General features: G+C 52.1%; 52 protein-coding genes, 1 pseudogene and 1 riboswitch (1 of these 54 running past the window's edge). Of the genes and pseudogenes, 36 read left to right on the top strand and 17 right to left on the bottom strand.

The genetic code is table 11. From position 1 onward, the window contains the following. A protein-coding gene (locus ACJHWT_RS16990; RefSeq protein ID WP_001207635.1) for a DUF3811 domain-containing protein crosses the window boundary here: on the bottom strand, positions 1-58 show its 5' portion. It extends 215 nt beyond the left edge of the window; only the first 58 of its 273 coding nucleotides appear in the window; it begins with the start codon at positions 56-58; the stop codon falls past the left edge of the window. Between the two features lie 253 nt (positions 59-311). Then, positions 312-1,661 (bottom strand): lysine-sensitive aspartokinase 3, encoded by a 1,350-nt coding sequence (lysC, locus tag ACJHWT_RS16985; protein WP_001290320.1) that lies wholly within the window; start codon positions 1,659-1,661, stop codon positions 312-314. A gap of 91 nt (positions 1,662-1,752) precedes the next feature. Next, a riboswitch (Lysine riboswitch) is annotated at positions 1,753-1,949 on the bottom strand. A 236-nt stretch (positions 1,950-2,185) separates the two neighbouring features. Here lysC and pgi point away from each other — a divergent pair. From pgi to ACJHWT_RS16960, 5 genes are all read left to right on the top strand, one after another. Then, on the top strand, positions 2,186-3,835 hold the full coding sequence (gene pgi / locus ACJHWT_RS16980) for a glucose-6-phosphate isomerase (RefSeq protein WP_000789986.1): 1,650 nt from the start codon (positions 2,186-2,188) through the stop codon (positions 3,833-3,835). A gap of 497 nt (positions 3,836-4,332) precedes the next feature. Further along, positions 4,333-4,575, top strand: a complete 243-nt coding sequence (yjbE, locus tag ACJHWT_RS16975; RefSeq protein ID WP_000757337.1) for an exopolysaccharide production protein YjbE — start codon at positions 4,333-4,335, stop codon at positions 4,573-4,575. Between the two features lie 186 nt (positions 4,576-4,761). After that, positions 4,762-5,400, top strand: a complete 639-nt coding sequence (locus ACJHWT_RS16970) for a YjbF family lipoprotein (protein WP_001318175.1) — start codon at positions 4,762-4,764, stop codon at positions 5,398-5,400. Next, positions 5,397-6,134, top strand: a complete 738-nt coding sequence (locus ACJHWT_RS16965) for a capsule biosynthesis GfcC family protein (RefSeq protein WP_000595522.1) — start codon at positions 5,397-5,399, stop codon at positions 6,132-6,134. Before ACJHWT_RS16970 ends, ACJHWT_RS16965 begins: the two co-directional genes overlap by 4 nt. Continuing rightward, entirely contained in the window at positions 6,134-8,230 is a 2,097-nt protein-coding gene (locus ACJHWT_RS16960) for a YjbH domain-containing protein (protein ID WP_000745783.1), read from the top strand. Before ACJHWT_RS16965 ends, ACJHWT_RS16960 begins: the two co-directional genes overlap by 1 nt. A 46-nt stretch (positions 8,231-8,276) precedes the next feature. On the opposite strand, the gene ACJHWT_RS16955 is transcribed toward ACJHWT_RS16960, so the two are convergent. Continuing rightward, positions 8,277-8,555, bottom strand: a complete 279-nt coding sequence (locus ACJHWT_RS16955) for a periplasmic protein (protein WP_001295279.1) — start codon at positions 8,553-8,555, stop codon at positions 8,277-8,279. Between the two features lie 214 nt (positions 8,556-8,769). Between ACJHWT_RS16955 and psiE the strand changes: the two genes are divergently transcribed. Beyond that, complete coding sequence (psiE, locus tag ACJHWT_RS16950) at positions 8,770-9,180, top strand: phosphate-starvation-inducible protein PsiE (protein WP_000202902.1); 411 nt, start codon at positions 8,770-8,772, stop codon at positions 9,178-9,180. Positions 9,181-9,273: 93 nt separating this feature from the next. On the opposite strand, the gene malG is transcribed toward psiE, so the two are convergent. The 3 genes from malG to malE form a co-directional block, all read right to left on the bottom strand. Continuing rightward, positions 9,274-10,164: a maltose ABC transporter permease MalG gene (gene malG / locus ACJHWT_RS16945; protein WP_001252090.1), complete on the bottom strand. Its 891-nt coding sequence runs from the start codon at positions 10,162-10,164 to the stop codon at positions 9,274-9,276. Between the two features lie 14 nt (positions 10,165-10,178). Then, a complete protein-coding gene (gene malF, locus ACJHWT_RS16940) occupies positions 10,179-11,723 on the bottom strand; it encodes a maltose ABC transporter permease MalF (RefSeq protein ID WP_001318176.1) in 1,545 nt (514 codons plus the stop codon). A gap of 153 nt (positions 11,724-11,876) precedes the next feature. Continuing rightward, positions 11,877-13,067, bottom strand: coding sequence for a maltose/maltodextrin ABC transporter substrate-binding protein MalE (gene malE / locus ACJHWT_RS16935; protein ID WP_000695389.1), 1,191 nt, complete (start codon positions 13,065-13,067; stop codon positions 11,877-11,879). Between the two features lie 364 nt (positions 13,068-13,431). Between malE and malK the strand changes: the two genes are divergently transcribed. The 5 genes from malK to ubiA all read left to right on the top strand — a co-directional run bounded on the left by malK (position 13,432) and on the right by ubiA (position 18,581). Then, positions 13,432-14,547: a maltose/maltodextrin ABC transporter ATP-binding protein MalK gene (gene malK / locus ACJHWT_RS16930; protein WP_000179165.1), complete on the top strand. Its 1,116-nt coding sequence runs from the start codon at positions 13,432-13,434 to the stop codon at positions 14,545-14,547. 71 nt (positions 14,548-14,618) lie between these two features. Continuing rightward, the gene (gene lamB, locus ACJHWT_RS16925; RefSeq protein ID WP_000973666.1) at positions 14,619-15,959 is read left to right on the top strand and encodes a maltoporin LamB; all 1,341 of its coding nucleotides are present in this window, start codon (positions 14,619-14,621) and stop codon (positions 15,957-15,959) included. 140 nt (positions 15,960-16,099) lie between these two features. Next, positions 16,100-17,020 (top strand): maltose operon protein MalM, encoded by a 921-nt coding sequence (gene malM / locus ACJHWT_RS16920; RefSeq protein ID WP_001298285.1) that lies wholly within the window; start codon positions 16,100-16,102, stop codon positions 17,018-17,020. 178 nt (positions 17,021-17,198) lie between these two features. Then, positions 17,199-17,696, top strand: coding sequence for a chorismate lyase (ubiC, locus tag ACJHWT_RS16915; RefSeq protein WP_000019227.1), 498 nt, complete (start codon positions 17,199-17,201; stop codon positions 17,694-17,696). A gap of 12 nt (positions 17,697-17,708) precedes the next feature. Beyond that, positions 17,709-18,581 carry a 4-hydroxybenzoate octaprenyltransferase gene (ubiA, locus tag ACJHWT_RS16910; protein ID WP_000455227.1) on the top strand — a complete coding sequence of 291 codons (873 nt, stop codon included), beginning with the start codon at positions 17,709-17,711 and terminating at the stop codon, positions 18,579-18,581. Between the two features lie 154 nt (positions 18,582-18,735). Here ubiA and plsB read toward each other — a convergent pair whose 3' ends face one another. Beyond that, positions 18,736-21,159, bottom strand: a complete 2,424-nt coding sequence (gene plsB, locus ACJHWT_RS16905; RefSeq protein ID WP_000017354.1) for a glycerol-3-phosphate 1-O-acyltransferase PlsB — start codon at positions 21,157-21,159, stop codon at positions 18,736-18,738. A gap of 170 nt (positions 21,160-21,329) precedes the next feature. Between plsB and dgkA the strand changes: the two genes are divergently transcribed. The 4 genes from dgkA to ACJHWT_RS16885 all read left to right on the top strand — a co-directional run bounded on the left by dgkA (position 21,330) and on the right by ACJHWT_RS16885 (position 24,139). After that, entirely contained in the window at positions 21,330-21,698 is a 369-nt protein-coding gene (gene dgkA / locus ACJHWT_RS16900; RefSeq protein ID WP_000002907.1) for a diacylglycerol kinase, read from the top strand. Between the two features lie 109 nt (positions 21,699-21,807). Then, a complete protein-coding gene (gene lexA, locus ACJHWT_RS16895) occupies positions 21,808-22,416 on the top strand; it encodes a transcriptional repressor LexA (protein WP_000646078.1) in 609 nt (202 codons plus the stop codon). Positions 22,417-22,488: 72 nt separating this feature from the next. Continuing rightward, the gene (gene dinF, locus ACJHWT_RS16890; protein ID WP_001318177.1) at positions 22,489-23,814 is read left to right on the top strand and encodes an MATE family efflux transporter DinF; all 1,326 of its coding nucleotides are present in this window, start codon (positions 22,489-22,491) and stop codon (positions 23,812-23,814) included. 115 nt (positions 23,815-23,929) lie between these two features. Beyond that, positions 23,930-24,139, top strand: a complete 210-nt coding sequence (locus tag ACJHWT_RS16885; RefSeq protein ID WP_001296638.1) for a CsbD family protein — start codon at positions 23,930-23,932, stop codon at positions 24,137-24,139. 41 nt (positions 24,140-24,180) lie between these two features. Here ACJHWT_RS16885 and zur read toward each other — a convergent pair whose 3' ends face one another. Next, positions 24,181-24,696 (bottom strand): zinc uptake transcriptional repressor Zur, encoded by a 516-nt coding sequence (gene zur, locus ACJHWT_RS16880; RefSeq protein ID WP_000416264.1) that lies wholly within the window; start codon positions 24,694-24,696, stop codon positions 24,181-24,183. A gap of 155 nt (positions 24,697-24,851) precedes the next feature. On the opposite strand from zur, the gene dusA reads away from it, so the two are divergent. Beyond that, positions 24,852-25,847 carry a tRNA dihydrouridine(20/20a) synthase DusA gene (dusA, locus tag ACJHWT_RS16875; RefSeq protein ID WP_001110629.1) on the top strand — a complete coding sequence of 332 codons (996 nt, stop codon included), beginning with the start codon at positions 24,852-24,854 and terminating at the stop codon, positions 25,845-25,847. 133 nt (positions 25,848-25,980) lie between these two features. Further along, positions 25,981-26,223 (top strand): envelope stress response protein PspG, encoded by a 243-nt coding sequence (gene pspG, locus ACJHWT_RS16870; RefSeq protein WP_000891406.1) that lies wholly within the window; start codon positions 25,981-25,983, stop codon positions 26,221-26,223. A 165-nt stretch (positions 26,224-26,388) separates the two neighbouring features. On the opposite strand, the gene ACJHWT_RS16865 is transcribed toward pspG, so the two are convergent. Further along, positions 26,389-27,372 (bottom strand): quinone oxidoreductase, encoded by a 984-nt coding sequence (locus tag ACJHWT_RS16865; RefSeq protein ID WP_000235522.1) that lies wholly within the window; start codon positions 27,370-27,372, stop codon positions 26,389-26,391. 82 nt (positions 27,373-27,454) lie between these two features. Between ACJHWT_RS16865 and dnaB the strand changes: the two genes are divergently transcribed. The 3 genes from dnaB (at position 27,455) to tyrB (ending at position 31,448) form a co-directional block, all read left to right on the top strand. Further along, positions 27,455-28,870: a replicative DNA helicase gene (gene dnaB / locus ACJHWT_RS16860; RefSeq protein ID WP_000918363.1), complete on the top strand. Its 1,416-nt coding sequence runs from the start codon at positions 27,455-27,457 to the stop codon at positions 28,868-28,870. Between the two features lie 52 nt (positions 28,871-28,922). Then, positions 28,923-30,002: an alanine racemase gene (gene alr / locus ACJHWT_RS16855; RefSeq protein ID WP_039060530.1), complete on the top strand. Its 1,080-nt coding sequence runs from the start codon at positions 28,923-28,925 to the stop codon at positions 30,000-30,002. A 252-nt stretch (positions 30,003-30,254) separates the two neighbouring features. After that, a complete protein-coding gene (gene tyrB, locus ACJHWT_RS16850) occupies positions 30,255-31,448 on the top strand; it encodes an aromatic amino acid transaminase (RefSeq protein WP_001696415.1) in 1,194 nt (397 codons plus the stop codon). Positions 31,449-31,669: 221 nt separating this feature from the next. On the opposite strand, the gene ACJHWT_RS16845 is transcribed toward tyrB, so the two are convergent. Both ACJHWT_RS16845 and ACJHWT_RS16840 read right to left on the bottom strand, forming a co-directional pair. Continuing rightward, complete coding sequence (locus tag ACJHWT_RS16845; RefSeq protein ID WP_224471525.1) at positions 31,670-31,921, bottom strand: hypothetical protein; 252 nt, start codon at positions 31,919-31,921, stop codon at positions 31,670-31,672. Positions 31,922-31,950: 29 nt separating this feature from the next. Further along, a pseudogene (locus ACJHWT_RS16840) lies at positions 31,951-32,173 on the bottom strand (hypothetical protein). 401 nt (positions 32,174-32,574) lie between these two features. Between ACJHWT_RS16840 and aphA the strand changes: the two are divergent. The 3 genes from aphA (at position 32,575) to ACJHWT_RS16825 (ending at position 34,175) form a co-directional block, all read left to right on the top strand. Continuing rightward, the gene (gene aphA, locus ACJHWT_RS16835) at positions 32,575-33,288 is read left to right on the top strand and encodes an acid phosphatase AphA (protein ID WP_001317548.1); all 714 of its coding nucleotides are present in this window, start codon (positions 32,575-32,577) and stop codon (positions 33,286-33,288) included. A 110-nt stretch (positions 33,289-33,398) separates the two neighbouring features. Further along, on the top strand, positions 33,399-33,815 hold the full coding sequence (locus tag ACJHWT_RS16830; protein WP_000270375.1) for a secondary thiamine-phosphate synthase enzyme YjbQ: 417 nt from the start codon (positions 33,399-33,401) through the stop codon (positions 33,813-33,815). 3 nt (positions 33,816-33,818) lie between these two features. Then, entirely contained in the window at positions 33,819-34,175 is a 357-nt protein-coding gene (locus ACJHWT_RS16825) for an MmcQ/YjbR family DNA-binding protein (protein WP_000155648.1), read from the top strand. A 34-nt stretch (positions 34,176-34,209) separates the two neighbouring features. Here ACJHWT_RS16825 and uvrA read toward each other — a convergent pair whose 3' ends face one another. Next, complete coding sequence (gene uvrA, locus ACJHWT_RS16820; RefSeq protein ID WP_000357740.1) at positions 34,210-37,032, bottom strand: excinuclease ABC subunit UvrA; 2,823 nt, start codon at positions 37,030-37,032, stop codon at positions 34,210-34,212. A gap of 254 nt (positions 37,033-37,286) precedes the next feature. Between uvrA and ssb1 the strand changes: the two genes are divergently transcribed. Next, the gene (gene ssb1 / locus ACJHWT_RS16815) at positions 37,287-37,823 is read left to right on the top strand and encodes a single-stranded DNA-binding protein SSB1 (protein WP_000168305.1); all 537 of its coding nucleotides are present in this window, start codon (positions 37,287-37,289) and stop codon (positions 37,821-37,823) included. A gap of 98 nt (positions 37,824-37,921) precedes the next feature. Here ssb1 and ACJHWT_RS16810 read toward each other — a convergent pair whose 3' ends face one another. Then, entirely contained in the window at positions 37,922-38,203 is a 282-nt protein-coding gene (locus ACJHWT_RS16810; protein ID WP_001295689.1) for a YjcB family protein, read from the bottom strand. Positions 38,204-38,631: 428 nt separating this feature from the next. On the opposite strand from ACJHWT_RS16810, the gene pdeC reads away from it, so the two are divergent. Beyond that, the gene (gene pdeC / locus ACJHWT_RS16805) at positions 38,632-40,218 is read left to right on the top strand and encodes a c-di-GMP phosphodiesterase PdeC (RefSeq protein WP_000017978.1); all 1,587 of its coding nucleotides are present in this window, start codon (positions 38,632-38,634) and stop codon (positions 40,216-40,218) included. A gap of 2 nt (positions 40,219-40,220) precedes the next feature. Here pdeC and soxS read toward each other — a convergent pair whose 3' ends face one another. Continuing rightward, positions 40,221-40,544: a superoxide response transcriptional regulator SoxS gene (gene soxS, locus ACJHWT_RS16800; RefSeq protein WP_000019358.1), complete on the bottom strand. Its 324-nt coding sequence runs from the start codon at positions 40,542-40,544 to the stop codon at positions 40,221-40,223. A gap of 85 nt (positions 40,545-40,629) precedes the next feature. Here soxS and soxR point away from each other — a divergent pair, with 85 nt between their 5' ends. The 3 genes from soxR (at position 40,630) to ACJHWT_RS16785 (ending at position 44,789) form a co-directional block, all read left to right on the top strand. Further along, positions 40,630-41,094 (top strand): redox-sensitive transcriptional activator SoxR, encoded by a 465-nt coding sequence (gene soxR, locus ACJHWT_RS16795; protein WP_000412424.1) that lies wholly within the window; start codon positions 40,630-40,632, stop codon positions 41,092-41,094. A gap of 545 nt (positions 41,095-41,639) precedes the next feature. Then, the gene (gene ghxP, locus ACJHWT_RS16790) at positions 41,640-42,989 is read left to right on the top strand and encodes a guanine/hypoxanthine transporter GhxP (protein ID WP_000106892.1); all 1,350 of its coding nucleotides are present in this window, start codon (positions 41,640-41,642) and stop codon (positions 42,987-42,989) included. 150 nt (positions 42,990-43,139) lie between these two features. Next, a complete protein-coding gene (locus tag ACJHWT_RS16785) occupies positions 43,140-44,789 on the top strand; it encodes a Na+/H+ antiporter (RefSeq protein WP_000402207.1) in 1,650 nt (549 codons plus the stop codon). A gap of 82 nt (positions 44,790-44,871) precedes the next feature. Here the strand turns inward: ACJHWT_RS16785 and actP are convergent, their stop codons facing one another. The 3 genes from actP to acs all read right to left on the bottom strand — a co-directional run bounded on the left by actP (position 44,872) and on the right by acs (position 49,081). Then, positions 44,872-46,521 carry a cation/acetate symporter ActP gene (gene actP, locus ACJHWT_RS16780; protein WP_000832548.1) on the bottom strand — a complete coding sequence of 550 codons (1,650 nt, stop codon included), beginning with the start codon at positions 46,519-46,521 and terminating at the stop codon, positions 44,872-44,874. Next, on the bottom strand, positions 46,518-46,832 hold the full coding sequence (locus ACJHWT_RS16775) for a DUF485 domain-containing protein (protein WP_001014565.1): 315 nt from the start codon (positions 46,830-46,832) through the stop codon (positions 46,518-46,520). Before ACJHWT_RS16775 ends, actP begins: the two co-directional genes overlap by 4 nt. Before the next feature lie 290 nt (positions 46,833-47,122). Beyond that, the gene (gene acs, locus ACJHWT_RS16770) at positions 47,123-49,081 is read right to left on the bottom strand and encodes an acetate--CoA ligase (protein WP_000078235.1); all 1,959 of its coding nucleotides are present in this window, start codon (positions 49,079-49,081) and stop codon (positions 47,123-47,125) included. A 391-nt stretch (positions 49,082-49,472) separates the two neighbouring features. Between acs and nrfA the strand changes: the two genes are divergently transcribed. From nrfA to gltP, 8 genes are all read left to right on the top strand, one after another. Beyond that, the gene (nrfA, locus tag ACJHWT_RS16765; RefSeq protein ID WP_000196879.1) at positions 49,473-50,909 is read left to right on the top strand and encodes an ammonia-forming nitrite reductase cytochrome c552 subunit; all 1,437 of its coding nucleotides are present in this window, start codon (positions 49,473-49,475) and stop codon (positions 50,907-50,909) included. A 44-nt stretch (positions 50,910-50,953) separates the two neighbouring features. Further along, positions 50,954-51,520: a cytochrome c nitrite reductase pentaheme subunit gene (gene nrfB / locus ACJHWT_RS16760; RefSeq protein ID WP_001295391.1), complete on the top strand. Its 567-nt coding sequence runs from the start codon at positions 50,954-50,956 to the stop codon at positions 51,518-51,520. Further along, positions 51,517-52,188 carry a cytochrome c nitrite reductase Fe-S protein gene (gene nrfC / locus ACJHWT_RS16755; protein WP_000220283.1) on the top strand — a complete coding sequence of 224 codons (672 nt, stop codon included), beginning with the start codon at positions 51,517-51,519 and terminating at the stop codon, positions 52,186-52,188. Before nrfB ends, nrfC begins: the two co-directional genes overlap by 4 nt. Further along, complete coding sequence (nrfD, locus tag ACJHWT_RS16750; protein WP_000195169.1) at positions 52,185-53,141, top strand: cytochrome c nitrite reductase subunit NrfD; 957 nt, start codon at positions 52,185-52,187, stop codon at positions 53,139-53,141. Before nrfC ends, nrfD begins: the two co-directional genes overlap by 4 nt. A 19-nt stretch (positions 53,142-53,160) precedes the next feature. Further along, complete coding sequence (locus tag ACJHWT_RS16745) at positions 53,161-54,879, top strand: heme lyase CcmF/NrfE family subunit (protein ID WP_410232342.1); 1,719 nt, start codon at positions 53,161-53,163, stop codon at positions 54,877-54,879. Next, complete coding sequence (nrfF, locus tag ACJHWT_RS16740; protein ID WP_001032536.1) at positions 54,872-55,255, top strand: heme lyase NrfEFG subunit NrfF; 384 nt, start codon at positions 54,872-54,874, stop codon at positions 55,253-55,255. Before ACJHWT_RS16745 ends, nrfF begins: the two co-directional genes overlap by 8 nt. Next, entirely contained in the window at positions 55,252-55,848 is a 597-nt protein-coding gene (nrfG, locus tag ACJHWT_RS16735; RefSeq protein ID WP_000812996.1) for a heme lyase NrfEFG subunit NrfG, read from the top strand. The genes nrfF and nrfG overlap by 4 nt, the downstream gene beginning before the upstream one ends. A 341-nt stretch (positions 55,849-56,189) precedes the next feature. Then, positions 56,190-57,503, top strand: coding sequence for a glutamate/aspartate:proton symporter GltP (gene gltP, locus ACJHWT_RS16730; RefSeq protein ID WP_000789589.1), 1,314 nt, complete (start codon positions 56,190-56,192; stop codon positions 57,501-57,503). The last annotated feature ends 168 nt before the right edge of the window (positions 57,504-57,671 follow it).

Genomic DNA, 57,671 nt, shown 5'->3' with positions numbered 1-57,671 from the left:
TTAGTTCACGCTGCTCGCGTTCAGTCATCTCTTTTTGGGTAATACGGGGGAGTGCCATGATTGTGCCCTCAGTGAGCCAGAGAGTTCAGTGTACGGGAATTCGTTTGCGAGCAGAACTGATAATATTCATTTTGCCTTCTCTTAACTATTTATCTCTTTCTCTAATTAGTTAGAGATGCAGATAAAAAAATTAAAGGCAATTATTCTCCGATAAAGACGTTGGTTAACAGAGTACAGGCTCGTTTATTGATGAGCATAATGACAAGAAAAACAATACGGCCCGAAATAATGTCTTCCGGGCCATACTGTGTTTACTCAAACAAATTAAAATGCAGTTTTTGCACCACCTGCTCGGCATCTTCGCCGGGCACCAGGAAGCACAGGTTATGGCTGGATGCGCCGTAACAAATCATGCGAATGTTGAACGGTTCCAGTACGCCGAATACCTCTTTGCCAACGCCGCAGGCTTTTGACAGGTCATTGCCAATCAACGCGACCAGCGCCAGACCTTCCTCCACTTCTACCCGGCATAGTGCAGACAGCTCCATCAGCAGAGATTGCGTCAGCAAGGTATCGTCAGTGGAGGTTGAACCGGTGGTATCAAGGGTTAATGCCACGCTCACTTCTGACGTGGTGATTAAGTCTACCGAAATATTATGCCGCGCGAGTATGCCGAAAACTTCCGCGAGGAAACCGCGAGAATGCAGCATATTCAGGCTGTGCAAAGTGAGCAGAGTCTGATTGCGACGAAGCGCCAGCGCGCGGAATAGCGGCGGATTTTCAGTTTTATTGCACACCAGCGTACCACCTGCGCGTGGGTCTTTGCTGGAGCCGACAAAGACCGGGATATCGCTACGTACTGCGGGTAGCAACGTTGCCGGATGCAGTACTTTTGCACCAAAAGTTGCCATCTCTGCCGCTTCGGCAAACGCGATTTCATCAATGCGTTTTGCTGCGGAAACCACGCGTGGATCGGTGGTGTAGATGCCCGGGACGTCGGTCCAGATATCAACACGAGATGCGTGTAAAGCCTCCGCCAGCAAGGCTGCCGTATAATCGCTGCCTCCACGGCCAAGCGTCGTTGTACGACCTTTATTTTCGCTACCGATAAATCCCTGGGTGATCACTAAGCCTTCATTGAGGCGTGGGAGCAACTGCAGCGCGGCCAGTTCCGCCAGCGCGGCTACATCTGGCTCTGCACGACCAAATCGGTCGTTGGTACGCATCACTTTACGTACATCAAACCACTGTGCCTGAACATCGCGTTCGCGCAGGATCTCGACAAACAGCAGGGTCGACATCAGCTCGCCGTGGCTGACCAGTTCATCTGTCAGCGCGGGAGACGTTGCCAGCGCCGCCGCTTCTGCCAGAACAGTAATGTTCTCCAGCAGACGTTCAATCTCTTCACGGATAACGTTCGGGTAACGCAGACGTTCCAGAATGGCAAACTGGATGTTGCGAATAGCGTCGAGTTTTTCGAATCGCTCGCCAGGTTCCAGTCCTTCAGCTAAAGCGACCAGCAGATTAGTGATACCAGCAGAAGCCGAGAGGACAACTAAACGCACGTTGGCATCAGAAAGCACAATATCAGCGCTGCGGTTCATGGCGTCAAAATCAGCTACGCTGGTACCGCCAAATTTGGAGACAACAATTTCAGACATAACTACCTCGTGTCAGGGGATCCATTTTCAGCCTTGGCACAAGGGAAGAGCGGAAGACGGGTGGGCGCAGAGCGATACTTCGCTACTATTTTCACCCAGAAGTGCTCCACCACTTGCGAAACGCCCGACTGCGAACGCTTCTGGTGACAACCCAGGGGATTCAGCCCCTGTAGCCGATGATGAACGTGGCCAGCCGTTCAATCACCTCGGCGATGCACCCCCTCAGGTGTTATCACAGGACTGGCTCCTCCAACACCGTTACTTGGGCAACGCGCCTCTTCTGGCCTGCGCTAGCGCAGGTAGTACATTTATAAATAAAGGGTGAGCGGGGCCGTTGTCAACGATGGGGTCATGCGGATTTTTCATCCACTCCTGGCGGTCAGTAGTTCAGCTAATAAATGCTTCGCTGCGCTAAGGGTTTACACTCAACATTACGCTAACGGCACTAAAACCATCACATTTTTCTGTGACTGGCGCTACAATCTTCCAAAGTCACAATTCTCAAAATCAGAAGAGTATTGCTAATGAAAAACATCAATCCAACGCAGACCGCTGCCTGGCAGGCACTACAGAAACACTTCGATGAAATGAAAGACGTTACGATCGCCGATCTTTTTGCTAAAGACGGCGATCGTTTTTCTAAGTTCTCCGCAACCTTCGACGATCAGATGCTGGTGGATTACTCCAAAAACCGCATCACTGAAGAGACGCTGGCGAAATTACAAGATCTGGCGAAAGAGTGCGATCTGGCGGGCGCGATTAAGTCGATGTTCTCTGGTGAGAAGATCAACCGCACCGAAAACCGCGCTGTACTGCACGTAGCGCTGCGTAACCGTAGCAATACCCCGATTCTGGTTGATGGCAAAGATGTTATGCCGGAAGTCAACGCGGTGCTGGAGAAGATGAAAACCTTCTCGGAAGCGATTATCTCCGGTGAGTGGAAAGGCTATACCGGCAAAGCAATCACTGACGTAGTGAACATCGGGATCGGCGGTTCTGACCTCGGCCCGTACATGGTGACTGAAGCACTGCGTCCATACAAAAACCACCTGAACATGCACTTTGTTTCTAACGTCGATGGGACTCACATCGCGGAAGTGCTGAAAAAAGTAAACCCGGAAACCACGCTGTTCCTGGTAGCATCTAAAACCTTCACCACTCAGGAAACCATGACCAACGCCCATAGTGCGCGTGACTGGTTCCTGAAAGCGGCTGGTGATGAAAAACACGTTGCGAAACACTTTGCGGCGCTTTCCACCAATGCCAAAGCCGTTGGCGAGTTTGGTATTGATACTGCCAACATGTTCGAGTTCTGGGACTGGGTTGGCGGCCGTTACTCTTTGTGGTCAGCAATTGGCCTGTCGATTGTTCTCTCCATCGGCTTTGATAATTTTGTTGAACTGCTTTCTGGCGCACACGCGATGGACAAGCATTTCTCCACCACGCCTGCCGAGAAAAACCTGCCTGTCTTGCTGGCGCTGATCGGCATCTGGTACAACAATTTCTTTGGTGCGGAAACTGAAGCGATTCTGCCGTATGACCAGTATATGCACCGTTTCGCGGCGTACTTCCAGCAGGGCAATATGGAGTCCAACGGAAAGTATGTTGACCGTAACGGTAACGTTGTGGATTACCAGACTGGCCCGATTATCTGGGGTGAACCAGGTACTAACGGTCAGCACGCGTTCTACCAGCTGATCCACCAGGGAACCAAAATGGTACCGTGCGATTTCATCGCTCCGGCTATCACCCATAACCCGCTCTCTGATCATCACCAGAAACTGCTGTCTAACTTCTTTGCTCAGACCGAAGCGCTGGCGTTTGGTAAATCCCGCGAAGTGGTTGAGCAGGAATATCGTGATCAGGGTAAAGATCCGGCAACGCTTGACTACGTGGTGCCGTTCAAAGTGTTCGAAGGTAACCGCCCGACCAACTCCATCCTGCTGCGTGAAATCACTCCGTTCAGCCTGGGTGCGTTGATTGCGCTGTATGAGCACAAAATCTTTACTCAGGGCGTGATCCTGAACATCTTCACCTTCGACCAGTGGGGCGTGGAGCTGGGTAAACAACTGGCGAACCGTATTCTGCCAGAGCTGAAAGATGACAAAGAAATCAGCAGCCACGATAGCTCGACCAATGGTCTGATTAACCGCTATAAAGCGTGGCGCGGTTAATCATTGTCGATATGTAGGCCGGATAAGGCGTTCACGCCGCATCCGGCAACCGATGCCTGATGCGACGCGGTCGCGTCTTATCAGGCCTACAGGTCGATGCCGATATGTACATCGTATTCGGCAATTAATACATAGTACGATTGATTAAATAGCCTTAAAAACAATGCCGACGTTATGTCGGCATTTTTTATCAGATAAATCCCCTTGTCTGTGATTTAACGGAAATCATACCGTGAGGTTAATCCTAAAATAGATTTTTAATCGTGATTGATTTCGGAAAATACGCAGATTAATTACTTTTATTTTTATTTTAAGCTTATGATTTTTAGTGCTATTTATATATAAGCTGAAGCTTATATTTGATATTCATTCCAATTATCCTAAAACCCCATCACTAATTCCCCGCGCCGTAATTCGCATGCTTTAGTTGTGTATACTCGATCCCGCCCGAAATGTTTTTGGGTAAATCTCCATTCATTCAATGAAGGGAAATTGTTATGAAAAAAGTTCTGTATGGCATTTTTGCCATATCTGCGCTTGCGGCGACTTCTGTGTGGGCTGCACCTGTACAGGTGGGCGAAGCGGCAGGGTCGGCAGCAACGTCGGTTTCGGCGGGGAGTTCCTCCGCGACCAGCGTCAGCACCGTAAGCTCGGCGGTGGGTGTCGCGCTCGCGGCAAGCGGTGGCGGTGATGGTTCTAATACCGGGACCACAACAACCACGACCACCAGTACCCAGTAATAAAGTATGTATCCCCAAAATAATTCGAGTTGCAGGAAGGCGACAAGCGAGTGAGTCCCCGGGAGCATAGATAACTATGTGACCGGGGTGAACGAGTGCGGTCACCGCATCTGCAGCTTGAAGTATGAAGGGGATTAACCATAACCACACTCCGGTGTGGTTATTCTGCCCCTCTGGAGAAGAGTCGTGAAGCGACCTGCACTCATTCTTATCTGCCTGCTATTACAGGCCTGTTCAGCCACGACTAAAGAGCTGGGCAATTCACTGTGGGACAGTCTGTTCGGCACGCCAGGCGTACAGCTGACGGACGATGATATTCAAAATATGCCCTACGCCAGCCAGTACATGCAGCTTAATGGCGGGCCGCAGTTATTTGTGGTGCTGGCCTTCGCTGAAGACGGACAACAAAAATGGGTCACTCAGGATCAGGCCACTCTCGTCACACAACATGGTCGTCTGGTGAAGACTTTGCTTGGCGGCGACAACCTGATTGAAGTGAATAACCTTGCCGCCGACCCGCTGATTAAACCCGCACAAATTGTTGATGGTGCAACATGGACGCGCACGATGGGCTGGACCGAGTACCAGCAGGTACGCTACGCCACCGCACGCTCAGTCTTCAAATGGGATGGCACCGATACCGTCAAGGTCGGCAGCGATGAAACCCCGGTTCGCGTGCTGGACGAAGAAGTCTCCACCGACCAGGCGCGCTGGCATAACCGCTACTGGATCGACAGCGAAGGGCAAATTCGCCAGTCGCAACAGTATCTCGGCGCGGATTATTTCCCGGTGAAAACCACTCTCATCAAGGCGGCAAAACAATGATTAAACAAACTATTGTCGCATTGATTTTGAGTGTGGGGGCGTCATCAGTCTTCGCGGCGGGAACCGTCAAGGTATTCAGCAATGGCAGCAGTGAGGCCAAAACGCTGACGGGTGCAGAGCATTTAATCGATCTGGTAGGCCAACCACGGCTGGCAAACAGTTGGTGGCCCGGTGCGGTGATTAGCGAAGAGCTGGCAACGGCGGCAGCATTGCGTCAGCAGCAGGCGTTGCTGACACGGCTGGCAGAACTGGCTGCAGATTCCAGCGCCGACGATGCCGCCGCGATTAACGCCTTACGCCAGCAAATTCAGGCGTTGAAAGTGACGGGCAGGCAAAAAATCAATCTTGATCCTGATATCGTCCGCGTTGCCGAACGCGGTAACCCGCCGTTGCAGGGCAACTACACGCTGTGGGTCGGACCACCGCCGTCCACGGTCACGTTATTCGGGCTTATCAGCCGTCCTGGCAAGCAGCCATTCATTCCAGGTCGCGACGTGGCGAGCTATCTCTCCGGGCAGAACCTGCTTAGCGGTGCGGATCGCAGCTACGCGTGGGTGGTTTACCCGGACGGACGCACGCAAAAAGCGCCGGTGGCTTACTGGAACAAGCGTCACGTAGAGCCGATGCCCGGCAGCATTATTTATGTTGGCCTCGCGGACTCCGTCTGGAGTGAGACGCCTGATGCCCTTAACGCCGACATTCTTCAGACTCTGACGCAGCGGATACCTCAATAATGAAAAAAAGACATCTGCTTAGCTTACTGGCGCTGGGCATTAGCACAGCTTGCTACGGCGAAACATATCCTGCGCCCATTGGTCCGTCGCAGTCGGATTTCGGTGGCGTAGGATTATTACAAACGCCCACCGCGCGTATGGCACGGGAAGGGGAGTTGAGTCTGAACTATCGCGATAACGATCAGTACCGTTATTACTCAGCTTCAGTGCAACTCTTCCCGTGGCTGGAAACAACGCTGCGCTACACCGACGTGCGCACCCGGCAGTACAGCAGCGTCGAAGCGTTCTCTGGCGATCAAACGTATAAAGATAAAGCCTTCGATCTCAAACTGCGTTTGTGGGAAGAGAGTTACTGGCTGCCGCAAGTGGCGGTTGGTGCGCGGGATATCGGCGGTACGGGGCTGTTCGATGCGGAATATCTTGTCGCCAGCAAAGCCTGGGGGCCATTCGATTTTACGCTCGGCCTGGGCTGGGGATATCTGGGCACCAGCGGTAATGTGAAAAATCCGCTCTGTTCGGCCAGTGACAAATATTGCTATCGCGATAACAGCTACAAACAAGCGGGATCTATCGACGGCAGCCAGATGTTCCACGGTCCGGCCTCACTGTTTGGCGGCGTGGAATACCAGACGCCCTGGCAACCGCTGCGCCTGAAACTGGAGTATGAAGGCAATAATTATCAGCAGGATTTTGCCGGTAAGCTGGAGCAAAAAAGTAAGTTTAACGTCGGGGCGATTTATCGCGTTACCGATTGGGCCGACGTTAACCTTAGCTATGAACGTGGCAACACTTTTATGTTTGGCGTCACGCTGCGCACCAACTTTAACGATCTGCGCCCGTCCTACAACGATAACGCCCGCCCGCAATATCAACCGCAACCACAGGATGCCATTTTGCAGCATTCGGTGGTGGCGAATCAGTTAACGCTGTTGAAATACAACGCCGGACTGGCCGATCCGCAGATCCAGACGAAAGGCGATACGCTGTATGTCACCGGCGAGCAGGTGAAATATCGTGATTCGCGTGAAGGGATCATCCGTGCTAATCGGATCGTGATGAACGATCTGCCGGATGGGATCAAAACGATCCGCATTACGGAAAATCGCCTTAACATGCCGCAGGTGACGACGGAAACCGATGTCGCCAGCCTGAAAAATCATCTCGCCGGAGAGCCGTTGGGCCACGAAACGAAGCTGGCGCAAAAACGCGTCGAGCCAGTGGTTCCGCAGTCCACCGAGCAGGGCTGGTATATCGACAAATCACGCTTTGATTTCCATATCGATCCGGTGCTGAACCAGTCGGTCGGTGGCCCGGAAAACTTTTACATGTATCAGCTGGGCGTGATGGGAACGGCGGATTTGTGGCTGACGGACCATCTGCTGACCACCGGCAGCCTGTTTGCTAACCTTGCCAACAACTACGACAAGTTTAACTACACCAATCCGCCGCAGGACTCGCACTTACCGCGCGTTCGTACCCATGTGCGCGAGTATGTGCAGAACGATGTCTATGTGAATAACCTGCAAGCCAACTACTTCCAGCATCTGGGCAACGGCTTCTACGGTCAGGTCTACGGAGGTTATCTCGAAACCATGTTTGGCGGTGCGGGGGCAGAAGTGTTGTATCGCCCGCTGGACAGCAACTGGGCGTTTGGTGTGGATGCCAACTACGTTAAACAGCGCGACTGGCGTAGTGCAAAAGATATGATGAAATTCACCGACTACAGCGTGAAAACCGGACATCTGACCGCCTACTGGACGCCATCTTTCGCTCAGGATGTGTTAGTGAAAGCGAGCGTCGGGCAGTATCTGGCAGGGGATAAAGGCGGCACGCTGGAGATCGCCAAACGCTTTGATAGCGGCGTGGTGGTGGGTGGCTATGCCACGATCACTAATGTTTCAAAAGAGGAGTACGGCGAAGGGGACTTCACCAAAGGCGTGTATGTCTCTGTACCGCTGGATCTCTTCTCGTCTGGCCCGACACGCAGCCGTGCGGCAATTGGCTGGACGCCGCTGACGCGTGACGGTGGTCAGCAACTTGGGCGTAAGTTCCAGTTGTATGACATGACCAGCGACCGTAGCGTCAATTTCCGCTAAGTCATGAAAAAGGTGCCAGTTTTCGCACTCACTGGCACCCTCATTCTTAATGGCCTGTCGAGCCATCAGGAACGCAGTTCACCCCCGGTTTGCGATCTGGTGTGTAAAGGCGAAAACATTCTGTCTTCCTGTCCGTCGATATCGGTTGCAGGTCTGGTTGCCTGAGCGACTGGGCCATCATTGGGCTGGAGACATTGCTTTGCGGTAGGTCGGCTTTATCAGCAGTACCGAGCGGACCAGCATAAGCAGGAAGAACAGAGACTGATAACATCAAAGCAGCAAAATAAGGCTTCATTTTTACCACCTTTATCAGGTTACGTTTCATTTGTTCCAGAGGAACATTGTCGATTTTTCGCGCATTGCTGGTGGCTGGGAATCACCTGAATGGGTGATTTTTTGGACAGTGTGTTTTGCCAGATACGATGTTGATGGGAGATGCCCACTTAATCCAGGTTGAACAAAACATACACAAAAAATATAGATCCCCGTCACATTTTTGCGTTATACAGGAAGCTCGCCACTGTGAAGGAGGTACTGCTATGACGTCACTCTCTCGTCCGCGCGTGGAGTTTATCTCCACCATTTTGCAGACCGTACTCAATCTTGGCCTGCTGTGCCTCGGCCTGATTTTGGTTGTCTTCCTCGGCAAAGAAACGGTGCATCTGGCTGATGTGCTGTTCGCGCCAGAACAAACCAGCAAATATGAGCTGGTAGAAGGGCTGGTGGTTTACTTTCTCTATTTCGAATTTATCGCGTTGATTGTGAAGTACTTTCAGTCCGGTTTTCACTTCCCGCTACGTTACTTTGTCTATATTGGGATCACCGCCATTGTGCGCTTGATCATCGTCGATCATAAATCGCCACTGGATGTGTTGATCTACTCGGCTGCGATCCTGTTACTGGTGATCACCCTGTGGTTATGTAATTCGAAACGGCTGAAGCGGGAGTAAAAAAAGGCGCTCCGTGGAGCGCCGAATAACAGTCACAAGTTGGGATAACGTAAGTTGAGGGTGCAGCGGCATAACATTGGCAGAACAACATCTTTAACCTTTCACACCACCTGCCGTCAGGCCGTTGACCAGCCAGCGTTGAGCCAGCAAGAAGACGATGGTGATCGGTAATGCAGACATCACGGCAGCAGCGGCAAAGTCACCCCACAGGTAGTTTTGCGGGTTGAGGTATTGCTGCATCCCCACGGCCAGGGTGTAGCTGTTTACGTCACGCAGTAACAGCGATGCGACCGGAACTTCAGTAATGGCAGCGATAAACGACAGGATGAACACCACCGCCAGAATCGGTACTGACAGCGGCAACAGGACAAGGCGGAAGGCCTGCCACGGTGTCGCACCATCCAGCGCAGCCGCTTCTTCCAGCGAACTATCGATGGTTTCGAAATAGCCTTTGATGGTCCAGACATGCAGCGCAATCCCACCCAGATACGCGAAAATTACGCCGCCGTGAGTATTCAGGCCAATGAATGGAATGTACTCACCCAGACGATCAAACAACGCATACAACGCGACCAGTGAAAGTACTGCCGGGAACATCTGGAAAATCAGCATTCCTTTCAGCAGCGTCGCTTTGCCTGGAAAGCGCATACGGGCGAAAGCGTAGGCGCAGGTGGTGGAGAGCGCCACAATGCCAATCGCGGAAATCCCGGCGACCTTTACCGAGTTCCACAGCCATAGCAGTACCGGAAACGGCGGCGGTGTAACGCGACCATCAGCCTGTTCCACGCTAAAACCTAATGCCAGTTTCCAGTGATCCCAGGAGATTTGCTCCGGGATCAGGCTGCCGGTCGCAAAGTTCCCCTGGCGCAGTGAGATAGCGACGACCATCAGTAGCGGGAACATAATCGCCGCGATAAAAAGTAGCAGTAGCAGGTGAGTAATAAACAAACGTGTTTTTTGCGATTTCGGTTGGACCATTGCCATTTTTGTTATCTCCCTTAATCAAACTTCATTCGCGTGGCTTTCAGGTTCACTATCGCCAGCGCACCCACCAGCAGGAAGATCAGCGTGGCAATTGCTGCCGCCAGACCGAAGTCCTGACCCCCGCCGCCTTCAAAAGCGATACGGTAGGTGTAGTTAACAAGCAGGTCGGTATAACCGGCTGGCGTGGTCGTGCCAAGACGATCCGGGCCGCCGTTGGTTAACAGTTGAATCAGCACGAAGTTGTTAAAGTTAAAGGCGAAGCTGGCGATCATCAGCGGCGTCAGCGGTTTAATCAGCAGCGGCAGCGTAATCTTAAAGAAGTTCTGGAATGGACCTGCGCCATCCATTGCTGAGGCTTCATACAAATCGTCCGGAATCGCCTTCAGCAAGCCCATGCAGAGGATCATCATGTACGGATAACCCAGCCAGGTGTTGACGATAATCAGCATCGTGCGGGCGGTGGTCGGATCGCTGAACCAGGCGGGCTTCACGCCAAACAGCGCGCTCAACATCATGTTGATTTCACCAAAACTCTGGTTAAACAACCCTTTGAAAATCAAGATTGAAATGAATGATGGCACCGCGTAGGGCAGAATAAGCAGGACGCGATAGACCGCTTTGCCGCGCAACGCTTCCCACTGCACCAGACACGCCAGAACCATGCCGACCGCCACCGTTAAAAAGACAGTGATCAGCGAGAACACCACGGTCCAGACGAAAATGGCGAGGAACGGTTTCTGAATGCCTTCGTCGGTAAAGACGCGGGTAAAGTTTTTCCAGCCGGTGGTCACGGTGTAACCGGGGCTTAGCTTTTCATCCCCCCAGTTGCCATCGGCGGTAATGGACTGGTAAAAGCCAATTTGGTTATTCGGACGATATTTCACGCCGCTCTGATTATTCGTCAACGTGCCGTCACCGTCGAGTGTGTAGAGCGGTTGCGTGCCAGAAAACTGGCGCAGGGAGCTCATCATCACTTTGTTGCCATCCGGCAGAATGGCGGTAATGTCACTCAGTGCCTGACGATTCTGGGTAATTACGCGCAGATTCGCGCGTTCGCCTTCGGGCTGGGCGGTCGTTTCTTTCAGTTGCAGTTTTTGCTCGCCGCCAAATTTAAAAGCGTCGGAGAGGTAATTTTTGCCGGTTTCGCCGTCGCTGAGCGCCAGTTGCCACTCATCGCCCGCCGGATAAAGACCAAAATTATAGATTTTGCCTGCTTGCCAGGAGCGATCTAGCAACACTTCCTGCGCACGTTCAAAAGTCAGCTGGTTAGTGCTGCTGTAGTTGGTGAAGGCAATGGCGATGGTGCAGACCAGAGGGAAGAGGACGAATAATCCCATTCCAGCCATTCCCGGGTAAACATAGCGCCAGGCGTAGGCTTTACGATTGGCGAAAATATACAGCCCCGCTGAGCTCAATATCAGCGTGGTAATGGCGAACAGGTATTCCCCTTGTGCGTACATTAAAACAACAAGGTAACCCACCAGCAGGCCGAGCAGACCTAACACTGACCATTTCAGCGCGTCGCTTTGCCACCAATGTTTCTTTTTAATGACATCCATGGGGTTCTTCCTCATTCCAGGACGGATAAGGCTTTCATACCTTATCCGACAACAACTGCCTGATGCGACGCTGACGCGTCTTATCAGGCCTACATACGTTTCAATTTCGTAGGCCGGATAAGGCGTTTACGCCGCATCCGGCATTTCACAGCATTACTTGGTGATACGAGTCTGTGCATCTTTCAGCGCAGCATCCACAGTCTGACGACCGCTGGCGGCGTTGATCACCGCAGTACGCACGGCATACCAGAAAGCGGACATCTGCGGGATGTTCGGCATAATTTCACCTTTCTGAGCGTTATCCATGGTGGCGGCAATACGTGGATCTTTCGCAAGTTCATCCTGATAGGACTTCAGCGCTACTGCACCCAGCGGTTTGTCTTTATTGACCGCTTCCAGACCTTCGTCAGTCAGCAGATAGTTTTCGAGGAACTCTTTCGCCAGCTCTTTGTTCGGACTGGCGGCGTTAATACCTGCGCTCAGCACGCCAACGAACGGTTTAGATGGTTGACCTTTGAAGGTCGGCAGTACCGTTACACCATAATTCACTTTACTGGTGTCGATGTTGGACCATGCCCACGGGCCGTTGATAGTCATCGCTGTTTCGCCTTTATTAAAGGCAGCTTCTGCGATGGAGTAATCGGTGTCTGCATTCATGTGTTTGTTTTTAATCAGATCAACCAGGAAGGTCAGACCCGCTTTCGCGCCAGCGTTATCCACGCCTACGTCTTTAATGTCGTACTTGCCGTTTTCATACTTGAACGCATAACCCCCGTCAGCCGCAATTAGCGGCCAGGTGAAGTATGGTTCTTGCAGGTTGAACATCAGCGCGCTCTTACCTTTCGCTTTCAGTTCTTTATCCAGCGCCGGGATCTCTTCCCAGGTTTTTGGCGGGTTCGGTAGCAGATCTTTGTTATAAATCAGTGATAACGCTTCGACAGCGATCGGGTAAGCAATCAGCTTGCCGTTGTAACGTACGGCATCCCAGGTAAACGGATACAGCTTGTCCTGGAACGCTTTGTCCGGGGTGATTTCAGCCAACAGGCCAGATTGAGCGTAGCCGCCAAAGCGGTCGTGCGCCCAGAAGATAATGTCAGGGCCATCGCCAGTTGCCGCAACCTGAGGGAATTTCTCTTCCAGTTTATCCGGATGCTCAACGGTGACTTTAATTCCGGTATCTTTCTCGAATTTCTTACCGACTTCAGCGAGACCGTTATAGCCTTTATCGCCGTTAATCCAGATTACCAGTTTACCTTCTTCGATTTTGGCGAGAGCCGAGGCGGAAAACATCATCGTCGTTAATGCGGATAATGCGAGGATGCGTGCACCTGTTTTTATTTTCATAATCTATGGTCCTTGTTGGTGAAGTGCTCGTGAAAACACCTAAACGGACTCTAGTTTCTTTATACGGCAACCTCTTTCCATCCTCCTTGCCCCTACGCCCCATCGTTGCTTTGTGTGATCTCTGTTACAGAATTGGCGGTAATGTGGAGATGCGCACATAAAATCGCCATGATTTTTGCAAGCAACATCACGAAATTCCTTACATGACCTCGGTTTAGTTCACAGAAGCTGCGTTCTCATCCTCCCGCCTCCTCCCCCATAAAAAAGCCAGGGGGTGGAGGATTTAAGCCATCTCCTGATGACGCATAGTCAGCCCATCATGAATGTTGCTGTCGATGACAGGTTGTTACAAAGGGAGAAGGGCATGGCGAGCGTACAGCTGCAAAATGTAACGAAAGCCTGGGGCGAGGTCGTGGTATCGAAAGATATCAATCTCGATATCCATGAAGGTGAATTCGTGGTGTTTGTCGGACCGTCTGGCTGCGGTAAATCGACTTTACTGCGCATGATTGCCGGGCTTGAGACGATCACCAGCGGCGACCTGTTCATCGGTGAGAAACGGATGAATGACACTCCGCCTGCAGAACGCGGCGTTGGTATGGTGTTTCAGTCTTACGCGCTCTATCCCCACCTGTCAGTAGCAGAAAACATGTCATTTGGCCTGAAACTGGCTGGCGCGAAAAAAGAAGTGATTAACCAGCGAGTTAACCAGGTTGCGGAAGTGCTGCAACTGGCGCATTTGCTGGATCGCAAACCGAAAGCGCTCTCCGGTGGTCAGCGTCAGCGTGTGGCGATTGGCCGTACGCTGGTGGCCGAGCCAAGCGTATTTTTGCTCGATGAACCGCTCTCCAACCTCGATGCTGCACTGCGTGTGCAAATGCGTATCGAAATCTCCCGTCTGCATAAACGCCTGGGCCGCACAATGATTTACGTCACCCACGATCAGGTCGAAGCGATGACGCTGGCCGACAAAATCGTGGTGCTGGACGCTGGTCGCGTGGCGCAGGTTGGGAAACCGCTGGAGCTGTATCACTATCCGGCAGACCGTTTTGTCGCCGGATTTATCGGTTCTCCAAAGATGAACTTCCTGCCAGTAAAAGTGACCGCCACCGCAATCGATCAAGTGCAGGTGGAGCTGCCGATGCCGAATCGTCAGCAAGTCTGGCTACCGGTCGAAAGCCGTGATGTCCAGGTTGGAGCCAATATGTCACTGGGTATTCGCCCGGAACATCTACTGCCGAGTGATATCGCTGACGTCATCCTTGAGGGTGAAGTTCAGGTCGTCGAGCAACTCGGCAACGAAACGCAAATCCATATCCAGATCCCTTCCATTCGTCAAAACCTGGTGTACCGCCAGAACGACGTGGTGTTGGTAGAAGAAGGTGCCACATTCGCTATCGGCCTGCCGCCAGAGCGTTGCCATCTGTTCCGTGAGGATGGCACTGCATGTCGTCGACTGCATAAGGAGCCGGGCGTTTAAGCACCCCACAAAACACACAAAGCCTGTCACAGGTGATGTGAAAAAAGAAAAGCAATGACTCAGGAGATAGAATGATGATTACTCTGCGCAAACTTCCTCTGGCGGTTGCCGTCGCAGCGGGCGTAATGTCTGCTCAGGCAATGGCTGTTGATTTCCACGGCTATGCACGTTCCGGTATTGGCTGGACAGGTAGCGGCGGCGAACAACAGTGTTTCCAGACTACCGGTGCTCAAAGTAAATACCGTCTTGGCAACGAATGTGAAACTTATGCTGAATTAAAATTGGGTCAGGAAGTGTGGAAAGAGGGCGATAAGAGCTTCTATTTCGACACTAACGTGGCCTATTCCGTCGCGCAACAGAATGACTGGGAAGCTACCGATCCGGCCTTCCGTGAAGCAAACGTGCAGGGTAAAAACCTGATCGAATGGCTACCAGGCTCCACCATCTGGGCAGGTAAGCGCTTCTACCAACGTCATGACGTTCATATGATCGACTTCTACTACTGGGATATTTCTGGTCCTGGTGCCGGTCTGGAAAACATCGATGTTGGCTTCGGTAAACTCTCTCTGGCAGCAACCCGCTCCTCTGAAGCGGGTGGTTCTTCCTCTTTCGCCAGCAACAATATTTATGACTATACCAACGAAACCGCGAACGACGTTTTCGATGTGCGTTTAGCGCAGATGGAAATCAACCCGGGCGGCACATTAGAACTGGGTGTCGACTACGGTCGTGCCAACCTGCGTGATAACTATCGTCTGGTTGATGGCGCATCGAAAGACGGCTGGTTATTCACTGCTGAACATACTCAGAGTGTCCTGAAGGGCTTTAACAAGTTTGTTGTTCAGTACGCTACTGACTCGATGACCTCGCAGGGTAAAGGTCTGTCGCAGGGTTCTGGCGTCGCGTTTGATAACGAAAAATTTGCCTACAATATCAACAACAACGGTCACATGCTGCGTATCCTCGACCACGGTGCGATCTCCATGGGCGACAACTGGGACATGATGTACGTGGGTATGTACCAGGATATCAACTGGGATAACGACAACGGCACCAAGTGGTGGACCGTCGGTATTCGCCCGATGTACAAGTGGACGCCAATCATGAGCACCGTGATGGAAATCGGCTACGACAACGTCGAATCCCAGCGCACCGGCGACAAGAACAATCAGTACAAAATTACCCTTGCACAACAATGGCAGGCTGGCGACAGCATCTGGTCACGCCCGGCTATTCGTGTCTTCGCAACCTACGCCAAGTGGGATGAGAAATGGGGTTATGACTACACCGGTAGCTCTTCAACCAACCCATACTACGGCAAGGCTGTGTCGGCTGATTTCAACGGCGGTAGCTTCGGTCGTGGCGACAGCGACGAGTGGACCTTCGGTGCCCAGATGGAAATCTGGTGGTAATAGCAAAACCTGGGCCGGATAAGGTGCTTGCGCCGCATCCGGCATAAAAACAGCTTTAAGGGGCGAAAGCCCCTCTGATTATCGGGTTTAGCGCGCTATTGCCTGGCTACCGCTGAGCTCCAGATTTTGAGGTGAAAACAATGAAAATGAATAAAAGTCTCATCGCCCTCTGTTTATCAGCAGGGTTGCTGGCAAGCGCGCCTGGAATCAGCCTTGCCGATGTTAACTACGTACCGCAAAACACCAGCGACGCGCCAGCCATTCCATCTGCCGCGCTGCAACAACTCACCTGGACACCGGTCGATCAATCTAAAACCCAGACTACTCAACTGTCGACCGGCGGCCAACAACTGAATGTCCCTGGCATCAGTGGTCCGGTTGCTGCGTACAGCGTCCCGGCAAACATTGGTGAACTGACACTGACGCTGACCAGCGAAGTGAACAAACAAACCAGCGTATTTGCGCCGAATGTGCTGATTCTTGATCAGAACATGACCCCATCAGCCTTCTTCCCCAGCAGTTATTTCACCTACCAGGAACCCGGCGTGATGAGTGCAGATCGGCTGGAAGGCGTTATGCGCCTGACACCGGCGTTGGGGCAGCAAAAACTTTATGTTCTGGTCTTTACCACGGAAAAAGATCTCCAGCAGACGACTCAACTGCTCGACCCGGCTAAAGCCTATGCCAAAGGCGTCGGTAACTCGATCCCGGATATTCCTGACCCGGTTGCTCGTCATACCACCGATGGCTTACTGAAACTGAAAGTCAAAACGAACTCCAGTTCCAGCGTGTTGGTCGGGCCTCTATTTGGTTCTTCCGCTCCAGCTCCGGTTACGGTAGGCAACACGGCGGCACCAGCTGTGGCTGCACCCGCTCCGGCACCGGTGAAGAAAAGCGAGCCGATGCTCAACGACACGGAAAGTTATTTTAATACCGCGATCAAAAACGCTGTCGCGAAAGGTGATGTTGATAAGGCGTTAAAACTGCTTGATGAAGCTGAACGCCTGGGGTCAACATCTGCCCGTTCCACCTTTATCAGCAGTGTAAAAGGCAAGGGGTAATTACGCCCCACAGTGCTGATTTTGCAACAACTGGTGCGTCTCCTGGCGCACCTTTTTTTCTCCTCCTGTACTATTGTTGCGTTTTTGTTGCGCATTAGTTCACTTAATTTGCTTTACATCTCCCGTAAATATTTTTCTGCGATACAATGCCTTTACGTTATGTAACGGAGAGTTCGGCATGTCACACCCCGCGTTAACGCAACTGCGTGCGCTGCGCTATTTTACAGAGATCCCTGCCCTGGAGCCGCAACTGCTCGACTGGCTGTTGCTGGAAGATTCCATGACAAAACGTTTTGAACAGCAGGGAAAAACGGTGAGCGTGACGATGATCCGCGAAGGGTTTGTCGAGCAGAATGAAATTCCCGAAGAACTGCCGCTGCTGCCGAAAGAGTCTCGTTACTGGTTACGTGAAATTTTGTTATGTGCCGATGGTGAACCGTGGCTTGCCGGTCGTACCGTCGTTCCTGTGTCAACGTTAAGCGGGCCGGAGCTGGCGTTACAAAAATTGGGTAAAACGCCGTTAGGACGCTATCTGTTCACATCATCGACATTAACCCGGGACTTTATTGAGATAGGCCGTGATGCCGGACTGTGGGGGCGACGTTCCCGCCTGCGATTAAGCGGTAAACCGCTGTTGCTAACCGAACTGTTTTTACCGGCGTCACCGTTGTACTAAGAGGAAAAAAATATGGAGTGGAGTCTGACGCAGAATAAGCTGCTGGCGTTTCATCGCTTAATGCGTACGGATAAGCCAATTGGCGCGTTACTGCTGCTCTGGCCAACATTATGGGCGTTGTGGGTGGCGACACCGGGCGTTCCCCAGCTCTGGATCCTGGCGGTGTTTGTCGCGGGCGTCTGGCTGATGCGCGCTGCTGGTTGCGTGGTGAATGATTATGCTGACCGCAAGTTTGATGGTCATGTTAAGCGCACGGCGAACCGACCACTTCCCAGCGGCGCGGTAACGGAGAAAGAGGCGCGCGCGCTGTTTGTAGTGCTGGTACTGATTTCATTTTTACTGGTGCTGACGCTGAATACGATGACTATTCTGTTGTCGATTGCCGCGCTGGCGCTGGCGTGGGTATACCCGTTTATGAAGCGGTATACCCATCTACCGCAAGTGGTGCTGGGCGCGGCGTTTGGCTGGTCGATTCCAATGGCTTTTGCCGCTGTGAGTGAGTCGGTGCCATTGAGTTGCTGGTTAATGTTCCTCGCCAATATTCTCTGGGCGGTGGCATACGACACGCAGTATGCGATGGTTGACCGTGATGATGATGTGAAGATTGGCATTAAATCCACCGCAATCCTGTTCGGCCAATACGATAAATTGATTATTGGTATTTTGCAGATTGGCGTACTGGCGCTGATGGCGATTATCGGTGAGTTAAATGGCTTAGGCTGGGGATATTACTGGTCAATTCTGGTGGCTGGCGCGCTGTTTGTTTATCAACAAAAACTGATTGCCAACCGCGAGCGTGAAGCCTGCTTTAAAGCATTTATGAATAATAACTATGTTGGTCTGGTACTGTTTTTAGGGCTGGCAATGAGTTACTGGCATTTCTGATGATGTAAAAAAGCCGGATGATCATCCGGCTTCCTTCTGGGTTGCCTGATGCGCTGCGCTTCTCAGGCCTACACAACATATCGCAATTTATTGAATTTGCAGATCATGGTAGGCCGAATAAGGCGTTTGCGCCGCATCCGGCAATTCTCCCTGATTACCCTTCGCCCTGCGTCGCACTCTCAATCGTCAAACGCACGTCTGATGTAATCAACTCCGCCAGCAACTGATACACCTTCATCGTTTCTGCCGGTTCGGCGTCGCCGCTATCGCTGATATACCCTTCATCACGCAGTGTCAGCACCAGAGAACTGAACACCGCCTTGTCGAAGAACTCCGGCGCGTTGATGCCGTGCAGCACGGAGAGACGTTGCGCGACGGTGCGGCTCTCTTTCTCCAGCGTACCGCGGTTGATCGACGGGTTGGCGCTCAACAGCCAGAAGGTAATGGCATAACGTTGCAGCGTTTCGCGCGCGCCTGCGGCCAGCAGCTGTAGCGTGCGAGAATGCGCCGGGTTGATATGCAACTCATCATCTTGCAGGGTAATCAGCCCCTGACGTTGCATCTCATTTGCCAGTGCATCAATAACGTCCGGCAACTCGTCGCGATCCCAGCGCAGGAACAGCTCCGCTTTCAGCATTGGGTAAAGCACATTGACGTGCTCCATCAATACGTCGCGGGAGATGTGGCGATGCTGGGTGACGATTGCCGCCATCAGCGAAGGCAGCACCAACATATGCGCAATGTTGTTGCGATAGTAGGTCATCAGCACCGCTTGCTCGCGCGGCAGAATGATGATGTCGCCGATCGTGTCTTTCTCAACTTCAAACTTGTTCATTTGCAGCGCGTGATCGATAAGCTCGCTGGCGCTGGCTGAAGGAACGGTAGAGTCCGTGGAGTAAGGCACATTGCGCATCAGATCCAGGTAGCAGTTGAGTTGCTCGGTTAACTGCTCGCGGGTGAGTGAGCGCTGACGTGACGCCAGAAGCGCAGTACAGCACAGGTTCATGGCGTTTGCCGCGCCTGCGTTGTTAATGCGTACCATCAGATCGGCAGCAATATTATTGACCGTCGGCGTTAACCAGGCCGGACGCACCGCTTCGATGGGATCGATAGATTCACGCCAGTCTGGTACGTGCTGGTTAAGGTAGGTCATCAACGGCATTGGTTCACCGAAGTTGACGTAACCCTGACCGAGATTACGCAGCTTGCTTAAACCACGCAGCATCTGCGGCAGGCTCTCTTTCTCTTTCGTCGCACCGCGCAGTTCTTTGGCGTAAGTACCCACTTCCATGACGTGCTCATAACCGATATAGATCGGAATCAGCGTAATCGGACGAGTGCCGCCACGCAGCATCGCCTGAATGGTCATCGATAGCGTACCGGTTTTCGGATCCAGCAAACGCCCCGTACGGGAACGACCGCCTTCCACGAAATACTCGACGGAATAACCACGGCTGAACAGTTCGCCGAGATACTCACGGAAAACGGTGGAATAAAGTTTATTGCCTTTAAACGTACGGCGAATAAAGAACGCCCCCAGACGGCGGAAAATCGGCCCGGCCGGCCAGAAGTTCAGGTTGATCCCGGCGGCGATATGCGGCGGCACCAGCCCCTGGTGATACAGCACGTAAGAAAGCAGCAGGTAGTCCATGTGACTGCGGTGGCAAGGCACATACACTAGCTCATGGCCGTCGTGGGCCAGCTGGCGAACGCGCTCGGCGTTATGGACGTTGATACCCTGGTAAAGTCGGTTCCAGGTGAAGCCCAGAATGCGGTCAGTCAGGCGGATCATCTCGTAAGAGAAATTCGCCGCAATCTCTTCCATCAGCGCAATCGCGTTCTGCTGCGCTTTTTCATGGGAGATTTTTTTGCTGCGCGCTTCATCTTCTACCGCTTTCGCAATGGCGCGGGAGGCGAGCAGCTTATTAAACAGATCCTGACGAGCAGGCAGACGTGGACCCACGGCAGCCAGGCGTTGACGGGCAAAGTGCATACGTGCTACGCGCGCCAGTTTCTGAGCGATAGTTTTATCCGTGCCGTGTTCATCCGCCATACGGCGCAGCGAAACTGACGGCGAGAAACGCACAAAACTGTCGCGACCGAGCCACAGTACAGCGAAAAATTTCTGTACGCCGTTAAGCATACGCAGCGGCGGGTTCACTTCGCCTTTTTCACGCCCCGGCGCGCGACCAAACATCACCGATACTGGCACCATCTGCACATCCAGATTTGGGTTGCTGCGGTGCAAATCGAGATAGTCGTGGAACAGCTTAATAGACTCTTCTTTCGGCGTGTAATAGGTGAACACACGCGGCCCGCCGTGAATGAACACATAGCGCGGCAGTAGCGTGCCGTCGATTTCCAGCGGCTCTAACGGGTCAGGCAGGTCATGTGCCAGACACTGGGCGCGCAACGTCAGCAAGTCAGCTTTCGAGTTGTACGGCAAAACGTACATAATTGGACGAGAGGTATCCAGCCCCAGTTCCGGGGCAGGATCCGCCGGAATAGACTTGCTTTTTACCAGGATGCTTAATGGTAAATTCAGTAATTTGTAGTAAATTCGTGGCCAGCCGGACATAAACGATGTAAAGCCTCTGGTTAATAATGCAAATGCGCGGCAAGGATAGCAGAAAGTCATGGGAAATTCTGTGGTATCCGCTCATGTTTCGCGCGGCGTTACGCAAACCCGAATCATCGGATTTAACGGTACACTGATATTGACGCTCATAATGTAAAAAGGTTCTTTCAATGGCCAATAATACCACTGGATTCACCCGAATTATCAAAGCTGCTGGCTATTCCTGGAAAGGTTTACGCGCTGCATGGATCAACGAAGCGGCATTCCGTCAGGAAGGTGTAGCGGTATTGTTAGCGGTGGTTATCGCCTGCTGGCTGGATGTGGACGCGATTACCCGCGTACTGCTTATCAGCTCCGTGATGCTGGTGATGATTGTGGAAATTCTCAATAGCGCCATCGAAGCGGTGGTTGACCGAATTGGCTCTGAATACCATGAGCTTTCCGGACGCGCTAAAGATATGGGATCCGCCGCAGTGCTGATTGCCATTATCGTCGCCGTGATTACCTGGTGCATCCTGTTATGGTCGCATTTTGGATAACCCTTCCAGATTTCGATAAATCTCTGGTTTATTGTGCAGTTTATGGTTCCAAAATCGCCTTTTGCTGTATATACTCACAGCATAACTGTATATACACCCAGGGGGCGGAATGAAAGCGTTAACGGCCAGGCAACAAGAGGTGTTTGATCTCATCCGTGATCACATCAGCCAGACAGGTATGCCGCCGACGCGTGCGGAAATCGCGCAGCGTTTGGGGTTCCGTTCCCCAAACGCGGCTGAAGAACATCTGAAGGCGCTGGCACGCAAAGGCGTTATTGAAATTGTTTCCGGCGCATCACGCGGGATTCGTTTATTGCAGGAAGAGGAAGAAGGGTTGCCGCTGGTAGGTCGTGTGGCTGCCGGTGAACCGCTTCTGGCGCAACAGCATATTGAAGGTCATTATCAGGTCGACCCTTCCTTGTTCAAGCCGAATGCTGATTTCCTGCTGCGTGTCAGCGGGATGTCGATGAAAGATATCGGCATTATGGATGGCGATTTGCTGGCAGTGCATAAAACTCAGGATGTACGTAACGGTCAGGTCGTTGTCGCACGTATTGATGACGAAGTTACCGTTAAGCGCCTGAAAAAACAGGGCAATAAAGTCGAACTGTTGCCAGAAAACAGCGAGTTTAAACCAATTGTCGTTGACCTTCGTCAGCAGAGCTTCACCATTGAAGGGCTGGCGGTTGGGGTTATTCGCAACGGCGACTGGCTGTAACATATCTCTGAGACCGCGATGCCGCCTGGTATCGCGGTTTGTTTTTCATCTCTCTTCATCAGGCTTGTCTGCATGGCATTCCTCACTTCATCTGATAAAGCACTCTGGCATCTCGCCTTACCCATGATTTTCTCCAATATCACCGTTCCGTTGCTGGGACTGGTCGATACGGCGGTAATTGGTCATCTTGATAGTCCGGTTTATTTGGGCGGCGTGGCGGTTGGTGCAACGGCGACCAGCTTTCTCTTTATGTTGTTGCTGTTTTTACGCATGAGCACCACCGGGCTGACTGCGCAGGCTTATGGTGCCAAAAATCCTCAGGCATTAGCCCGTGCGCTGGTGCAACCGTTGCTGTTGGCGTTGGGGGCTGGGGCGTTAATTGCGCTGCTGCGTACGCCGATTATCGATCTGGCGCTGCATATTGTTGGCGGCAGCGAAGCGGTGCTAGAACAGGCGCGGCGCTTTCTTGAAATCCGCTGGTTAAGCGCACCGGCGTCGCTGGCGAATCTGGTATTACTTGGTTGGTTACTCGGCGTGCAATATGCCCGTGCGCCAGTAATTTTGTTAGTGGTCGGCAATATCCTCAACATTGTGCTGGATGTCTGGCTGGTGATGGGGCTGCATATGAACGTGCAGGGCGCGGCGCTGGCGACGGTTATTGCGGAATATGCAACATTGCTGATTGGTCTGCTAATGGTGCGTAAAATCCTCAAACTACGCGGAATCTCCGGCGAAATGCTGAAAACTGCCTGGCGAGGAAATTTCCGTCGCTTGCTGGCGCTTAACCGCGATATCATGCTGCGCTCGCTGTTGTTGCAACTCTGTTTCGGCGCGATCACCGTACTTGGCGCACGACTGGGGAGTGACATTATCGCTGTTAACGCGGTTCTGATGACGCTACTCACCTTTACCGCCTATGCGCTGGATGGTTTTGCCTACGCGGTTGAAGCACATTCCGGTCAGGCATATGGTGCGCGCGACGGTAGCCAGTTGCTGGATGTCTGGCGGGCAGCGTGCCGCCAGTCGGGGATCGTAGCGTTACTGTTTTCGGTGGTTTATTTGCTGGCAGGGGAACACATCATTGCGTTGCTGACGTCGTTAACCCAGATTCAGCAGCTGGCTGACCGCTATCTTATCTGGCAGGTGATTTTGCCGTTGGTCGGCGTCTGGTGTTATCTGCTGGACGGCATGTTTATAGGCGCAACGCGTGCCGCCGAAATGCGTAACAGTATGGCGGTGGCCGCCGCAGGTTTTGCGCTGACGCTCCTTACGCTGCCGTGGCTGGGGAATCATGGTTTGTGGCTGGCGTTAACCGTCTTTCTGGCGTTACGCGGGCTTTCTCTGGCGGCTATCTGGCGGCGTCACTGGCGTAACGATACCTGGTTTGTCGCAACGTGACGGTTAAAAATTCTGAATAAATAATCCTAAGCCAAATTGCTGACTACACTTAATCTCACGTTCAGAAGAAAAGTGAACGTACTCTCATTCACAACCTAACGATGAGGTCTTGATTATGAATAAAGATGAAGCCGGCGGTAACTGGAAACAGTTTAAAGGTAAAGTGAAAGAGCAATGGGGCAAACTGACCGATGATGATATGACGATCATTGAAGGAAAACGTGATCAGTTAGTGGGTAAAATCCAGGAACGCTACGGTTATCAGAAAGATCAGGCAGAAAAAGAGGTTGATAGTTGGGAAAAACGCCATGATTACCGCTGGTAATTAATCCCTCCTGCCCGACATGTACAAGGATGTACACCCTTTTAGCGAGGTTTCTTTTTCACCTGAATAGAGTGGTCATGATGGCACTGTTCAGGATGACGACACGCTTCTACTTCTACACATGCTGAACATAATCCATGTGCTTCAATAACATTATGCCGCAGGGCAAAACCCATTTTTGCCGCCAGCGTATGCATGATGTCTTCCACGCCTTCAGCACATTCTTCTTTCACCGCGCCGCAGCGATCGCAAATAAACATGGCTGAAGTATGGGTGGGCTGATCGAACAGATGACAGAGCACATAACTGTTGGTGGATTCCACCTTATGCACAAAACCTTGTTCAAGCAGAAACTCCAGCGCGCGATAAACCGTTGGCGGCTTGGCTTGCGGTTCAGCTTCGCGCAGCAAATCAAGCAGATCATAAGCGCTGATAGCGCCATCCTGCAGACTCATCAGGCGCAACACTTCGAGGCGCTGTGGGGTCAGGCGCACATTACGCTGTGCGCAGATTTTTTCAGCCTGCGCTAATAACTCCTGCGTTGTGGTCTTTTCCATTGGGCACCTCGACAGTGGGGTTAAGAATGTCCTTACTTTACCATAGTTCTCGCTTAAACGCCGAGAACAGGGTGTCATGGCTGTCACATTGCCTGATCGCATATTCGTTATGCTATAGTAGCGCCCCCAATTTACCAGATGCTTAAAAAGTCGCCATGCCAGCAGAATCACACACTGTTTATCCCGCTTACCGTTTCTCGATTGCCCCGATGCTTGACTGGACGGACAGACATTGCCGTTATTTCCTGCGTCTGCTTTCCCGCAATACGTTGCTGTATACCGAAATGGTGACCACAGGGGCGATTATTCACGGTAAAGGTGATTACCTGGCGTACAGTGAAGAAGAACATCCGGTAGCGTTGCAACTCGGGGGTAGCGATCCGGCGGCGCTGGCACAGTGTGCGAAGCTGGCAGAAGCGCGTGGATACGATGAGATCAACCTGAATGTCGGCTGCCCGTCTGACCGGGTGCAGAACGGCATGTTTGGTGCGTGTCTGATGGGTAATGCGCAGCTGGTTGCCGACTGCGTGAAAGCGATGCGCGATGTGGTGTCGATTCCGGTGACGGTGAAGACGCGTATTGGCATCGATGATCAGGACAGCTATGAATTTCTCTGCGATTTCATCAACACCGTTTCCGGCAAAGGTGAGTGTGAGATGTTCATCATCCACGCACGTAAAGCCTGGCTTTCTGGGTTAAGTCCGAAAGAAAACCGTGAGATCCCGCCGCTCGATTATCCGCGTGTGTATCAACTGAAGCGTGACTTTCCGCATCTGACGATGTCGATTAACGGTGGTATCAAGTCGCTGGAAGAAGCTAAAGCGCATTTGCAACATATGGATGGCGTGATGGTCGGGCGCGAGGCGTATCAGAATCCGGGTATTCTGGCGGCGGTAGACCGAGAGATTTTTGGTTCCTCGGATATTGATGCCGATCCGGTGGCGGTAGTGCGCGCCATGTATCCGTACATTGAGCGTGAACTCAGCCAGGGTACGTATCTCGGCCATATTACCCGGCATATGCTGGGCTTGTTCCAGGGTATTCCTGGCGCGCGGCAGTGGCGGCGTTATTTAAGTGAAAATGCCCATAAAGCGGGTGCAGACATTAATGTGCTGGAACACGCGCTCAAACTGGTGGCGGATAAGCGTTAACTTTTCACCAAAAAGTAGTCAAATTCACCACGCCCTGCGCACCGTCGCGGGGCGTTTTGCTGTTAAATCAATAGATTATTTTTGGCATGATTCTTGTAATGCCTGCAAGAGATTTCATATTTGGGAGAGCATCATGCTGGAACTACTTTTTGTGATTGGCTTTTTTGTCATGCTGATGGTCACCGGCGTTTCGTTGCTGGGCATTATCGCTGCGCTGGTTGTGGCGACGGCCATTATGTTCCTCGGCGGTATGCTGGCATTGATGATTAAGTTGCTGCCGTGGCTGTTATTGGCGATTGCGGTAGTGTGGGTTATTAAGGTGATTAAAGCACCAAAAGTGCCGAAATATCAGCGCTATGACCGTTGGCGTTACTAAGGGATTGTGCGGACGATCACAACCTAAGGTTTTATCCTTAGAACAAAATAGGAATTGATAATCAAATCTGTCACTATTGCGCCTCTAACAGATTCATCGTGCTGTACCCTACATACAGCCGAACTATAAAAAGAAAGGGCTTCCCAGGTGGAAGCCCTATTTCTTTTATGGAATCAACAGGCTGGAACCTTGCGTCGCCCGGCTTTCCAGAATCTCATGCGCACGCTGCGCATCCTTCAGCGGATATTTCTGCTGCTCGGCGACATCGACCTTAATCACACCGCTGGCAATCAAAGAGAACAGTTCATTACTGGCCTCGGTTAATTCCTCCCGCGTGGTGATATAGCCTTGCAGGGAAGGGCGTGTCACATACAACGAGCCTTTCTGATTGAGAATGCCTAAGTTCACACCGGTAACCGCACCTGATGAGTTGCCAAAACTCACCATTAAGCCGCGGCGTTGCAGGCAATCCAGCGACCGTTCCCAGGTGTCTCTGCCCACGGAATCGTACACCACGCGCACTTTCTTGCCACCGGTGATCTCTTTTAACCGCTCGACCAGATTCTCTTCACGATAGTTAATAACCTGCCACGCGCCCGCTTTTAGCGCACTCTGCGCTTTTTGCGCGGTTCCTACGGTGCCGATAAGTTTCGCGCCAAGGGCTTTTGCCCACTGGCAGGCAATCAAGCCAACGCCGCCAGCCGCTGCGTGGAACAGGAACTGCTCATCGGGTTTAATTTCATAGGTTTTGCGCAGCAGATAATAAACCGTTAAGCCTTTCAGGAAGGATGCCGCAGCTTGCTCAAAAGAAATTGCCGCAGGCAGAATCGCCGCTTTATCCGCATTAATGTTATGCACAGAGCTGTAAGCGCCTAATGCCGATTGTGCATAGACTACGCGATCGCCTGCCTTAATATGCTTTACACCACTGCCGACTTTACTCACGATGCCTGCCGCTTCGGTGCCTAATCCGCTGGGTAGCGATGGCGGCGGGTAAAGGCCGCTGCGGATATACGTGTCGATAAAATTGATGCCGATGGCTTTATTTTCGACCTGGATTTCATTCTCCGCCGGATCGGCAGGAGTGAACTCTACGGCTTGAAGTACTTCCGGGCCACCGTGCTTGTGAAATTCAATTCGTGTTGCCATGTGTCCTCCAGAACGTATCGTCAGGGTCTGCTTCATATGGTAAAGTTTCGACCCATTCTTTATCTCGGTAACTCCATTCACTATGGCAGGAAATAAACCCTTCAACAAACAGCAGGCTGAACCCCGCGAACGCGATCCACAAGTTGCCGGGCTGAAAGTGCCTCCGCACTCGATCGAAGCGGAGCAGTCGGTGTTGGGCGGTTTAATGCTGGATAACGAACGCTGGGATGATGTAGCTGAGCGTGTGGTGGCAGATGATTTTTACACCCGCCCACACCGTCATATCTTTACTGAAATGGCGCGTTTGCAGGAAAGCGGTAGTCCTATCGATCTGATTACCCTTGCGGAATCGCTGGAACGCCAGGGGCAACTCGATAGCGTCGGTGGTTTTGCTTATCTGGCAGAGCTGTCAAAAAATACGCCAAGTGCGGCGAACATCAGTGCATATGCGGATATCGTGCGCGAACGTGCCGTTGTTCGTGAGATGATCTCCGTTGCTAACGAGATTGCCGAAGCTGGTTTTGATCCACAAGGGCGTACCAGTGAAGATCTGCTCGACCTTGCTGAATCCCGCGTCTTTAAAATTGCCGAAAGTCGTGCAAACAAAGACGAAGGGCCGAAGAACATCGCCGATGTGCTCGACGCAACCGTGGCGCGTATTGAGCAGTTGTTTCAGCAGCCACACGATGGCGTTACCGGGGTAAATACCGGTTATGACGATCTCAACAAAAAAACCGCTGGCTTGCAGCCGTCGGATTTGATCATCGTTGCCGCGCGTCCGTCGATGGGTAAAACGACATTTGCGATGAACCTCGTCGAAAACGCGGCGATGTTGCAGGATAAACCGGTGCTTATCTTCTCGCTGGAGATGCCATCAGAACAGATCATGATGCGTTCTCTGGCGTCGCTGTCGCGCGTTGACCAGACTAAAATCCGTACCGGTCAGCTCGATGATGAAGACTGGGCACGCATTTCCGGCACCATGGGTATTTTGCTCGAAAAACGTAATATCTATATCGATGATTCCTCCGGCTTGACGCCAACGGAAGTGCGTTCCCGCGCACGCCGTATTGCCCGTGAACACGGCGGCATCGGGCTTATCATGATCGACTACCTGCAACTGATGCGCGTACCGGCGCTTTCCGATAACCGTACGCTGGAAATTGCAGAAATCTCCCGCTCGCTGAAAGCACTGGCGAAAGAACTGAACGTGCCGGTGGTGGCGCTGTCCCAGTTGAACCGTTCTCTGGAACAACGTGCCGACAAACGCCCGGTCAACTCCGACCTGCGTGAATCTGGCTCTATCGAGCAGGATGCGGACTTGATCATGTTTATCTATCGTGATGAGGTGTATCACGAAAACAGTGATTTAAAAGGCATCGCGGAAATTATTATCGGTAAACAACGTAACGGCCCAATCGGGACGGTACGCCTGACCTTTAACGGTCAATGGTCGCGCTTCGACAACTATGCGGGGCCGCAGTACGACGACGAATAATAATTATTTTATGAATTAGGTAATTAAAGCAAACACTTATCAAGGAACACAAATGCAAGCGGCAACTGTTGTGATTAACCGCCGCGCTCTGCGACACAACCTGCAACGTCTTCGTGAACTGGCGCCTGCCAGTAAAATGGTTGCGGTGGTGAAAGCGAACGCTTATGGTCACGGTCTTCTTGAGACCGCGCGAACGCTCCCCGATGCTGACGCCTTTGGCGTAGCCCGTCTCGAAGAAGCTCTGCGACTGCGTGCGGGGGGAATCACCAAACCTGTACTGTTACTCGAAGGCTTTTTTGATGCCAGAGATCTGCCGACGATTTCTGCGCAACATTTTCATACCGCCGTGCATAACGAAGAACAGCTGGCTGCGCTGGAAGAGGCTAGCCTGGACGAGCCGGTTACCGTCTGGATGAAACTCGATACCGGTATGCACCGTCTGGGCGTAAGGCCGGAACAGGCTGAGGCGTTTTATCATCGCCTGACCCAGTGCAAAAACGTTCGTCAGCCGGTGAATATCGTCAGCCATTTTGCGCGCGCGGATGAACCAAAATGCGGCGCAACCGAGAAACAACTCGCTATCTTTAATACCTTTTGTGAAGGCAAACCAGGTCAACGTTCCATTGCCGCGTCGGGTGGCATTCTGCTGTGGCCACAGTCGCATTTTGACTGGGTGCGCCCGGGCATCATTCTTTATGGCGTCTCGCCGCTGGAAGATCGTTCCACCGGTGCCGATTTTGGCTGTCAGCCGGTAATGTCATTGACCTCCAGCCTGATTGCTGTGCGTGAGCATAAAGCCGGAGAGCCTGTCGGTTATGGTGGAACCTGGGTAAGCGAACGTGATACCCGCCTTGGCGTAGTCGCGATGGGCTATGGCGATGGTTATCCGCGCGCCGCGCCGTCCGGTACGCCAGTGCTGGTGAACGGTCGCGAAGTGCCGATTGTCGGGCGCGTCGCGATGGATATGATCTGCGTAGACTTAGGTCCACAGGCGCAGGACAAAGCCGGGGACCCGGTCATTTTATGGGGCGAAGGTTTGCCCGTAGAACGTATCGCTGAAATGACAAAAGTGAGCGCTTACGAACTTATTACGCGCCTGACTTCAAGGGGCGCGATGAAATACGTGGATTAATCGTTCTGTAATATTTGATTGTCTGTGCCGGATGCGGCGTGAATGCCTTATCCGGCCAATAAAATCCTACCAATTCAATAAGTTGATATTCTTTCATGCTCTTATGAAGGCCGTGCCTCTGGCGGATGTACGTTTGTCATGAGTCTCACTCTGTTGCTAATTGCCGTTCGCCCCTGAACATCCACTCGATCTTCGCCTTCTTCCGGTTTATTGTGTTTTAACCACCTGCCCGTAAACCTGGAGAACCATCGCGTGTTTCAAAAAGTTGACGCCTACGCTGGCGACCCGATTCTTACGCTTATGGAGCGTTTTAAAGAAGACCCTCGCAGCGACAAAGTGAATTTAAGTATCGGTCTGTACTACAACGAAGACGGAATTATTCCACAACTGAAAGCCGTGGCGGATGCGGAAGCGCGCCTGAATGCGCAGCCTCATGGCGCTTCGCTTTATTTACCGATGGAAGGGCTTAACAGCTATCGCCATGCTATTGCGCCGCTGCTGTTTGGTGCCGACCATCCGGTACTGCAACAACAGCGCGTAGCAACCATTCAAACCCTTGGCGGCTCAGGGGCATTGAAAGTGGGCGCGGATTTCCTGAAACGCTACTTCCCGGAATCAGGCGTCTGGGTCAGCGATCCTACATGGGAAAACCACGTAGCAATATTCGCCGGGGCTGGATTCGAAGTAAGTACTTACCCCTGGTATGACGAAGCGACTAACGGCGTGCGCTTTAATGACCTGTTGGTGACGCTGAAAACATTACCTGCCCGCAGTATTGTGTTGCTGCATCCATGTTGCCACAACCCAACGGGTGCCGATCTCACTAATGACCAATGGGATGCGGTGATTGAAATTCTCAAAGCCCGCGAGCTTATCCCATTTCTTGATATTGCCTATCAAGGATTTGGTGCCGGTATGGAAGAGGATGCCTACGCCATTCGCGCCATTGCCAGCGCTGGATTACCCGCTCTGGTGAGCAATTCGTTCTCGAAAATTTTCTCCCTTTACGGCGAGCGCGTCGGCGGACTTTCTGTTCTGTGTGAAGATGCCGAAGCCGCAGGCCGCGTACTGGGGCAATTGAAAGCAACAGTTCGCCGCAACTACTCCAGCCCGCCGAATTTTGGTGCGCAGGTGGTGGCTGCGGTGCTGAATGACGAGGCATTGAAAGCCAGCTGGCTGGCGGAAGTAGAAGAGATGCGTACTCGCATTCTGGCGATGCGTCAGGAACTGGTGAAGGTATTGAGCACAGAGATACCAGAACGCAATTTCGATTATCTGCTTAATCAGCGCGGTATGTTCAGTTATACCGGTTTAAGTGCCGCTCAGGTTGACCGACTACGTGAAGAATTTGGTGTCTATCTCATCGCCAGCGGTCGCATGTGTGTCGCTGGGTTAAATACGGCAAATGTACAACGTGTGGCAAAGGCGTTTGCTGCGGTGATGTAATGCAGGAAAGCAGGCTGGAGTTACCCAGCCTGCAGTGAAATTAAACTGTCGTCGCTTTCACTCTTGCTTTATAGATGATTTTTTTGATGCCATCGTTCTACGTGAGAGGTAATAAAAGGTTGTTAGTTCTAACTTGTTAAGTTTATCCCAATGTTCTGGAGTGCTTTTCCCTGTTTTACCGTGTGGAATAATAATTTTTGCACATCTAACCATTATTAAATTTAATAATAAGTATCGGGTTTGTTACGATAGAATTTTTCTATATCCTCAAGAATATGCTTTGCCTTATTGCCTGTGACTATCTGAGATTCAATTATAGTATCGTTAAATTCTAAAGTTAAAGAGAACTCTTTTTTTCCGCTTTGTGTAAGTTTAACCTTATATTGATTACCAATATCAAATAAAAAGGTCCTGTAATGAGAATAATCACCTTTAACCTCCTCGGCAAAACAGCAAAGCGTGAAAATATACATACAATCTTTCTTACCCCTGATTTTGTTAACTAAATCAATAAATGCGTGAAAAACTGTACTTGCAATAGAACTTGATACTTCTTCTCCAGGTCTACAAAAATCTTTTGCAATTTTTAACTGTGTTTCTATATATAAAAAGAGATCTTTGGCATAAGAGAAATCTTTGTCATAAGAGATACCTTTGTTATTTAGTGTATCTAGCTCTACAGGTAAAGATGTCGTGTTGTTGCTATTCACATTTGATATATTCATATCATCATCTCCTTCGGGAGTAATAAAATTAGTCACCATTGTAGGGTAGGGGGCTGGTCAATCAGAAATCATCTTTATAAACTTCGATTGTTTTTGTAATGCTGTATCATTAAGTTTATTAAATCGTACAGCAGATAAATGTTCTATCAAATTTCGCTCATTTGCAGAGGATTCATCATAATAAACGCAAAATTAATGTATTCTTACATCGCGTAATAAACATTTTTTTTACAAAAAACGACAGGAACGTATTTACTGGGTTAAATATAATCATCCTGCTTTTCATCACAAAAACCGCAGATAATCCTTCCTTTCCCCTGCTGCTGGCGTTATGGTCAGATGGTTTTTGCAACAAATCTCACAATAAAAAGTTTCAACATACTGACTATTTAGGGAAAAATATGCGCAAGATCACACAGGCAATCAGTGCCGTTTGCTTATTGTTCGCTCTAAACAGTTCCGCTGTTGCCCTGGCCTCATCTCCTTCACCGCTTAACCCTGGTACTAACGTTGCCAGGCTTGCTGAACAGGCACCAATTCATTGGGTTTCGGTCGCACAAATTGAAAATAGCCTCGCAGGGCGTCCGCCAATGGCGGTGGGGTTTGATATCGATGACACGGTACTTTTTTCCAGTCCGGGCTTCTGGCGCGGCAAAAAAAACTTCTCGCCAGAAAGCGAAGATTATCTGAAAAATCCTGTGTTCTGGGAAAAAATGAACAATGGCTGGGATGAATTTAGCATTCCAAAAGAGGTCGCTCGCCAGCTGATTGATATGCATGTACGCCGCGGTGACGCGATCTTCTTTGTGACTGGTCGTAGCCCGACGAAAACAGAAACGGTTTCAAAAACGCTGGCGGATAATTTTCATATTCCTGCCACCAACATGAATCCGGTGATCTTTGCGGGTGATAAACCAGGGCAAAATACAAAATCGCAATGGCTGCAGGATAAAAATATCCGAATTTTTTATGGCGATTCCGATAACGATATTACCGCCGCACGCGATGTCGGCGCTCGTGGTATCCGCATTCTGCGCGCCTCCAACTCTACCTACAAACCCTTGCCACAAGCGGGTGCGTTTGGTGAAGAGGTGATCGTCAATTCAGAATACTGACAGAGCGGGAGAGCGTGACACTCTCCCGAATGCTGTTTTTTTAATCACACCTTTATCCTTTCGCTGTCTTGCTGCAAACTGATTAAGAGAGTTTTATCAAGGAGCAGCACATGTGGTATCAAAAGACGCTCACGCTTAGCGCCAAATCTCGTGGGTTTCATCTGGTAACGGATGAAATTCTGAATCAGCTGGCTGATATGCCGCGCGTTAACATCGGTTTACTGCATCTGTTGCTGCAACATACCTCCGCCTCTCTGACACTTAATGAGAACTGCGATCCCACCGTACGCCACGACATGGAGCGTTTTTTCCTCCGCACCGTTCCCGACAACGGAAATTATGAGCATGACTATGAGGGAGCAGACGATATGCCTTCTCATATCAAATCCTCAATGCTGGGAACATCGCTTGTATTGCCGGTGCATAAAGGGCGTATTCAGACCGGCACCTGGCAAGGCATCTGGCTGGGGGAACATCGCATCCACGGCGGATCGCGTCGCATTATCGCGACACTACAAGGGGAGTAAAAAATGACCATTTCGGAGTTGCTACAATATTGCATGGCTAAAGCTGGCGCGGAACAGAGCGTTCACAGCGACTGGAAAGCGACGCAGATCAAAGTTGAAGATGTGCTTTTTGCGATGGTGAAAGAGGTTGAAAATCGCCCAGCTGTTTCGCTGAAAACCAGCCCGGAGCTGGCAGAGTTGTTACGTCAGCAGCACAGTGATGTGCGTCCGAGCCGCCATCTGAACAAAGCGCACTGGAGCACTGTTTATCTCGACGGTTCGCTGCCGGATTCGCAAATCTATTATCTGGTGGATGCGTCTTATCAGCAGGCGGTGAATTTGCTGCCGGAAGAAAAACGTAAATTGCTGGTGCAACTCTGAAAGGAAAAGGCCGCTCAGAAAGCGGCCTTAACGATTACAGCATCGGCTTGAGGAAGCGCGCCGTATGCGAAGCTTCGCACTCCGCGACGGTTTCTGGCGTACCGGAGACGAGGATTTCGCCGCCGCCACTTCCGCCTTCCGGTCCCAGGTCGACAATCCAGTCAGCGGTTTTGATCACGTCGAGATTGTGCTCAATCACCACAATGGTGTTGCCCTGATCGCGCAGTTTATGCAGTACGTCGAGCAGTTGCTGAATATCGGCGAAGTGCAGACCGGTGGTCGGCTCATCAAGAATATACAGCGTCTGCCCGGTGCCGCGTTTTGACAGCTCACGCGCCAGCTTCACGCGCTGGGCTTCACCACCAGAAAGCGTGGTTGCGGACTGCCCGAGGCGAATGTACGTCAGGCCAACGTCCATCAACGTTTGCAGCTTACGCGCCAGAGCTGGCACCGCATCAAAGAACTCACGCGCCTCTTCGATGGTCATATCCAGCACTTCGTGGATGGTTTTGCCTTTGTACTTAATCTCCAGCGTTTCACGATTATAGCGTTTACCTTTGCACTGGTCGCACGGTACGTAAATGTCCGGCAGGAAGTGCATCTCCACTTTGATCACGCCGTCGCCCTGACAGGCTTCGCAGCGCCCGCCACGGACGTTAAAGCTGAAACGTCCCGGCGTATAGCCGCGCGCACGGGATTCCGGTACGCCCGCAAACAGTTCGCGCACAGGCGTAAACACGCCGGTATAGGTCGCCGGGTTAGAACGCGGAGTACGACCAATTGGGCTTTGGTCGATATCGATCACTTTATCGAAATGCTCCAGCCCCTGAATATCGCGATACGGTGCCGGTTCGGCGATGGTCGCACCATTCAACTGGCGTTGGGCAATCGGGAACAGTGTGTCGTTAATCAGCGTCGATTTACCGGAACCTGAAACCCCTGTGATGCAGGTAAACAGACCGACTGGCAGCGTCAGCGTCACGTCTTTCAGGTTATTACCACGTGCGCCTGTCAGCTTCAGCACTTTTTCCGGATTCGCCGGAACGCGTTTCTTCGGCACTTCAATCTTGCGTTTACCGCTCATGTACTGCCCGGTCAACGACTCAGGCACTGCCATAATCGCTTCCAGTGGACCTTCTGCGACCACTTCACCGCCGTGTACACCTGCGCCCGGGCCAATGTCGATCACATGGTCAGCGGCGCGAATCGCGTCTTCGTCGTGCTCCACCACAATCACGGTATTACCGAGATCGCGCAGATGGATAAGCGTACCCAACAGGCGCTCGTTATCGCGCTGGTGCAGGCCGATAGACGGCTCGTCCAGCACATACATAACGCCAACCAGGCCCGCACCAATCTGGCTCGCCAGACGGATACGCTGTGCTTCACCGCCAGAAAGCGTTTCTGCCGAGCGGGAAAGTGTCAGGTAATTCAGGCCTACGTTAACGAGGAATTTCAGGCGATCGCCAATCTCTTTAAGAATTTTTTCCGCAATCTTCGCTCGCTGACCTGCGAGTTTGAGATTGTTGAAGAATTCCATCGCATGACCGATGCTCATGTCGGAGATGGCGGGCAGCGGCGTATTCTCGACATACACGTGGCGTGCTTCCCGACGCAGACGGGTTCCTTCGCAGCTGGCGCACGGACGATTGCTGATAAACTTGGCTAATTCTTCACGTACCGCACTGGATTCCGTCTCTTTATAACGGCGCTCCATATTGTGCAGCACGCCTTCGAACGGATGACGACGAATGGAGGTATCGCCACGATCGTTCATGTATTTGAATTCAATGTTTTCTTTGCCAGAACCGTACAACACCACTTTATGCACGTTCGCGCTCAGGCTGCCCCACGGCGCTTCGACGTCGAACTTATAGTGATCTGCCAGCGATTTCAGCATCTGGAAGTAATAGAAGTTGCGGCGATCCCAGCCTCGGATCGCACCACCTGCCAGCGACAGTTCCGGATTCTGGATCACGCGGTCAGGATCGAAATATTGCTGTACGCCAAGGCCGTCACAGGTCGGGCAGGCACCCGCCGGGTTGTTAAACGAAAACAGGCGTGGTTCCAGTTCACGCATACTGTAGCCGCAAATTGGGCAGGCGAAGTTGGCGGAAAATAGCAGCTCTTCCGCTTTTGGATCGTCCATATCGGCAACTACCGCGGTACCACCGGAAAGCTCCAGCGCGGTTTCAAACGACTCTGCCAGACGTTGGGTGAGATCGTCACGCACCTTGAAGCGATCAACCACCACTTCAATGGTATGTTTCTTTTGCAGTTCCAGTTTCGGCGGATCGGAAAGATCGCAGACTTCGCCATCAATACGAGCACGGATGTAACCCTGGCTTGCCAGATTTTCCAGCGTTTTGGTGTGTTCGCCTTTGCGCTCTTTAATGATTGGCGCGAGCAGCATCAGGCGTTTACCTTCCGGCTGGGACAACACGTTATCCACCATCTGACTGACGGTTTGCGCCGCCAGCGGTACATCGTGGTCCGGGCAGCGCGGCTCACCGACGCGGGCGAACAACAAACGCAAATAGTCGTGGATTTCGGTGATTGTCCCCACCGTAGAACGCGGGTTATGAGACGTCGATTTCTGCTCAATCGAGATGGCAGGAGAAAGCCCCTCAATATGATCGACGTCCGGCTTTTCCATCAGTGACAGAAACTGCCGCGCGTAGGCGGAAAGGGATTCAACGTAACGGCGCTGCCCTTCGGCATATAAGGTGTCGAAAGCGAGCGAGGATTTGCCAGAACCCGAAAGCCCGGTCACGACAATGAGTTTGTCGCGGGGGATAACGAGGTTGATGTTTTTGAGATTATGGGTGCGGGCGCCCCGAACTTCGATCTTATCCATTCACCTTTCCCGGATTAAACGCTTTTTTGCCCGGTGGCATGGTGCTACCGGCGATCACAAACGGTTAATTATGACACAAATTGACCTGAATGAATATACAGTATTGGAATGCATTACCCGGAGTGTTGTGTAACAATGTCTGGCCAGGTTTGTTTCCCGGAACCGAGGTCACAACATAGTAAAAGCGCTATTGGTAATGGTACAATCGCGCGTTTACACTTATTCAGAACGATTTTTTTTCAGGAGACACGAACATGGCCAGCAGAGGCGTAAACAAGGTTATTCTCGTTGGTAATCTGGGTCAGGACCCGGAAGTACGCTACATGCCAAATGGTGGCGCAGTTGCCAACATTACGCTGGCTACTTCCGAATCCTGGCGTGATAAAGCGACCGGCGAGATGAAAGAGCAGACTGAATGGCACCGCGTTGTGCTGTTCGGCAAACTGGCAGAAGTGGCCAGCGAATATCTGCGTAAAGGTTCTCAGGTTTATATCGAAGGTCAGCTGCGTACCCGCAAATGGACCGATCAATCCGGTCAGGATCGCTACACCACAGAAGTCGTGGTGAACGTTGGCGGCACCATGCAGATGTTGGGTGGTCGTCAGGGTGGTGGCGCTCCTGCAGGTGGCAATATCGGTGGTGGTCAGCCGCAGGGCGGTTGGGGTCAGCCTCAGCAGCCGCAGGGCGGCAATCAGTTCAGCGGCGGCGCGCAGTCTCGCCCGCAGCAGTCTGCTCCGGCAGCACCGTCTAATGAGCCGCCGATGGACTTTGATGACGATATTCCGTTCTGATTTTTCATTAAAACAATAGGTTATATTGTTTTAAGGTGGATGATTAAAACATCTGCCAGCCGTAAAAAAGAAGCCTCCGTTTTGGAGGCTTCTACATATCAAGTCAAAATCATTGGCCATTGTGGCGGTGTCTGATTCATCTCTTCTATCATCACCGACTCGATGTTGTGCCAGATGGCGGTGATATCCGCCATTGTGATGCCAAGCAACCCCATTGCGAACCAGCAGGCAGAAACCACGCCCAGACCGCTGCTGATCACTGCAAGCCCGACATAATCAGACCGACGAAAACGGATGTTGAGCGTGCTGGCCAGAAACATCATTACGGCACTAAGAAGTTGCCAGCGAAGAAGAACCACGCCAGTGGTGAGGGTAGCCATCAAACAATTCCTCTGAAAAGAGCCGATGCCCTGGACAGCGCGGCGTTGTTCACGGGAGGCGTGGTACACTCTGGCTATCGCGGGGCTTGCAGGACACAAAAATGAAACACTCTGTTTGTTTCATTAATTTTGTGAACTATATCACAATTGATTGTTTGTTAGCCAGATTAGGCCGTGACTTTTATTGCTGTACAGATTATGTGGTTTTTCAGCGGCATTAAGGGCATATCTTCCCGCCGCCTCTGCATTCCTGTAGAAAATTAATTTGAATATCAATGAATTATTTTTATCCAGGTGACCATTAAAAAGGTATCAATTTCAAATCAGGCAAAAGTGCTATTTATACCGTAAGATTTATCTAAAGACGTCGGTAACCAGGGTTTTCACCTTGCAATGACCGGGTATAAACAGGCAGGAAATTGATAGCAATGAGTCATCATGCACGACACCAATTACTGGCGTTGCCGGGCATTATCTTTTTAGTTCTCTTTCCCATCATTCTGTCGCTATGGATTGCCTTCCTTTGGGCAAAATCAGAAGTGAATAGCCAGCTCCAAACTTTTGCTCAGCTGGCGCTGGATAAATCCGAGCTGGTCATTCGCCAGGCAGATTTAGTGAGCGATGCAGCAGAACGCTATCAGGGGCAAGTTTGCACTCCAGCCCATCAAAAGCGAATGTTGAATATTATTCGTGGCTATCTTTATATTAATGAATTGATCTATGCCCGTGATAACCATTTTTTATGCTCATCGCTGATAGCGCCTGTAAACGGCTATACGATTGCACCGGCCGATTATAAGCGTGAACCTAACGTTTCTATCTATTATTACCGCGATACGCCTTTTTTCTCTGGCTATAAAATGACCTATATGCAGCGGGGAAATTATGTGGCGGTTATCAACCCTCTCTTCTGGAGTGAAGTGATGTCTGATGATCCGACATTGCAATGGGGTGTGTATGATACGGTGACAAAAACCTTTTTCTCGTTAAGCAACGAGGCCTCGGCAGCAACGTTTTCTCCGCTGATTCATTTGAATGATTTAACCGTACAAAGAAATGGCTATTTATATGCGACAGTTTATTCGACAAAACGCCCGATTGCAGCCATTGTTGCGACTTCATATCAACGTCTTATAGCGCATTTTTATAATCATCTTATTTTTGCGTTACCCGCCGGTATTTTGGGGAGTCTTGTTCTGTTATTACTCTGGCTACGTATTCGACAAAACTATTTGTCTCCCAAACGCAAATTGCAACGCGCCCTCGAAAAACATCAACTTTGCCTTTATTACCAGCCAATAATCGATATCAAAACAGAAAAATGTATCGGAGCTGAAGCATTGTTACGTTGGCCTGGTGAGCAGGGGCAAGTAATGAATCCGGCAGAGTTTATTCCGCTGGCAGAAAAGGAGGGGATGATCGAACAGATAACTGATTATGTTATTGATAATGTCTTCCGCGATCTGGGCGTGTACCTGGCAACACATGTCGATCGCTATGTTTCTATTAACCTGTCGGCCTCCGATTTTCATACGTCACGGTTGATAGCGCGAACCAACCAGAAAACAGAGCAATATGCGGTGCGTCCGCAGCAAATTAAATTTGAAGTGACTGAACATGCATTTCTTGATGTCGACAAAATGACGCCGATTATTCTGGCTTTCCGCCAGGCTGGTTACGAAGTGGCAATTGATGATTTTGGTATTGGCTACTCTAACTTGCATAACCTTAAATCATTGAATGTCGATATTTTGAAAATCGATAAATCGTTTGTTGAGACGCTGACCACCCATAAAACCAGTCATTTGATTGCGGAACACATCATCGAGCTGGCGCACAGTCTGGGGTTAAAAACGATCGCTGAAGGCGTCGAAACTGAGGAGCAGGTTAACTGGCTGCGCAAACGCGGCGTGCGCTATTGCCAGGGATGGTTCTTTGCGAAGGCGATGCCGCCGCAGGTGTTTATGCAATGGATGGAGCAATTACCCGCGCGGGAGTTAACGCGCGGGCAATAAAACTACAGGCGGTGGCGATAATCGCTGGGAGTGCGATCAAACTGCCGACGGAAAACGCGGGAGAAGGTCTGCTGCGAGACATAACCCAGGTCCATTGCGATATCAAAAATCGGACGCTCGGTGGTGCGCAACTCAACGGCGGCCAGTAACAGGCGGCGTTGGCGAATGTAATCACCTAGTGTCTGATGCGTCACAGTACGGAACATCCGCTGTAAGTACCACTTTGAATAGCCTGATTTTTTTGCGACGACATCAATGTTAAGCGGCTGGTCAATATGCTCGTCAATCCATGCGATAAGATCCTGAATAATTTTCTGATGGGACATAAATCTGCCTCTTTTCAGTGTTCAGTTCGTTAATTCATCTGTTGGGGAGTATAATTCCTCAAGTTAACTTGAGGTAAAGCGATTTATGGAAAAGAAATTACCCCGCATTAAAGCGCTGCTAACCCCCGGCGAAGTGGCAAAACGCAGCGGTGTGGCGGTATCGGCGCTGCATTTCTATGAAAGCAAAGGGTTGATTAGCAGTATCCGTAATAGTGGCAATCAGCGGCGATATAAACGTGATGTGTTGCGATATGTCGCAATCATCAAAATTGCTCAGCGTATTGGCATTCCGCTGGCGACCATTCGTGAAGCATTTGGCGTGTTGCCCGAAGGGCATACATTAAGTGCGAAAGAGTGGAAACAGCTTTCGTCCCAATGGCGAGAAGAGTTGGATCGGCGCATTCATACCTTAGTGGCGCTGCGTGACGAGCTGGACGGATGTATTGGTTGTGGCTGCCTTTCGCGCAGTGATTGCCCATTGCGTAACCCGGGCGACCGCTTAGGAGAAGAAGGCACAGGCGCACGCTTGCTGGAAGATGAACAAAACTAAAGCGCCACAAGGGCGCTTTAGTTTGTTTTCCGGTCTTTGTCTTTCTCTCTATCCCGCTGGTACACAGGAGGGTTTCCCCCGACGTCAACACACCTCATTCGAGCACGTGGTGGAGGTTCCGGTTGGTGTTGATGCTTTAATTGTATGTCACCGGCGTTTCTTCGCCAGTGTAAAAGTACACTTTTTAGCCGCAATATTTTTGTCATCTCAGACGATTTTTTATCGCAATCCTGAACGGTATACGGCTCGATAACGCTGCAATCTTGCGCATCGACGATAACGTTTGCGCATCAATTGCCTGGTTTTTCATCGTCAAGACAATAAAAGAGAAAAAAGCAGCAAACTTCGGTTGAAAAAGCCGCTATGATCGCCGGATAATCGTTTGCTTTTTTTACCACCCGTTTTGTATGCGCGGAGCTAAACGTTTGCTTTTTTGCGACGCACCAATTTGTCGCAAACCTGGAGCAGGAAGATAACGTTTCGCTGGCAGGGGATTGTCCGCCACGCATCTTGACGAAAATTAAACTCTCAGGGGATGTTTTCTTATGTCTACGCCATCAGCGCGTACCGGCGGTTCACTCGACGCCTGGTTTAAAATTTCACAACGTGGAAGCACTGTCCGTCAGGAAGTGGTTGCCGGGTTAACAACATTTCTGGCGATGGTCTACTCGGTTATCGTCGTTCCGGGCATGTTGGGTAAAGCAGGCTTCCCGCCTGCGGCAGTTTTCGTTGCGACCTGTCTGGTTGCCGGACTCGGTTCTATCGTGATGGGTCTGTGGGCTAATCTGCCGTTGGCGATTGGTTGCGCCATCTCCCTGACGGCGTTTACCGCATTCAGTCTGGTGCTGGGGCAACATATTAGCGTACCTGTCGCGCTGGGTGCCGTGTTCCTGATGGGTGTGCTGTTTACGGTCATTTCTGCCACGGGTATCCGTAGCTGGATTTTGCGCAACTTGCCGCACGGTGTGGCGCACGGCACGGGGATTGGTATCGGTCTGTTCCTGCTGCTGATTGCTGCTAATGGTGTCGGTCTGGTGATTAAAAACCCACTTGATGGTCTGCCCGTCGCGCTGGGGGATTTCACGACCTTTCCGGTGATGATGTCGTTGGTGGGGCTGGCAGTGATTATCGGCCTGGAAAAACTGAAAGTCCCTGGTGGCATTCTGCTGACCATTATCGGTATCTCAATTGTCGGTTTGATCTTCGATCCTAACGTCCATTTCTCCGGCGTTTTCGCCATGCCTTCATTGAGCGATGAAAACGGCAATTCACTAATTGGCAGCCTGGACATTATGGGCGCGCTGAATCCTGTAGTCCTGCCAAGCGTTCTGGCGCTGGTGATGACGGCAGTATTTGATGCCACCGGAACTATCCGTGCCGTCGCCGGCCAGGCGAACCTGCTGGATAAAGATGGGCAGATCATCGACGGCGGGAAAGCACTGACCACTGACTCCATGAGCAGCGTTTTCTCTGGCCTGGTGGGTGCAGCTCCGGCAGCGGTATACATCGAGTCTGCGGCGGGTACGGCGGCGGGCGGTAAAACCGGTTTGACGGCTATCACCGTTGGCGTGCTGTTCCTGCTGATTCTGTTCCTCTCTCCGCTCTCTTACCTCGTTCCGGGGTATGCAACGGCTCCGGCGCTGATGTACGTTGGCCTGCTGATGCTGAGTAACGTGGCGAAAATCGACTTTGCTGATTTTGTTGATGCGATGGCGGGTCTGGTTACGGCGGTATTCATCGTGCTGACCTGTAACATCGTAACAGGCATCATGATCGGCTTCGCGACTCTGGTGATTGGTCGTCTGGTTTCCGGCGAATGGCGCAAGTTGAACATCGGTACGGTCGTTATCGCTGTGGCGCTGGTGACCTTCTATGCGGGTGGCTGGGCTATCTAATCTTTCATATGATTCTGAAAACGGGTGGCAATGGCTGCCCGTTTTTATTTTCTCCGCACATTGTGTGAGCTTTTGCGATATTCTGAAAAAATGAGAATTCAGGCATAACGCCTTTCTCAGATCATAAAAAACATCGCAAACAGGGAACGCATGGAAATCTTCTTCACCATACTGATAATGACCCTCGTGGTCTCGCTGTCCGGGGTGGTCACTCGTGTCATGCCCTTTCAGATCCCGCTTCCGCTTATGCAAATCGCCATCGGTGCGCTACTGGCGTGGCCGACGTTTGGTTTGCATGTGGAGTTTGATCCTGAACTCTTTTTAGTCTTGTTTATCCCGCCGTTGCTGTTCGCTGATGGCTGGAAAACGCCGACCCGTGAATTTCTCGAACATGGTCGAGAGATTTTCGGCCTCGCGCTGGCGCTGGTGGTGGTCACCGTGGTCGGCATTGGCTTTCTTATTTACTGGGTGGTGCCGGGCATTCCGCTGATCCCCGCCTTTGCGCTGGCGGCGGTGCTTTCTCCGACCGATGCTGTGGCGCTCTCGGGGATTGTTGGCGAAGGGCGCATCCCGAAAAAAATCATGGGCATTTTGCAGGGCGAAGCGTTGATGAATGACGCCTCCGGTCTGGTGTCGTTGAAGTTTGCCGTGGCAGTGGCGATGGGGACGATGATCTTCACCGTCGGTGGTGCGACGGTCGAATTTATGAAAGTGGCCATTGGCGGTATTCTCGCCGGTTTTGTGGTGAGCTGGCTGTACGGTCGCTCGCTGCGATTCCTCAGCCGCTGGGGCGGTGATGAACCCGCGACGCAGATCGTCCTGCTGTTCCTGCTGCCATTCGCTTCTTATCTGATTGCCGAACATATTGGCGTTTCCGGTATCCTCGCTGCGGTTGCCGCCGGGATGACCATCACCCGTTCCGGTGTGATGCGCCGTGCGCCGCTGGCAATGCGCCTGCGCGCAAACAGTACCTGGGCGATGCTGGAATTTGTCTTTAACGGCATGGTATTCCTGCTGTTAGGTCTGCAGCTGCCGGGTATTCTGGAGACGTCGCTGATGGCGGCAGAAATCGACCCTAACGTCGAAATCTGGATGCTGTTTACCGATATCATTCTGATTTATGCGGCGCTGATGCTGGTCCGTTTCGGCTGGCTGTGGACGATGAAAAAGTTCAGCAACCGCTTCCTGAAGAAGAAGCCGATGGAGTTTGGTTCGTGGACCACACGAGAAATCCTGATCGCGTCTTTCGCCGGGGTGCGTGGGGCGATCACTCTGGCTGGTGTGCTCTCAATCCCGCTGCTCTTGCCGGATGGTAACGTCTTCCCGGCGCGCTATGAGCTGGTGTTCCTGGCGGCTGGTGTCATTCTCTTCTCGCTGTTTGTCGGCGTGGTGATGTTGCCTATTCTGCTACAACACATTGAAGTCGCGGACCATTCGCAACAATTGAAAGAGGAACGTATTGCGCGAGCGGCAACGGCAGAAGTGGCGATTGTGGCGATCCAGAAAATGGAGGAGCGTCTGGCGGCGGATACCGAAGAGAATATCGATAACCAGCTGCTCACAGAGGTTAGTTCTCGCGTCATTGGTAACCTGCGTCGTCGCGCCGATGGACGTAACGACGTTGAAAGTTCCGTGCAGGAAGAGAACCTTGAGCGTCGCTTCCGTCTGGCGGCATTGCGTTCTGAACGTGCTGAACTGTACCACCTGCGCGCCACGCGGGAGATCAGCAATGAAACGCTGCAAAAATTACTGCACGATCTCGATTTGCTTGAAGCGTTGTTGATTGAAGAGAACCAATAACGCTTTGGCGGTGTAATCGGTAAAAAGGTGCAGTACATCGCACCTTTTTACCGTTGGTCAGGTGACCAGAGGCTAGTGGAGATTAATGCGCGCGGCCTTGCTCAACGCCAAAGCCAGTCTGGGAGCGGATAAACTGCGCACGGAACAGTTCACGCTCGCGCGCACCTTCCGCTGAATTATCCGTTGCCGAGAAGAACCAGATACCGAGGAATGCCACGCTGATAGAGAACAGTGCCGGGTATTCATACGGGAAGATGGCTTTTTCGTGACCGAGGATCTGTACCCAAATCGTCGGACCGAGGATCATCAGCACCACCGCAGTAATCAGTCCTAACCAGCCGCCCAGCATTGCGCCACGGGTAGTCAGTTTCGACCAGTACATGGAAAGCAGAATGATCGGGAAGTTACAGCTCGCCGCGATGGCAAACGCCAGCCCCACCATAAAGGCGATGTTCTGATTCTCAAACAGCACGCCGAGGATAATGGCAATCACACCCAAAATCAGAACGGTGATTTTCGATACCCGCAGCTCTTCACGTTCGGTCGCGCCTTTTTTGAAGACGTTAGCGTACAGGTCGTGAGACACCGCCGATGCGCCCGCCAGCGTCAGCCCCGCTACCACCGCGAGGATAGTGGCGAAAGCAACCGCTGAAATAAAGCCGAGGAACAGGTTGCCGCCCACCGCATTGGCCAGGTGAACTGCCGCCATGTTGTTACCACCAATCAGATGGCCCGCAGCATCTTTATATTCCGGATTCGCACCAACCAGCATGATTGCGCCGAAGCCGATAATAAAGGTCAGGATGTAGAAGTAGCCCATAAATCCGGTGGCGTAGAACACGCTCTTACGTGCTTCGCGGGCATCGCTGACCGTAAAGAAGCGCATCAGAATATGCGGCAAGCCCGCCGTACCAAACATCAGTCCGAGCCCCAGCGACAGTGCTGAGATCGGATCTTTCACCAGCCCGCCTGGCTTCATGATATCGACACCTTTCGGGTGTACCGCCATCGCTTCGCTGAACAGATTGTTGAAGCTAAAGCCGACGTGTTTCATCACCATAAAGGCCATAAAGCTGGCACCGAACAGCAACAGAACGGCTTTGATAATCTGTACCCAGGTGGTCGCCAGCATGCCGCCGAACAGGACGTACATCATCATCAGCACGCCGACCAGCACCACCGCAATGTGATAGTTAAGGCCAAACAGCAGCTCGATGAGTTTACCTGCGCCCACCATCTGGGCGATAAGGTAAAGCGCCACCACCACCAGAGAACCACAGGCCGAAAGAATACGAATCGGCCCTTGTTTCAGGCGGTAAGAGGCTACATCGGCAAAGGTGTAGCGGCCCAGGTTACGCAGACGTTCGGCAATCAGGAACAGAATGATTGGCCAGCCTACCAGGAAGCCCAGCGAGTAAATTAAGCCGTCATAGCCGGAGGTAAACACCAGCGCGGAGATCCCCAAGAATGAGGCGGCGGACATATAGTCCCCGGCAATCGCCAGCCCATTCTGAAAACCGGTGATATTGCCGCCTGCGGTGTAGTAGTCATTACGCGAACGTACGCGTTTTGACGCCCAGTAGGTAATGCCGAGCGTAAACACGACGAAAATCAGGAACATAATAATCGCCTGCCAGTTTGTTGGCTGGCGCTCTACGGCCCCGCTAATAGCATCCGCGGCGTTAGCTGCGAAAGGGAGTGTGGCGGCAAGCGCCGTCAGAACTCTTTTCATGATGCTTGTACCTCATGCAGGACTTCATTATTAAGACGGTCGAATTCGCCGTTCGCCCGCCAGATGTAGATACCAGTGAGAACAAAGGAGATCACAATTACTCCAACACCAATCGGAATACCGCGTGTGACGCTGGTGTTCGGATTCAGCGGGGTGCCCAGCCAGCCGGGCGCGAAGGCGATCAGTAAAATAAAGCCGATATAAACTGCCAGCATAATAATCGACAGGATGGTGGCAAACCGTTGCCGTTTTTCGACTAACTCCCTGAAATGCGCATTGTCTTCTATCCGCTGATAAATCGTACCATTCATCACAGATTCTCCAGAGGTAATGTAGGGATTGTTTTAATTCCCGCTCCCTTATGGGAGAAGGTTAACGCTTGGGTAACCCTTGCCGAATGTAGGCCGGATAAGGCATTCACGCCGCATCCGGCAATCAACGCCTGATGCGACGCTGTCGCGTCTTATCAGGCCTACAGCCGTTGCCGAATGTAGGCCGGATAAGGCGTTTACGCCGCATCCGGCAATCAACGCCTGATGCGTCGCTGTCGCGTCTTATCAGGCCTACAAACCGTTACCGACTCGCATCCGGCAATTGTGGGTTACGATGGCATCGCGATGGCCTGCTTCTCTTCAAGCAGCTTCTCGACTACGCCAGGATCGGCAAGCGTCGAGGTATCGCCCAGGTTGCTGGTATCGCCCGCCGCAATTTTGCGCAGAATACGGCGCATAATTTTGCCGGAGCGGGTTTTAGGCAGGGAGTCGGTCCAGTGCAGCACGTCTGGCGTCGCCAGCGGGCCAATCTCTTTACGCACCCAGTTGCGGACTTCTGCGTACAGTTCTGGTGACGGTTCCTCCCCGTGATTAAGCGTGACGTAGGCGTAGATCGCCTGACCTTTAATATTGTGCGGAATACCTACTACGGCGGCTTCGGCAATCTTCGGATGTGCCACCAGCGCCGACTCAATCTCTGCCGTTCCCAGACGGTGACCGGAGACGTTCAGCACGTCGTCCACGCGCCCGGTGATCCAGTAATAGCCATCTTCATCGCGACGCGCGCCGTCGCCGCTGAAATACATATTTTTGAAGGTGGAGAAGTAGGTCTGCTCAAAACGTTCGTGATCGCCAAACAGCGTACGCGCCTGACCCGGCCAGGAGTCGGTGATCACCAGACTGCCTTCGGTGGCCCCTTCCAGCGGGTGACCTTCGTTATCGACCAGCGCCGGTTGCACGCCGAAGAACGGACGTGTTGCCGAACCGGCTTTCAGCTCGGTAGCGCCAGGCAGTGGGGTGATCATGAAACCGCCAGTTTCGGTCTGCCACCAGGTATCGACCACTGGGCATTTCTCGTTGCCGATTTTTTTCCAGTACCACTCCCACGCTTCCGGGTTGATTGGCTCGCCCACGGAACCGAGAATGCGCAGCGACGAACGGTCAGTACCTTCGATCGCTTTATCACCTTCCGCCATCAGCGCACGAATCGCCGTGGGCGCGGTATAGAGAATATTGACCTGATGCTTGTCCACCACCTGCGCCATACGGGCAGGCGTCGGCCAGTTCGGTACGCCTTCAAACATCAGCGTGGTCGCGCCGCAGGCCAGCGGGCCGTACAGCAAATAACTGTGTCCGGTAACCCAGCCCACATCGGCGGTGCACCAGTAGATATCACCCGGATGATAATCAAAGACATATTTAAAGGTCAGCGCCGCGTACACCAGATAACCGCCGGTAGTGTGCAGCACGCCTTTCGGCTTCCCGGTAGAACCGGAGGTGTAGAGAATAAACAGCGGATCTTCGGCGTTCATCTCTTCCGCCTGGTGCTGATCGCTGGCTTGCTCAACCAGGTCGTGCCACCAGAGGTCGCGCCCTTCCTGCCAGTCAATTTTCCCGCCAGTACGCTTCAGTACCACCACATGTTCAATGCTAGTGACGTTCGGGTTTTTCAGCGCGTCATCAACGTTTTTCTTCAGCGGAATACTACGCCCGGCACGCACGCCTTCGTCGGAAGTGATCACCAACCGTGAGTTAGAATCGATAATGCGTCCGGCAACGGCTTCCGGCGAGAAGCCGCCGAAAATTACCGAATGCACCGCGCCAATGCGGGCGCAGGCCAGCATCGCGACCGCAGCTTCCGGTACCATCGGCATATAAATCGCCACCACATCACCTTTTTTAATGCCCAGCTCGAGCAGGGTATTGGCGAAGCGGCAGACGTCGCGGTGCAGCTCTTTATAGCTGATATGTTTGCTCTGGCTCGCGTCGTCGCCTTCCCAGATGATGGCGGTACGATCGCCGTTTTCTTGCAGATGGCGGTCAAGGCAGTTTGCCGCCAGATTCAGCGTGCCGTCCTCGTACCATTTAATGGACACATTACCGGGGGCAAAGGAGGTGTTTTTCACCTTCTGGTAAGGTTTGATCCAGTCGAGAATTTTTCCCTGTTCGCCCCAGAAGGTATCAGGTACGTTAATAGATTGTTGATACATCGCCTCGTACTGCTGAGGGTTTATCAGGCAACGGTCTGCGATGTTGGCAGGAATGGTGTGTTTGTGAATTTGACTCATGCTTTTGTTCTCCTTGTAAGATGTTAATAATATGTGGCATAAGCGTTAAATGTAGGGGTATTGGCAGTTTTGTTTAGTATTTGGGCGACAGATCACGCAAAAGTAGAATTGTGCAAATAAACGGCAGGGTAATTTTTGAAGGTCAGCAACAAAAGTTGATTAATTCTTTGAGGAACATGCAGTTATGCATGCTGTTGAAAAAGAGGAAGATACTGACTAACTCTAAAGTGGTATTTTACATGCACTTACAATTGATTAAAGACAACATTCATAGTGTGGTTATTTGTTACACATAGGGACGAGCAATGTCATGACAGTGTAGGTGCGGTTACTGTCGTGAAAAACAATAAAAACCGCCATTGCAACAATGGCGCAATTCGGATGAAGCCCTATGACAAGGATAAAAATAAACGCACGCCGTATCTTCAGCTTATTGATTCCTTTTTTCTTTTTCACTTCTGTTCACGCTGAACAAACGGCTGCTCCCGCAACACCTGTAACTGTGGAAGCGAAGAATGAAACCTTTGCCCCGCAGCATCCCGATCAATATCTCTCCTGGAAAGCTACCTCGGAACAGTCAGAGCGTGTTGACGCCCTGGCGGAAGATCCACGGCTGGTGATCCTGTGGGCAGGGTATCCCTTCTCGCGCGATTACAACAAGCCGCGTGGACATGCCTTTGCTGTGACCGATGTGCGTGAAACCCTGCGTACCGGTGCGCCGAAAAACGCTGAAGATGGTCCGCTACCGATGGCATGCTGGAGTTGTAAAAGCCCGGATGTGGCGCGTCTGATCCAGAAAGACGGCGAAGATGGCTACTTCCACGGAAAATGGGCGCGCGGCGGCCCGGAAATCGTCAACAACTTAGGTTGTGCCGATTGCCATAACACCGCCTCACCAGAGTTCGCCAAAGGCAAACCGGAGTTAACCCTTTCCCGTCCGTATGCGGCTCGCGCGATGGAAGCCATTGGTAAACCTTTTGAGAAAGCCGGACGTTTCGACCAGCAATCGATGGTTTGCGGTCAGTGCCATGTGGAGTATTACTTCGACGGCAAAAACAAAGCGGTTAAATTCCCGTGGGATGACGGCATGAAAGTCGAAAATATGGAGCAGTATTACGACAAAATTGCCTTCTCTGACTGGACTAACTCCCTGTCGAAAACGCCAATGCTGAAAGCGCAGCACCCGGAATATGAAACCTGGACAGCGGGCATTCACGGCAAAAACAACGTGACCTGTATCGATTGCCATATGCCAAAAGTGCAGAACGCCGAAGGCAAACTCTACACCGACCATAAAATTGGTAATCCGTTTGATAACTTCGCCCAGACTTGTGCGAACTGCCATACCCAGGACAAAGCTGCCTTGCAGAAAGTGGTCGCGGAACGTAAGCAGTCGATTAACGACCTGAAAATCAAGGTTGAAGATCAACTGGTTCACGCTCACTTCGAAGCGAAAGCGGCGCTGGATGCAGGCGCAACGGAAGCCGAAATGAAGCCGATTCAGGACGATATCCGTCATGCCCAGTGGCGTTGGGATTTGGCGATCGCTTCCCACGGCATTCATATGCACGCACCGGAAGAAGGTCTGAGGATGCTCGGTACGGCGATGGATAAAGCGGCGGATGCACGCACCAAACTGGCGCGCCTGCTGGCGACCAAAGGCATTACCCATGAAATCCAGATCCCGGATATCTCGACCAAAGAGAAAGCCCAGCAGGCCATTGGCCTGAACATGGAGCAAATCAAGGCCGAGAAGCAGGACTTCATCAAAACGGTGATCCCGCAGTGGGAAGAGCAGGCACGTAAAAACGGTCTGTTAAGCCAATAACCCCGTTCCGCCTCGCAAGGGGCGGAAAACACAATGGAGTGAATATGAGCGTATTACGTTCGTTATTAACTGCCGGGGTGCTGGCGTCGGGCCTGTTGTGGAGCCTGAACGGAATTACCGCTACCCCTGCGGCGCAGGCATCTGATGATCGCTACGAAGTTACCCAGCAGCGTAACCCGGATGCCGCCTGTCTGGACTGTCATAAGCCAGATACCGAAGGTATGCATGGCAAACATGCTTCTGTTATCAACCCGAATAACAAACTGCCGGTCACCTGCACCAACTGCCACGGTCAGCCATCACCGCAACACCGCGAAGGGGTGAAAGATGTGATGCGCTTTAACGAGCCGATGTACAAGGTTGGAGAGCAGAACAGCGTCTGTATGTCCTGCCATCTGCCGGAACAGTTGCAAAAAGCGTTCTGGCCGCACGATGTCCACGTAACCAAAGTGGCGTGCGCCAGCTGCCATTCCCTGCATCCACAGCAAGATACGATGCAGACGTTAAGTGACAAAGGACGGATTAAGATTTGCGTCGATTGCCACAGCGATCAACGCACCAATCCGAACTTTAACCCGGCGTCTGTTCCGTTGCTTAAGGAGCAGCCATGACCTGGTCTCGTCGCCAGTTTCTCACCGGCGTCGGCGTGCTGGCCGCCGTCAGCGGCACCGCAGGACGCGTGGTGGCGAAAACGTTGAATATCAATGGGGTGCGTTACGGCATGGTGCATGACGAGTCGTTATGCATCGGCTGTACCGCCTGTATGGATGCTTGTCGGGAAGTGAACAAGGTGCCGGAAGGCGTCTCGCGCCTGACGATTATTCGTAGCGAGCCGCAGGGCGAATTTCCTGATGTGAAATATCGCTTCTTCCGTAAGTCTTGCCAGCACTGCGATCATGCGCCGTGCGTTGACGTCTGCCCGACCGGTGCGTCTTTTCGCGACGCTGCCAGTGGGATTGTCGATGTTAATCCGGATCTCTGCGTCGGTTGTCAGTACTGCATCGCCGCCTGTCCGTACCGCGTGCGCTTTATCCATCCGGTCACGAAGACAGCGGACAAATGCGATTTCTGCCGTAAGACCAATTTGCAGGCCGGTAAGCTGCCCGCGTGCGTTGAGGCTTGCCCGACGAAGGCGCTGACGTTTGGCAATCTGGACGATCCCAACAGTGAGGTTTCGCAACTGCTGCGCCAGAAGCCCACTTACCGCTACAAGCTGGCGCTGGGAACCAAACCGAAGCTGTACCGCGTACCGTTTAAATACGGGGAGGTGAGCCAATGACGCAGACTTCCGCATTTCATTTTGAATCGCTGGTGTGGGACTGGCCGATTGCCATCTACCTGTTTTTGATTGGTATTTCTGCCGGTCTGGTGACGCTGGCCGTGCTGTTACGTCGCTTCTACCCTCAGGCAGGCGGTGCAGACAGTACGTTGCTGCGCACCACGCTGATTGTCGGGCCTGGCGCGGTGATCCTCGGTCTGTTGATCCTCGTCTTCCACCTGACAAGACCGTGGACCTTCTGGAAGCTGATGTTCCACTACAGTTTTACCTCGGTGATGTCGATGGGGGTGATGCTGTTTCAGCTTTACATGGTGGTGCTGGTGCTGTGGCTGGCGAAAATCTTTGAACATGATTTGCTTGCCCTGCAACAACGCTGGTTGCCGAAGCTGGGGATCGTGCAAAAGGTCTTGAGCCTGCTGACGCCCGTTCATCGCGGACTGGAAACATTGATGCTGGTGCTGGCGGTGTTGTTGGGGGCTTATACCGGCTTTCTGCTGTCGGCGCTGAAATCGTATCCGTTCCTCAATAACCCGATCCTGCCGGTGCTGTTCCTCTTCTCCGGCATCTCGTCCGGTGCGGCGGTGGCGCTGATCGCCATGGCGATACGCCAACGCAGTAACCCGCATTCCACGGAAGCGCACTTTGTACACAGTATGGAAATCCCCGTGGTATGGGGTGAAATCTTCTTGCTGGTGGCGTTTTTTGTCGGTCTGGCGCTGGGCGATGACGGTAAAGTGCGTGCGCTGGTGGCGGCATTGGGCGGCGGTTTCTGGACGTGGTGGTTCTGGCTTGGTGTCGCCGGGCTGGGGCTGATTGTGCCAATGTTGCTCAAACCGTGGGTCAATCGCAGTTCCGGCATTCCTGCCGTGCTGGCGGCATGTGGGGCCAGCCTGGTCGGCGTGTTGATGCTGCGCTTTTTCATTCTCTACGCCGGGCAGTTAACGGTGGCGTAAGCCAGAACAGAGGTGGTTTCTGGACGTATTCCTTCCTGAAGTCGGTTTTCTGGCATTGTTGTTAAGTCTCGGGGTCAACGTGTTGACCCCGTTGACGGCCTTCGCGGGAGTGCGGTTGCGCTGGCCTGCCATGATGCGACTCACTTGCATCGGCATTCTGGCGCAGTTCGCGCTCCTGCTGCTCGCCTTTGGCGTACTGACGTATTGTTTTCTCATCAGCGATTTCTCGGTCATTTATGTCGCCCAACATAGCTATAGCCTGCTGTCGTGGGAACTCAAACTGGCGGCGGTGTGGGGCGGTCATGAAGGTTCGCTGCTGCTTTGGGTGCTGCTGCTTTCCGCCTGGAGCGCGCTGTTTGCCTGGCATTATCGACAGCAAACCGATCCGCTATTTCCGCTGACGCTAGCCGTTTTATCTCTCATGCTCGCCGCACTGCTACTGTTTGTGGTGCTGTGGTCCGATCCCTTCGTGCGGATATTTCCACCAGCAATCGAAGGCCGCGATCTCAATCCGATGCTGCAACATCCCGGTCTTATCTTTCATCCACCGCTGCTTTATCTCGGCTACGGCGGTTTGATGGTGGCGGCGAGCGTGGCGCTGGCGAGTTTACTGCGCGGCGAGTTTGATGGTACCTGCGCCCGAATTTGCTGGCGTTGGGCACGACCAGGCTGGAGCGCATTAACGGCGGGGATCATCCTCGGTTCCTGGTGGGCCTATTGCGAACTGGGCTGGGGCGGCTGGTGGTTCTGGGACCCGGTGGAAAACGCCTCTTTATTACCCTGGCTTTCTGCCACTGCACTGCTGCACAGTTTGTCCCTGACACGCCAGCGGGGGATTTTCCGTCACTGGTCGCTGCTGCTGGCAATAGTTACTCTGATGTTGTCGCTGTTGGGCACGTTGATTGTCCGTTCTGGTATTCTGGTTTCGGTCCATGCGTTCGCGCTGGATAACGTCCGCGCTGTACCGCTGTTCAGTCTGTTTGTGTTGATTAGCCTTGCGTCTCTGGCACTGTATGGCTGGCGAGCGCGGGACGGTGGCCCGGCGGTGCGTTTTTCGGGGTTATCGCGGGAAATGTTAATCCTCGCTACGCTGTTGCTGTTTTGCGCAGTGCTCCTGATCGTGCTGGTGGGAACGCTTTATCCGATGATTTACGGCCTGCTGGGCTGGGGACGCCTCTCCGTTGGTGCGCCATATTTTAACCGCGCAACGTTACCGTTTGGTCTGTTGATGCTGGTGGTGATTGTGCTGGCGACGTTTGTCTCTGGCAAACGCGTGCAGCTTCCGGCGCTGGTAGCTCATGCGGGCGTGCTGTTATTTGCCTCGGGGATCGTGGTCTCCAGCGTCAGCCGTCAGGAGATCAGCCTGAATTTACAGCCGGGTCAGCAGGTGACGCTGGCAGGATACACCTTCCGTTTTGAGCGCCTCGATCTGCAAGCCAAAGGCAATTACACCAGCGAAAAAGCGATAGTGGCGCTGTTTGACCATCAGCAACGTATTGGTGAACTGACGCCGGAGCGGCGTTTTTATGAAGCACGTCGTCAGCAAATGATGGAACCGTCAATTCGCTGGAACGGCATCCATGACTGGTATGCGGTCATGGGCGAGAAAACCGGACCGGATCGTTACGCTTTTCGTTTGTATGTACAAAGCGGTGTGCGCTGGATCTGGGGGGGAGGATTGTTGATGATTGCGGGCGCATTGTTAAGCGGATGGCGGGGGAGGAAGCGCGATGAATAAAGGGCTTCTCACGCTACTGCTGTTATTTACCTGTTTTGCGCGCGCTCAGGTTGTAGACACCTGGCAATTCGCCAATCCGCAACAACAGGAACAGGCGTTAAATATTGCCAGCCAGTTACGCTGCCCGCAGTGCCAGAATCAGAACTTACTGGAATCCAATGCGCCGGTGGCAGTTAGTATGCGCCATCAGGTTTACACCATGGTGGAAGAGGGGAAAAGTGAAGTCGAAATCATTGGCTGGATGACCGAACGCTACGGAGATTTTGTTCGCTATAACCCACCGTTAACGGGTCAGACGCTGTTATTGTGGGCTCTGCCAGTGGTGTTGTTACTGCTGATGGCACTGATCCTCTGGCGAGTGAGGGCGAAGCGATGAAACAGCCTCAAATACCGGTGAAAATGCTGACAACACTCACGATTTTGATGGTATTTCTCTGTGTCAGCAGTTATCTGTTAAGTCCAAAATGGCAGGCGGTACATGCGGAGTATCAGCGTCAGCGCGATCCGCTACATCAGTTTGCCAGCCAGCAGACCCCGGAAGCTCAGCTTCAGGCATTGCAGGATAAAATCCGCGCTAATCCACAAAACAGCGAACAATGGGCGTTACTGGGCGAGTACTATCTGTGGCAAAACGATTACAGCAATTCGCTGCTGGCGTACCGTCAGGCGTTGCAACTACGTGGTGAGAACGCTGAACTGTATGCGGCGCTGGCGACGGTGCTTTATTACCAGGCCAGCCAGCATATGACCGCCCAGACACGCGCAATGATCGATAAAGCCCTCGCGCTGGACTCTAACGAAATCACCGCTCTGATGCTGCTGGCTTCCGATGCGTTTATGCAGGCGAATTACGCGCAGGCCATCGAACTATGGCAAAAAGTGATGGATCTCAACTCACCCCGGATCAACCGGACACAGCTGGTCGAGTCGATTAATATGGCGAAATTGTTGCAGCGGAGATCAGATTAATCATCTGGTGATGAAGATTATGTTATTGAGCTGCATAAAAAATAATCGAATGAACATATGCCAAAAATAATCACCAATCAGTATTATTGCAGATTAAACAAATAAAAATCTTTCCATAACAAATGGTTATTCATTAATCCTGCCATAAACTCGCGTTATTATGCATTAATGCAGCGAAAAGCTCTGTTGTTAAAGGGTTGCGCAACATACCGCGCAAATGATACTGATCATAAGCGTTAAAAAAATCTACAAACCAACGCAACACAATTCATGCCCTGGCAGTATGTCACGTTCTCGCGTTTCTGAACGGGGAACGGCGCTCCATTGAGGAAGTTATTCTGATGAAAAATATAAAATTCAGCCTGGCCTGGCAGATTCTGTTTGCTATGGTGCTGGGCATTCTCCTGGGAAGCTACCTGCACTACCATAGCGACAGCCGCGACTGGCTGGTCGTCAATTTGCTCTCTCCGGCGGGTGATATCTTCATCCATCTGATCAAAATGATTGTTGTGCCGATTGTGATCTCCACGCTGGTGGTGGGTATCGCGGGTGTTGGTGATGCCAAACAGCTCGGGCGTATTGGCGCGAAAACCATTATTTACTTCGAGGTGATCACCACCGTCGCCATCATTTTGGGGATCACTCTGGCGAACGTCTTCCAGCCCGGTGCCGGGGTGGATATGTCGCAGCTGGCGACCGTCGATATCTCGAAATATCAGAGCACGACGGAAGCGGTACAAAGCAGTTCCCACGGCATTATGGGCACGATTTTGTCGCTGGTGCCGACGAACATTGTGGCGTCGATGGCGAAAGGCGAAATGCTGCCGATCATCTTCTTCTCGGTGCTGTTTGGTCTGGGGCTTTCCTCCCTGCCCGCGACGCATCGTGAACCGCTGGTGACCGTGTTCCGCTCCATCTCTGAAACCATGTTTAAAGTGACTCACATGGTGATGCGTTATGCGCCGGTGGGTGTGTTTGCGCTGATTGCGGTGACGGTGGCTAACTTTGGTTTCTCGTCTCTGTGGCCACTGGCGAAACTGGTGCTGCTGGTGCATTTCGCCATTCTGTTCTTCGCGCTGGTCGTGCTGGGAATTGTGGCGCGCCTGTGCGGGTTAAGCGTCTGGATCCTGATTCGTATTCTGAAAGATGAGCTGATTCTGGCGTACTCCACTGCCAGCTCTGAAAGCGTGCTGCCGCGAATTATTGAGAAGATGGAAGCCTACGGAGCACCGGCGTCGATCACCAGTTTCGTGGTGCCGACCGGTTACTCTTTTAACCTTGATGGTTCGACGCTGTATCAAAGTATTGCCGCTATTTTCATCGCGCAGTTGTATGGCATTGACCTGTCCATCTGGCAGGAAATCATTCTGGTGCTGACGCTGATGGTGACCTCGAAAGGGATTGCTGGCGTGCCGGGCGTGTCGTTTGTGGTGTTGCTGGCAACGCTGGGCAGCGTAGGGATCCCGCTGGAAGGTCTGGCGTTTATTGCCGGTGTTGACCGTATCCTCGACATGGCGCGTACTGCGCTGAACGTGGTGGGTAATGCGCTGGCGGTGCTGGTGATTGCCAAGTGGGAACACAAATTTGACCGTAAGAAAGCGCTGGCTTATGAGCGCGAAGTGCTGGGCAAATTTGATAAAACTGCGGATCAATAATTGAAGATTGCCGGGGATATCCACCCGGCAATATGTGGATGCCTGATGCGACGCTTACCGCGTCTTATCAGGCCTACGCCAGACTGCGCAATAGCTTGATTTAGGGTGATTTTGTAGGTCGGATAAGGCGTTTACGCCGCATCCGACATCAATATCTGATGCGACGCT

It is taken from the genome of Escherichia sp. WS338 (assembly GCF_046486405.1).
Classification (GTDB): domain Bacteria; phylum Pseudomonadota; class Gammaproteobacteria; order Enterobacterales; family Enterobacteriaceae; genus Escherichia; species Escherichia coli.
Note: the sequence above shows the minus strand (reverse complement) of the source record. Positions and strands in the feature narration are given on the sequence as shown.

Bases quoted from the DNA above. Each gene is read 5' to 3' on its own strand.
- nrfF (WP_001032536.1), top strand. From the start codon at position 54,872: ATGAATAAAGGGCTTCTCACGCTACTGCTGTTATTTACCTGTTTTGCG.
- ACJHWT_RS16810 (WP_001295689.1), bottom strand. From the start codon at position 38,203: ATGGCTACCCTCACCACTGGCGTGGTTCTTCTTCGCTGGCAACTTCTT.
- ACJHWT_RS16775 (WP_001014565.1), bottom strand. From the start codon at position 46,832: ATGAATGGTACGATTTATCAGCGGATAGAAGACAATGCGCATTTCAGG.
- nrfC (WP_000220283.1), top strand. From the start codon at position 51,517: ATGACCTGGTCTCGTCGCCAGTTTCTCACCGGCGTCGGCGTGCTGGCC.
- ghxP (WP_000106892.1), top strand. From the start codon at position 41,640: ATGTCTACGCCATCAGCGCGTACCGGCGGTTCACTCGACGCCTGGTTT.
- dusA (WP_001110629.1), top strand. From the start codon at position 24,852: ATGCCAGCAGAATCACACACTGTTTATCCCGCTTACCGTTTCTCGATT.
- ubiC (WP_000019227.1), top strand. From the start codon at position 17,199: ATGTCACACCCCGCGTTAACGCAACTGCGTGCGCTGCGCTATTTTACA.
- ubiA (WP_000455227.1), top strand. From the start codon at position 17,709: ATGGAGTGGAGTCTGACGCAGAATAAGCTGCTGGCGTTTCATCGCTTA.
- dgkA (WP_000002907.1), top strand. From the start codon at position 21,330: ATGGCCAATAATACCACTGGATTCACCCGAATTATCAAAGCTGCTGGC.
- malG (WP_001252090.1), bottom strand. From the start codon at position 10,164: ATGGCAATGGTCCAACCGAAATCGCAAAAAACACGTTTGTTTATTACT.
- ACJHWT_RS16965 (WP_000595522.1), top strand. From the start codon at position 5,397: ATGATTAAACAAACTATTGTCGCATTGATTTTGAGTGTGGGGGCGTCA.
- dnaB (WP_000918363.1), top strand. From the start codon at position 27,455: ATGGCAGGAAATAAACCCTTCAACAAACAGCAGGCTGAACCCCGCGAA.
- ACJHWT_RS16885 (WP_001296638.1), top strand. From the start codon at position 23,930: ATGAATAAAGATGAAGCCGGCGGTAACTGGAAACAGTTTAAAGGTAAA.
- plsB (WP_000017354.1), bottom strand. From the start codon at position 21,159: ATGTCCGGCTGGCCACGAATTTACTACAAATTACTGAATTTACCATTA.
- ACJHWT_RS16955 (WP_001295279.1), bottom strand. From the start codon at position 8,555: ATGAAACGTAACCTGATAAAGGTGGTAAAAATGAAGCCTTATTTTGCT.
- soxS (WP_000019358.1), bottom strand. From the start codon at position 40,544: ATGTCCCATCAGAAAATTATTCAGGATCTTATCGCATGGATTGACGAG.
- psiE (WP_000202902.1), top strand. From the start codon at position 8,770: ATGACGTCACTCTCTCGTCCGCGCGTGGAGTTTATCTCCACCATTTTG.
- malK (WP_000179165.1), top strand. From the start codon at position 13,432: ATGGCGAGCGTACAGCTGCAAAATGTAACGAAAGCCTGGGGCGAGGTC.
- nrfG (WP_000812996.1), top strand. From the start codon at position 55,252: ATGAAACAGCCTCAAATACCGGTGAAAATGCTGACAACACTCACGATT.
- pdeC (WP_000017978.1), top strand. From the start codon at position 38,632: ATGAGTCATCATGCACGACACCAATTACTGGCGTTGCCGGGCATTATC.
- ACJHWT_RS16865 (WP_000235522.1), bottom strand. From the start codon at position 27,372: ATGGCAACACGAATTGAATTTCACAAGCACGGTGGCCCGGAAGTACTT.
- malE (WP_000695389.1), bottom strand. From the start codon at position 13,067: ATGAAAATAAAAACAGGTGCACGCATCCTCGCATTATCCGCATTAACG.
- nrfB (WP_001295391.1), top strand. From the start codon at position 50,954: ATGAGCGTATTACGTTCGTTATTAACTGCCGGGGTGCTGGCGTCGGGC.
- ACJHWT_RS16830 (WP_000270375.1), top strand. From the start codon at position 33,399: ATGTGGTATCAAAAGACGCTCACGCTTAGCGCCAAATCTCGTGGGTTT.
- uvrA (WP_000357740.1), bottom strand. From the start codon at position 37,032: ATGGATAAGATCGAAGTTCGGGGCGCCCGCACCCATAATCTCAAAAAC.
- ACJHWT_RS16960 (WP_000745783.1), top strand. From the start codon at position 6,134: ATGAAAAAAAGACATCTGCTTAGCTTACTGGCGCTGGGCATTAGCACA.
- zur (WP_000416264.1), bottom strand. From the start codon at position 24,696: ATGGAAAAGACCACAACGCAGGAGTTATTAGCGCAGGCTGAAAAAATC.
- yjbE (WP_000757337.1), top strand. From the start codon at position 4,333: ATGAAAAAAGTTCTGTATGGCATTTTTGCCATATCTGCGCTTGCGGCG.
- actP (WP_000832548.1), bottom strand. From the start codon at position 46,521: ATGAAAAGAGTTCTGACGGCGCTTGCCGCCACACTCCCTTTCGCAGCT.
- soxR (WP_000412424.1), top strand. From the start codon at position 40,630: ATGGAAAAGAAATTACCCCGCATTAAAGCGCTGCTAACCCCCGGCGAA.
- lexA (WP_000646078.1), top strand. From the start codon at position 21,808: ATGAAAGCGTTAACGGCCAGGCAACAAGAGGTGTTTGATCTCATCCGT.
- ssb1 (WP_000168305.1), top strand. From the start codon at position 37,287: ATGGCCAGCAGAGGCGTAAACAAGGTTATTCTCGTTGGTAATCTGGGT.
- ACJHWT_RS16845 (WP_224471525.1), bottom strand. From the start codon at position 31,921: ATGTATATTTTCACGCTTTGCTGTTTTGCCGAGGAGGTTAAAGGTGAT.
- ACJHWT_RS16825 (WP_000155648.1), top strand. From the start codon at position 33,819: ATGACCATTTCGGAGTTGCTACAATATTGCATGGCTAAAGCTGGCGCG.
- lysC (WP_001290320.1), bottom strand. From the start codon at position 1,661: ATGTCTGAAATTGTTGTCTCCAAATTTGGCGGTACCAGCGTAGCTGAT.
- nrfD (WP_000195169.1), top strand. From the start codon at position 52,185: ATGACGCAGACTTCCGCATTTCATTTTGAATCGCTGGTGTGGGACTGG.
- malF (WP_001318176.1), bottom strand. From the start codon at position 11,723: ATGGATGTCATTAAAAAGAAACATTGGTGGCAAAGCGACGCGCTGAAA.
- aphA (WP_001317548.1), top strand. From the start codon at position 32,575: ATGCGCAAGATCACACAGGCAATCAGTGCCGTTTGCTTATTGTTCGCT.
- pgi (WP_000789986.1), top strand. From the start codon at position 2,186: ATGAAAAACATCAATCCAACGCAGACCGCTGCCTGGCAGGCACTACAG.
- acs (WP_000078235.1), bottom strand. From the start codon at position 49,081: ATGAGTCAAATTCACAAACACACCATTCCTGCCAACATCGCAGACCGT.
- dinF (WP_001318177.1), top strand. From the start codon at position 22,489: ATGGCATTCCTCACTTCATCTGATAAAGCACTCTGGCATCTCGCCTTA.
- gltP (WP_000789589.1), top strand. From the start codon at position 56,190: ATGAAAAATATAAAATTCAGCCTGGCCTGGCAGATTCTGTTTGCTATG.
- ACJHWT_RS16785 (WP_000402207.1), top strand. From the start codon at position 43,140: ATGGAAATCTTCTTCACCATACTGATAATGACCCTCGTGGTCTCGCTG.
- alr (WP_039060530.1), top strand. From the start codon at position 28,923: ATGCAAGCGGCAACTGTTGTGATTAACCGCCGCGCTCTGCGACACAAC.
- lamB (WP_000973666.1), top strand. From the start codon at position 14,619: ATGATGATTACTCTGCGCAAACTTCCTCTGGCGGTTGCCGTCGCAGCG.
- pspG (WP_000891406.1), top strand. From the start codon at position 25,981: ATGCTGGAACTACTTTTTGTGATTGGCTTTTTTGTCATGCTGATGGTC.
- malM (WP_001298285.1), top strand. From the start codon at position 16,100: ATGAAAATGAATAAAAGTCTCATCGCCCTCTGTTTATCAGCAGGGTTG.
- nrfA (WP_000196879.1), top strand. From the start codon at position 49,473: ATGACAAGGATAAAAATAAACGCACGCCGTATCTTCAGCTTATTGATT.